This is a genomic window from Pseudomonas sp. SWRI81 (assembly GCF_014268545.1).
Lineage (GTDB): Bacteria > Pseudomonadota > Gammaproteobacteria > Pseudomonadales > Pseudomonadaceae > Aquipseudomonas > Aquipseudomonas hamedanensis.
Window position 1 is genome coordinate 112,531 of sequence record NZ_JABWQS010000007.1, and the last position, 56,644, is coordinate 169,174.

Consider the following 56,644-nt stretch of genomic DNA (forward strand, 5'->3'; position numbering starts at 1 on the left):
TTCAAGGAAGCCCCCATTGCCAACGGCGGCGGCAAAACCGAGGTCATCCTCGACCCGGACCAATCCATCCGCCTGCCCCGCGCCCACCTTGACCAACTCGACATCAAGCACGCCAACGCCATCTGCGCCCACATGATCGGCAACAGCATGGCCGAACGCATCGAAGACGGCTCCATCGTCGCCATCGACCGCGGCCTGACCCAGGTTGTCGACGGCGAAATCTACGCCGTCGAACACGAAGGCATGCTGCGCATCAAATACCTGCACCGCATGCCCGGCAACGGCCTGCGCATGCGCAGCCACAACAGCGCCGAATACCCCGACGAGGTTTTCCGGCCGGCGCAGATCGAGGAGCAGCGGATCCATATTCTGGGCTGGGTATTCTGGTGGTCGACGCTTGGCAAGCGCAGGCCGGTGGTGCCGTTTTTGTGACGGGCTCGCCGATCTCGGCTCTTCGACGAACCCTGTGGGAGCGGGCTTGCCCGCGAAGAGGCCCTGACAAGCGGTAAAAATCCAGAATTTGTACCGCCGAAGTCGCTCTAAACCGCACTTGAGGCTGGGAATCCAAAGCAAAACTCAGTATCCTGCGCCCCACATTTGCGCATCGACCCGCTCCCGCGGCTCAGATGACGCCCGACGCGGCAGACCAACGCCTGACCAAGTCCCACAGCCGGACGCAGATCCGGATGTACGTTTTGAAGGCTGGCGCGGTTTACCAAAAATAAACCAAGCCAGTCCCCGAGAAGCCGGCCACAAGCCGGCTTTTTAATGTCTGCAGCAAATCATATCGACTGGCTGAATTCGCATTTCTCGCTTGTACGTCGCGCAGTCCATTGGTTACCGTTGGGCCAACTTTTCGCAGGATTAGACAAATGCCCATAGTCTCAGTCCACATTGAGGATGCGCTGAATCAGATTGCCGAACGAGGCGAGCTGCCTTTCAAAGGAAAACGAAGCAGTGATGACGATGACGAACTTACCGCCATCGTTAATGAGCGCCTCGCCGCACCTCAGAGAGTCAAGCTCAGTCTGGCTGAGTTGGACTGAGAATAAGGGTTGAGCAGCAAGCTACTGCTCACTGCATTTGCCCAACAACCTGTTGGACAAATGCCCCTCACGGATAACTAAACGACTTCACCAACGTCAACTCCCCCACCGCCCGCATCGGCACCAGAAACGTCTCCATCTTCTCGCTCGGCGTGCCCTCTTCCGTAATCACCGTCACTTGCGCCGTCGTCAGCGCCTGCACCGCTTCATCCCCGCCTTCGTCATCCCCGCGATACCCGCCACCGTAATAATTCACATAAACCAGGTACTGGCCTTTGATCGGCGCTGGCATGGCGGCGATTTCCGGGCCGTAGCCGGTGGTGACGTCGACGTCCAGCGCGGCGCCGTTGGCGGCGCTGCGGTTGCCGTACCAGATGTGGGCGCCGTCGGGGGTGATGAGGTGCAGATCGAGGTCGGTGCCGTCGCTATCCCAGGCCAGCAGGACGCGGAGCTTGGCCGGAGTGGCGCCGCCGCGGGCGTTGAGGAACTGCGTGCGGTGGCGCTGTTGGCCGTCGGGGCTGCGGATTTCGACGCTGTTGCTGCCGTTGGGGAAGGAGAACGGTCGGTCGAAGCGGCCGGCGGGGTCGATTTTCAGCGGCATGCTGACGCCGTTGACGATCAGCCGGCCGGGTTCGTTGTTCTTGGGGATGGCTTTGATCTGGCCGCTGATGCGCGCGGTGTTGGCCTGGCCGAGCGGGGTGTTGACCGACGAGGCCGGGTAGTTGACCGTCTGCCGGAAGCTTTCGCCCTCGCCTTCCGGTGCGCCGCTGCGCCAGCCGCCGACCGGGGTGTCGAGTTTGACGCCGTCGGCGGCAAAAGCCTGCGGCAGTCCATTGAGGGCACAGAGCAGCAGCAAGACCTGTGGATAACGGAGTGTCATGGTCTATTCCAGCAAGAGGTGACGGGCGAGCCCTTCGATGTAGGTTTCATCCTGGCCGTTGGGGTGTGCTTCGAAGGCCAGGTGCAGGTATTCGTGGGTCAGGTCGAGGCGATCCTGCAGGGTCAGCACGCCGCGCACGTAAATGCGCTGGCGTTCGCGGTCGACAAAGGGCCGGCCGAAGGCGAGTTTGCACACGGCGAACGCGCTGACTTCGTTGTAGCCGGTTTCGCTTTCCAGCTTCGGACGCCAGCCGCGTCGTTGTTTCTGCAGCCAGTCCTGCGCGGTGGGTAACGCTTCGCAGGAGGCGACCGGGTTGTCCCAGCGGCTGAGGCTGGCGCGTGGATAGGCGTGTAGCAGGATCGCGTCGTAGCGCTGCCCAGCGTTGGCTTGTGCGACGGCTTGCTGCCAGGCGAGCTTGTCCGGGCCGGGCTGGTCGGAGTGATAGGTGACGGTGCTGCCGGCCAGGACCAGATCGGCGGTCCAGGCGGCGATGCGGCGTGACTCGCTGGAGGCGGGGCGCGGGGCGACGCGTTGGCGACTGCTGCTGTCGTCGATGCTCAGGCATTCGCCGTTACGCGTGGCGTTTTGCAGCAGGTAGGTACGGATGGCGACGGCGAGGGCTTTGGCCGCTTCGGCGGGTTCGGGTCTGGCTTCGCGTTCGAGGACGCGAGCGACGTACTCTTCGCGATCAAGCCTCGCGACGAGTTTGTCGTTGAGCAGAAACAGTTCGCCGTCGCTGTGGATATCCAGCGCGTTGCCATTGGCGAATTCGACACGGTAGTCGCCGCGCAACGGACCAGACGACGCCACACGATCACCCGCGAGAACCTTCGACAGCGGATATTTCGCGAACAGTCCGACTTCCACACAACGCCCTGCGTCCGCTGGCCAAGCCGTCGGCAAAACGCTTGCCAGCGCCTGCCCGTAATGCCGCAACACCCTCTGACTGGTGCCACGCCCACCCGCCCAGATTGGCGCGCCGTCGTGGGTCCAGCCAGCGAATCCACCCTGGCGCGATTGCGCATCCTGATCGCCGAGCCAGCTCCAGGTTTTGACCCGCAAACGCCCGCCCAACTCACCGACAACATTGCCGTCCGCTGCGCTCAGCACGACATCAAGCAGCACGCGGCGCATCTGATCTTGCGCCGGCATCGAAGCCAGCACTTTGAGCAAATCGGCAACAGTGACCCGAGTAGCCGGTTGCACCGACGACAAGTCGAGCAACCATCCTGGCGCCTGCCGCGCCTGCCAATATGCGCGCCAATCCGCCGCAGCAATGGCCAATCGAGCCGGCTCGAAATACAAACCGCAGGACTTCACCAGCGCCTGATCACGTTCGATCCGGCCGCCCGCCGAGCAGCAATAAACCTCTTCCTTCGACTGCCCGCGACATTCGTAAGCAGGCTCGCGCGCGCCGTTGTCCACCAGCCACGCGTAGACAAACAGCTTCCACAAGCTGCCCAACGGTGCATCGAACGACTCTGGCAACGCTTCGCGCGCGATCACTTGCGTCTGATTCAACGACAACAGCTCGCCCTTATAAGCCACGCGCAACGGCGCGTCCTGCGCCGTTGCCAGCGCAGGCATCGCCCATAACAACAGCCACAGCAGCGGCCGGCGCATGTCAGTTGACCGTGACCTGACCGAGGGCGGCTTTCGCTTCCTGGGCCTGATGCTGCGGTGCGTAAACCTGACTGAAGCGCACCGGTGGCAGGTTGAACTGACCTTTCTGCGAGAAGCGCACCAGATGGCGCAGGCGCAATTCGCCGCTCAGCGCATCCACCGGCACCGCGTAGGCCAGTTGCCCCGGTTCGAATTTCGCTTTCTCCAGCGCAGTCGGTTCGGTGCCGTCCTTGCCCTGCAATTTGATGCCCCACGTGGTGCGTTCAACATCGGCGCCGGGCGGCAGCGGCACTTCAAGCATGCCGTAGCGCAGGGGTTGCGGCGCTTTGCTGGTGAGGATCACTTCGTCCAGGTACAGGCTGTCGCTGAACAGCGGCTTGCTGCCGACCGGCTCGAGTTTGAAGGTGAATGCTTCGTCACCCGGCACCAGTCGCGACAGACGGCGGGTGACGGTCACGGCCATCGGATCGCTTGGCGGCTGTTGAGTCTGGAAACTTAGCGCCGCGCGCAACGGACGCTCCTGCGTGCCGGACACGGTCAGCACGCTCGGCTGCGGCGTCGCGCCCTGCCATGTCCAGTACATCTCGCCGCTGGCACCGTAATTTTTCTTCCAGCCTTCACCGGGCATCAGCGCGATGGTCGGCGACGCCTGGGCGATGCTGCGTTGCAGCCAGGTCAGCGCCAGTGCCCGCTCCAGCGTCGATTGCTGCGGCAGCAGACGTTGCAGCAACGCCGTCGCGCGAGCTTGATCGAACGGCTGCAGCGACAGGTTCAGCGCTTCGACAAACGGCTGCGAACTGACCGCCAGACGTTGTTGCGCTGCGCCCAATTGACGATTGAACGCATCTGGCAAGGCGACTTTCGCCTGCGTGGCCAACGCAGCGGTCAGCACCCGTGCCGCCGCCAGCCCCAGCGCCGAATCCGGATCGTTCATCACCAGACTTTCCCGGCCATCGTCGAGCAAGGTCTCGGCGCTACCTTCACCCGCCTTGGCCAGATCGCCGATCAGACCACTGAGCAACGTGGTCACCGGCAACTGCATCTGTTTGGCGAACGACAGAATCAGCGCCCGCTGCAGCAACGGCGTGTTCGGCGCCTGCTTGGCGTAAACCTCCAGCACCCGCTGCCAATGCTCCGGCGGCAGGGACAGGTCGAGTACGCGGCTGGCGTTCCAGTCGGCGTAATAGGCATACGCGGTGAGGAATGCATCCGGCTCGCCGTCGTAGCCCCACCAGGTGAAGCTCGCCGACGGCCCGGCCATTTGCACCAGACGCAGACGGCTGTTTCGCATGATCAGGCGCAAGCGATCACGAATCTGCGGATTCGAGGCCAGCGATGGGTAGGCGATGCTCAGCGGTAGCAAACGGCTGGCCGTCTGTTCGACGCCGCCGTACGGGTAGCTGAGCAGATCGTCGAGGGCCGAACGGAACAGCGCTTGCGGGCTGTCGTCCAGACGCAGGCGAATGTCCGTGGCATCCGCCGGCAGATTCAAAGGCGTGTCGCCGCTGACCACATCGAGGCTTTGCGTCTGGGTCATTTGCCAGCCATCCCCAGTCGCGCTCAAACGCACGGCCAGGGCATCGGCGACTTTGCCGTCCTGCACCAGTTGCGCGGTCCACTCGCCAGAGGCCAGAGCGAACGCCGGCAGTGGCAGGTAATTGATGCCGCTGTTCAGGGTCACCGGCAGGCGCTGTTCGGCACCCGCGTAGTGAGTGACCAGCTCAGCCTTGACCGGTTTCTCGGCCTGGCTGAAAGCAAACACGCCCAGTTGCGGCTGATCGCCCTTGCGGAATTTGCTCGGCCCGCTCCATTTCAGGTACAGCGGTTTTTCCGAACGGACGAACTGTTTCTTCTGCCCCACTTGACCGTCATCGGCAATGGCGCGGGCGGTGATGCGCCAGCGGGTCAGCGAGTCCGGCATCTTGAAGGTGAAGCGGGTTTTGCCGTCGGCGCCGGTCAGCAACTCCGGTTGCCACGCAGCGGTGTCGACGTCTTCGCGACGCGGCCGCTCCAGCACTTTTACTCCGCGCTCGCTGCGATTGGCTTTGCCCGGCGCGCCAGGGCTGCCCGGCAGCGCCACGTCGTAACTGATGAACGACAGGCTGGCGCTGGTGCGCACGTTGTTACGCCGTGGGTGATAGAAGAACTGGTCGATGGTCGGCGCGACTTCCGGTTGCAGCGCGTAGACCATTTCATCGACCACGCTGACGGTCAGGTGCGCGGGAATGGCTTTGCCGGCGAACTGAGTGGTCAGATCAATCGTAACGGTGTCGCCCGGCAGGTACACCGCTTTGTCCGTGCTGATCGCCACATCAATTTGCGGCGCGACCACCTTGATCCCGGCGTTCTGGAAGCTGTATTGGCCGCCCTTGGTATAGAGCACCGAGAAGATCAGGTTGGGTGCGAAGTTGTCCTTCACCGGGATGCGTGCGCGGTATTGAGTGTCGCTGAGTTTTTCCAGCTTCAGCCAGTCGCCGCCCTTGGCCAGCAGCGCGGTGGCTTCGACCTTGTCGCGCTCCAGCGACAACAGTGCATCGCTGACAGGCTCGGGGAAGGTAATCAGCGCCAGCGCTTCTTCGCCGGCCTTGTATTCAGGCTTGTCGAGGACAATTTCCACCGTACCCGGCACCGCTTTCACACCGTCGCCAGTGACCGAATGGCCGGTGGCGCCGAGGACGCGGCCGTGTTGGTCCTTCAGCGTCAGGTTGTAAGTACCCGGACGCTCGAACGCGAGGCTGAAACCTTTGTCAGTCGCGGTGAGTTTGCCTTCGCCCGTGCTTTGGTCCTCCAGTCGAACCCAGCCATACGTACTCGGGGCAACCGCTTTGCCCTGTTCAGTGCCGCCCTCGTTGGCATAGCTGAACGCGACCTTGTCGCCGACTGCGCTGAAACGCTGTGGCGCGCTCAGGCGGAAACTCGCGGCGCCTCGGTCGATGAGGATTTCCTTGGTGGTCTTGACCCGATACGCCGCGCCATCGCTGGCGAACACGGTGAGCATGTAGCGGCTCGGTTTATCCGCCGCTGGCAGGTCGAGGCTGGCGTTGCCTTTGCTGTCGGTGGTCAGTTCGGTGCTGCTCAGTTCCACCGGGAATTGCCCGAGGTATTGCAGTTCGTTGTCGACCATCGACAGTTGCTGAGCGCGCAGGCCCAGCGTCAGCTTGGCGTTGGCCACCGGTTTGCCGTCCGGGTAGAGCAGCACCAGACTGCCTTTGACCGGCTCACCGGTGCGGTAATCCTGCTTGGCCAGGTTAAGCGAGATTTCAAAGTGCGGCTTGATGTATTCGGCCACGCGAAAGGCACTGCTGTAGGCCTGATCCTTGTAGTTGAACCGGATTTCGTAACCACCGGCCACGGCGTTGTCCGGCAACTGGAACCGGCCCTGCGTACCGGCCTTGGAGTCCAGCTTCAGGTCGAGGGTTTGCAGCTCGGTGCCGGTGGCATCCAGCACGCTGACGCTGACATCCGCCGCGCCCGGCAGCACCGAATCACGCGCATTCTTGAACTCGCGACCGACGATTTTCAGCGATACCCAATCGCCCGGACGATACAGCGGGCGGTCGGTGAAGGCATAGAGTTTGGTGTCGTAGATTTCGCTGTCGTAGTAGAAGTTTTCCGAGACGAACACCCCGCCCTCTTCGTCCTCGCCGATGACGAACGAGCGCTCTGGGCTGACATGTTTCAGACGCAGTAGACCGTCGGCATCGGTGGCACCACTGCTCATCACGCCGAGGCCATCGGTCCACAGCACATTGACCTTGGATACCGAACTGCCCTCATGTTTGCGTGCGGCCCAGACCAGCAATTCATCGCCGGCAATCTTGCTCACCGCAACGGTGTTGGAGACGAACACCATAGTCGTCGCGCGGTACTTGCCGATCAGTGCTTCGACCAGGTACAGCCCCGGTTTCAGGTTGCCCAGCGGGATGTAAACGTTCCCGGGAGCAACGCTGACAAAATCACTCGACGAGCCGGCCAGATTGACCCCGGCCGGCGGCTGGATCGGCTTGGCCTGCCACAGCGGATAACGGAACTGGCTGACCACCGGCAGACCCGGAATCAAGGCGAATTGCGGCTGAGCGTCGTACGGTGTCGGCGCGACCATGGCGTCGCCCATCTTCAGTTCCGGGACTTCTTCAGTGACTTGTTTGCGCGATTCGTAAGAGAACGCACGCTGCATCACCCGGCGGGATTTGCGGTACCAGTTGTCCCACAGATACGCGAGGGTATTGGAGAGGCCTTCGCCCTTGAACTGGCCGTCACTGACGACGCGGTGCAGATTCTTCTGGCGCTTGAGAAAGTCCAGCGGCTTGTCGATGCGATATACGCGAATGTCGGCGCCGCCGTAGGGTTCCATGCGAAAGCGCCGGTAATCGCGACCCGGCGCTTCAAGCCGGACCATCGCCTGTTCATCGCTGGCAAAACTGCTGTCGGCGAGCAGAAAGAAGCTTTCGCCGGACACCGGCGTGTAGCCGCTGGGCTCGACCGAATCGTCGGCATTCACGGTCGCCAGTGGCAGCAACAGCGCCAGCAGCAAAGGGATTCGGGAGCAGAGTCGCAACATGCGGGCACCGGTCATTGGGAGAGAAAGTTGAGTCGATAGACGCCGATGAAGTTGGGGTTGGCTGCGTCGGGTATCCATCGGGTGTCCTTCCATGTCATGAGTTGCTGCAGGCTTGCCGAACGCATGCCGTTGTCAGTGGGGGTGGTGGTGCCGGTGTGATAGGCGATGTAGCGACCCATCCAGATCATCAGGTGCTGGTCGTCGCCCTGATCAAAAAACATCAAGTCACCGGGCCGCGCCTGCGACACATCGCGGCCGACCAGATGGCTGTTGAACTGGATCAATTTGATCGCGTTGACGTAGGGCCCGACCTTGCCGCCGCCCTGCTGCCACTGTTGCGCGAGCTTGCGCTGCTCGTCGCTCAGCGACAGCTCCGGCGGGAGATAGCGGTTGGACAGGCCATTGCTGCGCAGCCATTTGTCATCGTGGACTTTCAGCGCTTCGTTGGCAGCAAAACGCACCAGTCCCGCGCAGTCCTGCTGATACCAGCGTGGGCTCGGACCCTGGCTCAGTTGTTCCTGGGCGATGCGCACGAACCAGGCGCGGAACACCTGCGACTGCGCAGGATCGAGCGCCGGCGCTTCCACCGCGCGGGCACCTGCGCTCAACAGCAGCGCGAGCAGGCCGAGGCTGCGGATCAGTGCGGTCACAGCGCTTTCCATTCCAGTGGCAACCATTGCCAGTGACCGTCAGGCTCGCTGCCGTCGGGCAAGGTCAGGGCATATTTGCCGTAGCCGCCGAGGGTGCGCAGTTTCGGCATCAGGTAAGTTTGCGCGGCGTTATAGAACACCGGTTCCATGTCCTGCGGCAGGCTGTCGAGAGTTTCGCGCTGCATCAGTTGCGCCATTGCGTCCGGACCGAAGTAGATCGGCATCAGCACATCTTTGGGCAACACGTCGGCCATCGGCGGGAAGCGCTTGTCGAGGGTGCCGAGGGCTTTGTCGACCAGCTTGTCATCGAGGGAAAACAGCAGCGTCGAGCCGTGACGGGCGAGGCTGACTTTCATGAACGCGCGGCCGCTGATGGCGTCCGGGTTCTCGGCAGTCTTCGCCGCATACGGGCCGAAACTGGAGCTGACCTGACGCTGCCAGACGTGGCTTTGACCTTCTTGTTTCTCAACCACCGGAAATACGTTTTCGGCGACGTTGGCCTCGAACGCGCCAACCATCGAGCCGAACAGTTTGCCGAGGTCGCCGTCGAGCTTGCTGCTGTCCTCATCTTTGAGACTGGCAACCAGCAACGGCGTGTACAGTCGCGAATCGGCGTACCAGCACAGGCCCGCCGCGCCGGCCACGTGTTCGGTGAGTGTCTGCGCCACGGCTTCTTCGGCGCCGAGCTTGATCAATATCGGCTTCTGCGGCTCGGCCGCCACCGGCAGGGTCACGCAGGCGCTTGCGCCCAATGGCATCGCTTGCCAGACCGGTTGAAAATCGAAGTCCGGCTGGTTTTCCAGCTCATCCATGGCCAGGTAGCTGTGCCAGCCCTTGTCGTCCATGTCGAAACGCAGCCCGGCGAAATTCGGGATGAAGCGCTGGTAGCCCATGGCAAGGACACTGGAATTGACCGACAGGCGCTGCTTGGTTTCCGGGCTTTTCGCCGGCAGGCCGAACGCTTCGGGGAAAAGTTTTTCGCCGTTGAGCAGCGCCTCCAGCGCTTGCGCCGAGACGTGGCCGGGCTCTTGCGACACGCCGCTCTCCGGGTCGTAGTACTTGGCCGGATTGGACAGCACCACCAGTTTGTCGCCGCGGGACGCGAACAGCAGTGATTTACTGGCGCTGTAGCTGAGCTGATACAACGACACCTCGTCACCGCCCACCTTGAGGCTGGCGAAGACGCTGAGCTGGGTGTCATCCAAAGCGACTTTTGCCAGCGGCTCGAGCAGCTTCGCCAGCCCGCCGCGATCCATCACCAGCAGAAAATCCTTCAGGCGACCATCGGCGCCACGCCACAGCGCGACGTCGGCCGGTTGATCGAAAAGCTGCTCGATCAGGCTGTCCTGCAACTTCAGGTCATGCTCGTAGACGATCCGGCGCAGGCTGCCGATCAGGCCGAGGCGATCGGCGTGGGTTTCGTAATAGAAGACGAAGTCTTCAGTCAGCGTAGCCTTGAGGAACGGCACCGTCAGCAGGTCCTTGGGCAACTGGCTCAGCGAGCGGGTTTCGAGCAAGGCGTCTGGACGGCTAAGGCCAAGCTTGTCGCTCGCAAGTTCCGCTGGCGGCGCCTTGGGCTTGAGCAGCAGCCAGCCGAAACCGCCCGCCACGCCGGCCACCAGGCACAGGCCCAGCAGTACCAGCGGCCAGCGCCGCGAAGGTTTGGCTGCGGGTGTCGCGGCAGCCTGGGTCACAGTGTTATCGCTCATGTTCACAACATCCGAGTTCATCCGTGGCGGGATGCTTAATAGTTGAAAGTCTTGACCAGCAGCAGATCACCGATCGCCCGCAGGGGCACGATGAAGGTTTCGCGTTTTTCGTCGACGGTGTTTTCGTTGAGCACCAAGGTGATTTGCGAGGTGATCACCTCGTTCTGGTTGCTGGTCTCCTCGAAGTTATAGCCGCCGTTGCCGAAGTTGCCCCAATAGTTGACGTAGACCAGATAGGTGCCGTGCAACGGCGCGGTCATGCTGAACATTTCAGGGCCGGGGCCGTCGACGCCATCCGGATCGAGACCGCCGCCATTGCTCAGCGCCGGCCGCGCCCAGAACGCATGCTGGCCATCGGGGGTGACAATATGCAGATCCAGTTCGGCTTTCGGATCGTCCCAGCCCAGGACCAGACGAATCCGCGCCGGCGTGCGCAGGTTATTGGCTTCGTAAAATTGCACGCGCTTGAGCGACTGACCGTCGGCGCTGATCACTTCGACGCTGTTGGAACCGGCGCCGAACGCGTACGGCCGGGCAAAACGCCCCTGATCGTCGGTGTACAGATTCAATGGATTGCCGTTTACGGCGAGGCTGTGCGGCGGGCGGATGTGCCCGATGGCCTTGAGCTGGCCCTGGATCATCGTGCGATTGCGCTGAATGCCGCGATCGATCGGCGGCGTCGGATAAGCGACCTGCGGGTTTTCCGAGCGATCAAGCAAGCCGTGATAGCGCCAGCCGCCGACCGGCCCGGACAATTCTGCAGTCGGCGCCGCCCACAGCGCAGGCGCGCAGGCGAGGCCGATCAGCAGCAAAAGAAATGAACGCATGTGACGCCTCCTGCCATGCCTTGAACGAAACCTTGCACCCGATCCTCGGCGCTTCACAGCGGTGAACTGCGTTTCGTCTGAATAGCCCGAGACTGTCGGGCCGTAGAAGGCGCGAAGATTAGCGATTCAGCAGTTTTTTAACAATCGGATACAGGTGTGATTGCTGTAGGAACTGCGCCGCCTGGTAGACGGTGAGCCGAATAGCCGGCATATTCGGCTCACCAAATGAGCCGAATAGCGCTTTTATTCGGCTCATGCATGTAGGAAAGGTGATTGATGACCGCGCACTGGATCTGGCAACAACCCGATTGGCCCGACTTCAACTGGCAAGCCGAGCGCCTCGCCCCGCTGCTGCGCGAGTGCGTGCAGACGCAGGGCCGACTCCTGGGAATGGCCGGCTCGGTGGGCGATTCGATGAGTGCACAGAGCCAACTCGATGCGTTGCTGCAGAACATCGTGACCTCCTCCGCCATCGAAGGTGAACAACTGAATGTCGGCTCCGTGCGCTCTTCGCTGGCCCGACGCCTGGGTCTGGAATGGGTTGATCGCGAGAGCGTCAGCCAGCGTAGCGAAGGGTTGGCGCAGTTGATGCTCGATGCCACCCACGGTTTCGACGAGCCGCTGACCGTTTCACGATTGCTGGAATGGCACACATGGCTGTTCCCGGCCGAGGAAACGACGTTCAGCGCCCGATCGATGCTCGTCGGCACCTTGCGTGGCGACGAGCCAATGCAAGTCGTGTCTGGACGCCTCGACCGGCCAACGGTTCACTTCGAGGCGCCTTCGCGCCAAGGGCTGGAACAGCAACTTGAACGTTTTTTGAACTGGTTCGAAGCCAGCCGCAATCAGGTTTCGCTGGATCCGCTGCTACGCGCAGGCATCGCCCATTTCTGGTTTGTCACCCTGCACCCGTTCGATGACGGCAACGGTCGTCTGACCCGCACCGTCACTGATCTGGCACTGGCTCAAGGCGAAGCGCAGGCGATCCGCTTCTACGCCATGTCCGCCAGCATTCTTGAGGATCGCGTCGGTTATTACCGGATTCTGGAGTCGAGCCAAAAAGCCACGCTCGACATCACCGAATGGCTGACGTGGTTTTTAAAGACCTTGCTGCACAGCCTGCAGCAAGCCATCACTCGGATAGATTCGGTATTGGGCAAAACTCGCTTCTGGCAGGCGCACCGCGAATCCGACCTTTCAGCGGAGCAGATCAAAGTGCTCAATCGCTTGCTCGACGGCGGTGAGCGCGGTTTCGAACAGGGCCTCAGCGCAGGGCAATATCAAACAGTTGCGAAGGTGTCCAAAGCCACCGCGACCCGGCATCTGGCGGAGTTGCTGGAAAAAGGCTGCCTGCAACGTTTGCCCGGCGGCGGACGCAGCACGCGTTACAAAATCAACTTTCCGGATTGATCACCTACCCTTGTGGCGAGGGAGCTTGCTCCCGCTGGACTGCGCAGCAGGCCCCGACCGCCAACCACGGTTCACCTGTTGATCGCGGTGGCTGGTTTTGGGGTCGCTGCGCAACCCAGCGGGAGCAAGCTCCCTCGCCACAGGGATAAGCCGCGGCAAGGCCCGCTCATTTGCCCATACCCCCCCTATCTGCTAGTGTCGCGCCGGTTTAACGTCTACCGGAAATTGCCGCCATGGCCCGCAAAAAAGCTGCACTGGATTTCGAACAGTCCCTCGCCGACCTGCAAACACTGGTCGAGCGTCTGGAGAACGGCGAATTGTCGCTGGAAGACTCGCTGACCGCTTTCGAGCAGGGTATCGGCCTGACCCGTGACTGCCAGGCGGCGCTGGCGCAAGCCGAGCAGAAGGTGCAGGTGCTGCTGGAGCGCGATGGCGAGCTCGCCGAGGAACCCTTCGACGCGGAACAGCCAGAATGATTGCAGCGTATTCGGCGACCAGTCAGGCCCGGGTCAACGCGGCGCTGGAGACCTTGTTCAACGCGCCGCTGCCGGAGCTGGCGCGGCTCTACGAAGCCATGCGCTACAGCGTGATGAACGGCGGCAAACGCGTGCGTCCATTGTTGGCTTACGCGGCGTGCGAGGCGCTCGGCGGCCAGGCCGAACAGGCCAGCGGCGCGGCATGCGCGGTCGAGTTGATCCACGCCTACTCGCTGGTGCACGACGATCTGCCGGCGATGGATGACGACGATCTGCGTCGCGGCCAGCCAACCACGCACAAGAAATTCGACGAAGCGTGCGCGATTCTCGCCGGTGACGGCTTGCAGAGCCTGGCCTTCAGCGCCCTGCTCGACCCGCGCCTGAGTGATTGCCCCAGCGATATCCGCCTGCAAATGGTGACTGCGCTGGCGCAGGCCGCAGGCCCGGCGGGCATGGTCGGCGGCCAGGCCATCGACCTCGGTTCGGTCGGCCTCAAACTCGATCAGAAAGCGCTTGAACAGATGCACCGGCACAAGACCGGCGCGCTGATCGAAGTCAGCGTCAGACTCGGCGCCTTGGCCAGCGGGCACGCCGGGGCCGATCAGCTTCAGGCGTTGCAGACCTATGCACAGGCCATCGGTCTGGCGTTTCAGGTGCAGGACGACATCCTCGACGTCGAAAGCGATACCGCCACGCTCGGCAAGCGCCAGGGCGCCGACATCGCTCGGGACAAGCCGACCTACCCGGCCCTGCTCGGCCTCGACGCCGCCAAGGCTTACGCGCTGGAACTGCGCGATCAGGCGCTGCACGCCCTGCGACCGTTTGACGCGGCAGCCGAGCCGCTGCGCGAGTTGGCCCGGTATATCGTCGAGCGGCGCAACTGACGGCGTATCGGCCAAAAAAGACCAACGCGTGGGCAGGGGACGATGCATCAGGTAAACTGCCGCATCTTTTATACCTATAACGATTCGCCTGATGCCCACGACGTTTCATGAGATTCCCCGCAAGCGCCCGACCACGCCCCTGCTCGACCGCGCGAACACGCCGGACGGCCTGCGCCGGTTAGGCGAAGCCGAGCTGGAAACCCTGGCCGATGAGTTGCGCCTGGAATTGCTCTACACGGTCGGTCAGACCGGCGGGCATTTCGGTGCCGGCCTGGGCGTGATCGAGCTGACCATCGCGCTGCATTACGTCTTCGACACGCCGGACGACCGGTTGCTGTGGGACGTGGGTCATCAGGCGTACCCGCATAAAATCCTTACTGGCCGTCGCGAACGCATGGGCAGCCTGCGTCAGAAGGACGGCATCGCCGCTTTCCCGCGTCGCTCCGAGAGCGAGTACGACACCTTTGGCGTCGGTCATTCCAGCACCTCGATCAGCGCCGCGCTGGGCATGGCGATTGCCGCCCGCCTGCAAGACAGCGAGCGCAAGGCCATCGCCGTGATCGGCGACGGCGCACTGACCGCGGGCATGGCCTTCGAGGCGCTGAACCATGCGCCGGAAGTCAACGCCAACATGTTGGTGATCCTCAACGACAACGACATGTCGATCTCGCGCAATGTCGGCGGGCTGTCCAATTATCTGGCGAAGATCCTTTCCAGCCGCACCTACGCGAGCATGCGCGAGGGCAGCAAGAAAGTCCTCTCGCGCCTGCCCGGCGCCTGGGAAATCGCCCGTCGCACCGAAGAATACGCCAAAGGCATGCTGGTTCCGGGCACGCTGTTCGAAGAACTGGGCTGGAACTACATCGGCCCGATCGACGGCCACGATTTGCCGACCCTGATCGCGACACTGCGCAACATGCGCGATCTCAAAGGCCCGCAGTTCCTGCACATCGTCACCAAGAAAGGCAAAGGCTTCGCGCCGGCGGAAGTCGACCCGATTGGTTACCACGCCATCACCAAACTCGAACCGCTGGACGCCCCGGCCGCTGCGCCGAAGCAAGCCGGCGGGCCGAAGTATTCGGCGGTATTCGGCGAGTGGCTGTGCGACATGGCGGCGGCTGACGCTCGTCTGGTCGGAATTACCCCGGCGATGAAGGAAGGCTCGGATCTGGTGGCGTTCAGCGAGCGCTTCCCCGAGCGTTATTTCGACGTGGCGATTGCCGAGCAGCACGCGGTCACTTTCGCTGCTGGCATGGCCTGCGAAGGCGCGAAACCGGTGGTGGCGATCTATTCGACGTTCCTGCAACGCGGTTACGACCAGTTGGTGCATGACGTCGCCGTACAGAACCTCGACGTACTGTTCGCCATCGACCGCGCCGGTCTGGTCGGCGAAGACGGCCCGACGCACGCCGGTAGCTACGATCTGTCGTACCTGCGCTGCATCCCGGGCATGGTCATCATGACCCCGAGCGACGAAAACGAACTGCGCAAAATGCTCACCACCGGCCACCTTTACAACGGTCCGGCGGCGGTGCGTTACCCGCGCGGCAGCGGCCCGAACGCGCTTATCGACAAAGACCTCGAGCCGATCGAAATCGGCAAGGGCCGCGTCCGTCGCCAAGGCAGCAAGGTCGCCATGCTGGTGTTTGGCGTACAACTGAGCGAAGCCTTGAAAGTCGCCGAGAAGCTCGACGCCACCGTGGTCGACATGCGTTTCGTCAAACCGCTGGATGAAGCGCTCGTGCGCGAGATTGCCGGTAGCCACGAGTTGCTGGTGACCCTCGAAGAAAACGCGATCATGGGCGGCGCCGGCGGCGCGGTCAGCGAATTCCTCGCCCGCGAGAACATCCTCAAGTCGATGCTGCATCTGGGCTTGCCGGATATCTACGTCGAGCACGCAAAACCGGCGCAAATGCTCGCCGAGTGCGGCCTGGATGAAGCCGGGATCGAAGCGTCGATTCGCCAGCGGCTGGACTTGCTTAACCGTTAAGTCGGAAAACACACATCTCCTGTGGGAGCGGGCTTGCCCGCGAAGGCGTTGGCACATTCAACATTGATCTTGAATGTGCCGGCCTCTTCGCGGGCAAGCCCGCTCCCACAGTGTTTTGTGGAAACAGAAAGTTTTGTGTACACCTGAAGTTTCTCACGGATCAACGATGAACCTCTCGCGCCTCGCCCTGCCCTTGCTCCTGCTGCCAACCGCCAACGCTCTCGCCGACACCTTCGAGCGCGATCAGGCGCTGAAGCTCCCCGACACGCTGATCAGCGCCAACCGCCAAGTCGAGGCGCGCAACGACAGCAGCGCCGCCAACACCGTGTTCACCCGCGAAGACATCGACCGCCTGCAACCGAGCAATGTGCCCGACCTGCTGCGTCGCGTCCCCGGCGTGCAAGTAGCGCAGACCGGCGGGCGCGGCAGTTTGCCGGGCGTCTACATTCGCGGCACGCAATCGGCGCAGAGTCTGGTACTGGTCGATGGCCAGCGCATCGGCAACTCGACGTCCGGCGACAGCAATCTGCAGCACCTGAACATCGAGCAGATTGAGCGCGTCGAAGTACTGCGCGGTTCGCGCTCGGTGATTTACGGCAGCGATGCGATTGGCGGGGTGATCCAGATTTTCACCCGACGTGGCAGCGAACCAGGCTTGCAGCCGCGCCTGCACCTCGGCTTCGGTAGCCAGCAGACTTGGGAGCGCAGTCTCGGATTATCCGGTGGCGATGAGAAAACCCGTTTCAACCTCGGCGCCAGCCTGGATGAGACTGCCGGGATTGATCGCACCCATGAGTCGTACCCGAGCGATGGCGATCATGACGCCTACCTCAACAAATCCCTCAGTCTGAGCCTCAGCCACGCGCTGACCGAGAACATCGAAGTCGGCGCCAATCTGCTGGATAACCGTGGCAAAAGCGAATTCGACAATCCGTTCGGCCGCTTCGACATGGCCACATTCGAGTCTGTGCAACAGCAGCCGTACAGCGATTTCAATGTCAGCAGCCTCAGCAGTTATGTCGATGCGCGGCTCAACGAAATTTGGAAAACCCGCGTCGAGCTCGGCCATAGCGAAAACCGCGAAAAGACCTTCGACAAGCTCAGCGACGAGCGCACCGTATTCAACACCTACCGCGACTCGGTGAACTGGCAGAACGACCTGACGCTCGACGCACGCAACAGCCTCATCCTCGGCGGCGACTGGTACGAAGACCGGATCAACAGCAGCACTGCGTTCGACGAGAACAGCCGCTGGAATCGCGCGGCGTTTATCCAGCATCGTTATCAAGCCGACAGTTTTTCCACGGAACTGGGTCTGCGCCATGACGACAATCAACAATTCGGCAGCCAGAACACCTGGAGCGGCACCTTCACCCTGCCGCTGAATCCGGACAATGACTTGCTGCTGAGCTACAGCGAAGGCTTTCGTGCGCCGACCTTCAACGACTTGTACTACCCCGATTTCAGCAACCCGAAGCTGAAACCGGAAACCTCGAAGAGCTACGAGCTGCAATGGCGCAGCCAGTTGAGCGACAGCGCGCGCCTGGAAGCCTCGATTTACCGCACCGACCTGGAAGACGCGATTATCTTCGGCAGCAACTCACGCCCGGAAAACGTTGCGTCGGCAAGGATCAACGGCTTTGAGGCGGCGCTGAAGCAGGATTTGTTCGGCTGGCAGAGCAATCTCGGTGTGTCGATCATCGATCCGCGCGATCGTGACAGCGGCCATACCTTGGCGCGACGAGCACGGCGTACGGCCAGTTGGGATCTGGATCGGCAGTTTGATCGCTTGGGGCTGGGCGCCAGTTGGCAATTGGTCAGCGGCAGTTACGATGATTTGAAGAACACCCAGTCGCTGGGCGGCTACGGCACGCTCGGACTGCGCAGCAGTTGGGCGCTGAACCGTGAGATCAAGCTCGACTTGAAGGTGGATAACTTGCTGGACAAGGGTTACAGCCGGGCGAATTACAGTTATGACGGCGGACAGTATGGCTATCGCGAGGAAGGCCGGGCGTGGATGTTTGGGGTGACCTGGACACCTGAACTCTGATCCTTGATTTGTACTGGATTGACTGGCCTTTTCGCGAGCAAGCCCGCTCCCACAATGAATCTCGGTTGCACCTCAGATTCATGGTTGAAACCAATCAAATGTGGGAGCGGGCTTGCTCGCGAATGGAGGCGACGCGGTCTACCGGTCAGGCGCGATCAACCGGCAAAGCTTGGCCGTTGCCTCGATCATCTGACCACTCGGTCTTTCAAGACCTTTATCGCTGACCAGCAACAACCGCCCCTGCCTCACAGCCGCCACCTGCGGCCACACCTTCCACGCCTCAAGCTGCGCCTGATCTCCGGCGACAATCACCTCGGGATCGCGCTGCAACACCGCTTCCACACTCACTTGCGGCGCCGGCAATTTCAGATCATCGAACACATTGCGCGCCCCGCACACTTGCAACGCATCGCTGATGATTTGTCCGCCACCGACGGTATACAACGGCTTGTCCCAGACCTGATAAAACACCCGCAACGGCACGTCACGGCGATAGCGTTGGCGCAGGGCATCGAGTGTCTGGCGCAACTCGGCTGCGCGCTGGATTCCACGCTCAGGCCGACCGAGTTGTCGGGCAATGGCTTCGATCTGCGCGGTGAGCTGGTCCAGGGTGTGCGGCTCGGCGACGAAGGTCGGGATGCCCAGACGCTTTAATTGATCACGCTGCGCAGGACCGACGCTGCCGGGCCAGAGCAGCAACAGATCAGGGGTGAGGCTGAGCAAGCGCTCCATGTCGAGCTGGCCATAGCGACCAACAGAAGGAATATTGGCAATCGCCCCTGACCGTTCGCCAGCGTCCAGCACACCGACCAGCAGGTCGGCGGAATCCAGCTCAACGACGATTTCAGAAAGCGACGGTGCGAGGCTGACCACACGCAACGCGGCCAGCGCCGGGCTGCTCAGGGCAAGCAGCAGAATCGCCAGGCACAGACGGTGCATCAACCGAGTTGACGCGGAATACGGTAGAGGTAGAACAGCACGGCGGTGGACAACGCCAGCAGCATCAGCGGTACGGCTTCGAGACCGACGAACACCGCCAGAGCACCGATCCACGCGGGCAACGACGCCACCAGGAACGCCGTGCGCCGGCACGCCGCGAGGGCAATCCAGGCGGCGGGTTCATCGGTGGTATCGAGGGCTTTTTGCGTGGCGATCAATGCGTGTTTGTAGCGACCGAAGTACTTCAGGCTGACAAACATCGAGGCGACGCCGGCGATAAACAGGGGCATCGCCAGCACCGGCAGCAGGCCCTGGCCTTCGCCGAACAGCGCGTTGAGCACGAACAGCGGCAGCAGGGCCAGCGCCAGGTATTGCCACCAGGTCACCGACAACCGCCGCCGAACCTGACCGCGAGTCACGCGCGATCGACCTCGCCCTGATGCTCGTTACCCATCATGTGGTCGAGCTTGCTGGCCTTGGTCGCCAGATAGAGTTTGTTGTGCGGGTTATGGCCGGTGTGCAGCGGCACGCGCTCGGCGACGACGATGCCCATGTCAGTCAAGGCTTTGACCTTGCGCGGGTTGTTGGTCATCAGACGCAGGGATTTCACGCCCAAGTGCTCGAGCATCGGCAGACACATCGCATAGTCGCGCTGATCGGCAGCAAAGCCCAGACGCTCGTTGGCTTCAACGGTGTCGGCGCCGCCGTCCTGCAATTCGTAGGCGCGAATCTTGTTCAGCAAACCGATGCCGCGCCCTTCCTGGCGCAGGTACAGCAGCACGCCACGGCCTTCGCGGGCGATCGCCTGCAGGGCGGCGTCCAGTTGCGAGCCGCAGTCGCAACGCTGGCTGAACAAGGCATCGCCGGTCAGGCATTCGGAATGCAAACGGCCGAGTACCGGAGCGCCATCGGCAATTTCACCCAGGCTCAGCACGACGTGCTCGCGGCCGGTGCTTTCATCGAGAAACCCGTGCATGGTGAATTGCGCATAAGGCGTTGGCAGCTTGCAAGCGGCAACAAAGACGACAGGCACCGGTGTGCTCCTGATCTAAAAATTCTGAAAATTCGCAGGCCGGCATTGTAACAGCAGCTTCCTGCCGACGCTTAGGCTGAATTATCGGGCATAACGATCAAAAAGTTTGATGACAGACTGCCCTGCATCGGTCCCTTGTAGGAGTGAGCCTGCTCGCGATAGGGGTTGATCAGGCGACATCATTGTTGAATGTCAGTCCGCTATCGCGAGCAGGCTCGCTCCCACAGGGGATTTGTGTTGGGCTTCAGTTCGGGTTGAACGGATACGGCTGCTGCCACTTCTTGAAGATCGGCTTCAACTCCCCGCTCTTCACCAGTTCCGCCATACGCCGGTCATACAGCGCCATCAGCGCCCGGGCCTGTGGAGTGTCGGCGAACCCGAGAAACAGCGGCAATTCGGCCAGATGCGAATAACGATACTGAGCCGGGTCGGCGGCGTTGCGCACCACGGCTTCCACCTCGGTCAGCGCATCGATGTAGTAATCCGCGCGCCCCTGCTTGAGCATCGACAGAATGCCGCTACGCCGTTCGATCTGGTTGTAGCGTTTAATGTTCGGCAGGTAATTTTCATAGCGGTAACCGCGCACCCAGGCCAGCCGATACTGGCCCAGCGTGGCCGGGGTCGGCTGGGGATGACTTGCCAGGCCGAGGGCGTAGATATGATCGGAGTCGAAATGCCACTGCGGGTACAGGACGTGCTCGGCTTCGTCACGGTAGGAGCCGACCAGCGCGTCGACTTCCTTCAATTGCACCAGCCCCACCGAGCGCGTGTACGGGACCGTGCGCATATCCAGTTGGACCCCGGCCGGTTCGAACACCTTGCGCAACACGTCCCAGGCCAGACCATGGCCGTCGGCAGCCGTATAGTCTTCCCAGTCTTCGCTGGCCAGATGGATCACCGCAGGCAAAGGCGCGGCCTCCTGCGCTTGAGCAACGGCGCCCTGCACTACCAGCACCAGCAGCGCCAACCAATGTCGCACCATCAATCTGCCCCTCACTCAATCCTGATTCGGATCAGGCGAACACCCACACCAGCCCCTGCATTGCCAGCCAGGCGAACACACCGGCCAGCACGTCGTCGAGCATGATCCCGACGCCACCGTGCACATGCTTGTCGATCCAGCGAATCGGCCAGGGCTTGAGAATGTCGAAGAAGCGGAACACCAGAAAACCCGCAAGCAACCAATACCAGCCTTCCGGCACCAGCCACAGGGTGATCCACATGCCGACCATTTCGTCCCAGACGATGCCCTCGTGATCGTGCACGCGCAGGTCGTCGGCGACCTTGCCGCACAGCCAGAAGCCGAACAGCATGGTGATCCCGAGCATCAGCCAGTAGCCCCAATCGGGCAGCATCTGCCACAACGGAATGAACGGCAGGGCCACCAACGAGCCCCAGGTGCCCGGCGCCTTGGGCAGCGTGCCCGAGCCGAAGCCGAACGCAAGGAAATGCCAGGGATTGCGCCAGACCGACGGCGGCACGAATTCGGCCGGAACCTGTTTCGGGTGATCTGTCACGGTGTCTCCTGAAAATGTTGGTAGCCGCGAATGTGCGGGGTGATGTCGTGCCCTTCGCGGTCGTGCAGCACCACGCCCTCGCCCGGCACCACGCGACCGATCTCATGGATCGGCCAGCCGTCGGCCAGCAGCGCCGGTAACTCGGCGGACGGCAACGTGAACGCCAGGACGTAATCATCGCCACCGCTCAGCGCCGCACGCTCGGCGCCGCGCTGACCGAGAAACGCGACTAAAGCATCCGACAACGGTACGCGCTCGCGTTCAATCTCAAGCCGAACCTTCGACGCGAGGGCGATATGGCCGCAGTCGGCGAGCAGGCCATCGGAGATGTCCAGCGCCGACGTGGCCTTGCCTCGCAGGGCCTGACCGAGGGCGAGTTGCGGTTGTGGCGACCAATAATGATCGAGCAACGGCCCGGCAATTTGCGGTGCGGCGTCCCGTTGCCCGAGGACCAGCGGCAAGGCGCCGGCCGCATTGCCCAGTTCGCCGCCGACACAGAGCAGATCGCCCGGCTGTGCGCCGCTGCGGGTCAAGGCCTGGCCCGCGGGTACGCGACCGAACACAGTGACCGTCAGGCTCAGCGGCCCACGCGTGGTGTCGCCGCCGACCAGTGCCACGCCGCAGGTTTGCGCCATGCGGTTCAAGCCACGGGCATAGGCTTGCAGCCAATCGGCGGTCACCGTCGGCACAGTCAAAGCAAGGGTAAAGGCTACGGGCGTGGCGCCCATGGCGGCCAGATCACTGACCGCGACGGCCAGCGAGCGCTGACCGAGCAGAAACGGATCGCAGGGGTCGGCAAAGTGCACGCCGGCCACCAGCGTATCGGTGGAAACAGCTAACTGCTCCCCAGCGGGAACCGCCAGCAAGGCGCAGTCGTCGCCAATCCCCAGAGCAACGCCTTCGCCGCCCTGCGCACAAGGCGCGGCGGCGAAGAAATTGCGGATCAGCTCAAACTCGCCCATGGCTGAGAAAAAGTGCTCAAGCGCCGATCAGCGCTTGAACGCCTTCACTTCAGCTTCACGCAGGCGCGGGGCCAGCTTGTCGAGCACGCCGTTGACGAACTTGTGGCCGTCGGTCGAACCGAAGACTTTCGCCAGCTCGATACCTTCGTTGATCACCACGCGGTACGGCACGTCGACGCGCTTGAGCAGTTCCCAGGTCGACAGGCGCAGAACCGCCAGTTCAACCGGGTCCAGCTCTTCGATCGTCAGATCCAGGCAAGGCGTCAGGGCGGTGTCGATTTCGGTCTTGAACTGCGGAACCCCGTGGAGGATCTCGCGGAAGTAGGCGCCGTCGACATCGGTGAAATCGTTATCAACGCGAAACTGCGCTTCGATCTCGTTCAGCGATTGCCGGGCCATGTGCCACTGGTACAGCGCTTGAGTGGCGAGCTGACGGGCTTCGCGACGCTTGACGCTTTTCGAGGGCTTGCCGGCATCCGCAGGTTTCGGATCGCGCGGGTTGAAACGATCGCTTTCGTCGCTAATCACTTGGCCTCCAACTGCGCCAGCAGGCTGACCATTTCCAGAGCGGACAGGGCAGCTTCGGCACCTTTGTTACCGGCCTTGGTGCCGGAACGTTCGATGGCTTGCTCGATGGAATCAACGGTCAGGACGCCGAACGCGACCGGTACGCCGAATTCCATGGACACCTGGGCCAGGCCCTTGGTGCACTCGCCTGCGACGTATTCGAAGTGCGGAGTACCGCCACGAATGACCGCGCCGAGGGCGATGATCGCGGCGAACTCGCCTTTCTGGGCGACTTTCTGCGCAACCAGCGGGATTTCGAAGGCGCCCGGTGCGCGGATGATGGTGATGTCGCTTTCGCTCACGCCGTGGCGAACCAGGGCATCCACGGCACCGCTGACCAGGCTTTCAACCACGAAGCTGTTGAAGCGGCCCACTACCAGAGCGTAGCGGCCTTTGGGGGCGATGAAGGTACCTTCGATGGTCTTCAGGGTCATTCGTCAGTTCTCTTAAAGAGCCGGGACGCGTTTCGTACGCATCCCTCGATAATATTAGCCACGATTTCATGGCCGGAAACACCGCATTGCCGCTTGATGATAAACCTGTGGCGAGGGGATTTAGCGAAACGTCGCACCGCCCCGTTGGGCTGCGTAGCGGCCCCTGTTTTTTGGGACTGCTACGCAGTCCAACGGGGATAAATCCCCTCGCCACAATCGGTGTACACCAGCAATACGAATCTCCGGGTCATTATTCGGAGGGCACGTATTCTACAACTTCCAGATCGAAACCGGATATCGCATTAAATTTCATTGGTGCGCTCATCAAACGCATTTTGCGTACGCCGAGGTCACGCAGGATCTGCGAACCGGCACCAACGATGCTGTAGGTGGTCGGTTTTTTCGTCGGTGCCTGATCAGCGGTTTCACGAATATGCGCCAGCAGCACGTCGCCATCGAGCGGGTGGCCGAGCAACAGCACCACACCGCTGCCGGCATCGGCCACGGCGGCCATGGCGGCGCGCAGGCTCCAGCGGCCCGGCTGCTTGACCATCAGCAGATCGCGCAACGGGTCCATGTTGTGCACGCGGACCAGGGTCGGTTCTTCGGCGCACACGGTGCCCAGGGTCAGCGCCATGTGCACGTCGCCTTCCACCGAATCACGATAGGTCACCAGGTTGAATTGGCCCAGTTCGCTGTCGAGTGGCTGCTCGGCAATCCGCTGAACGGTACGTTCGTGGATCATCCGGTAGTGAATCAGGTCGGCGATGGTGCCGATCTTGATGTTGTGTTCGGCGGCGAACGCTTCCAGCTCGGCGCGACGGGACATGGTGCCGTCGTCGTTCATCACTTCGCAGATCACCCCGCTCGGCTCGAAACCGGCCATGCGCGCCAGGTCGCAAGCGGCTTCGGTGTGACCGGCGCGAGCGAGGGTGCCGCCGGCCTGGGCCATCAGCGGGAAGATGTGGCCGGGGCTAACGATGTCTTCAGCCTTGGCGTCCTTGGCGGCAGCCGCCTGCACGGTGCGCGCGCGGTCGGCGGCGGAAATGCCGGTGGTCACGCCTTCGGCGGCTTCGATCGATACGGTGAACTTGGTGCCGAAACCGGAACCGTTGCGCGGCGCCATCAGCGGCAGCTTCAACAGCTCGCAGCGCTCGCGGCTCATCGGCATGCAGATCAGGCCACGGGCGTGCTTGGCCATAAAGTTGATGTGCTCAGCCTGGCAGCATTCGGCGGCCATGATCAGGTCGCCTTCATTCTCGCGGTCTTCGTCATCCATGAGGATGACCATCTTGCCTTGGCGGATGTCTTCAACCAGTTCTTCGATGCTATTGAGCGCCACAAGGCACCCCCTTCTTTTAAATTATTTGAGGTAGCCGTTTTGGGCCAGAAAACTTTCGGTGATCGTGCCGCCGGCGGTTTTCTCGGCGGCTTTGTCACCCAGCAGCAGACGCTCCAGATAACGCGCCAGCAAATCGACTTCCAGGTTCACCCGGCGCCCTGGCTTGTACGAAGCCATGATGGTTTCGCTGAGGGTGTGCGGAATGATCGTCAGCATGAATTCGGCGCCATCGACTTCGTTTACGGTCAGGCTGGTGCCGTCGACGGTGATCGAGCCTTTATGAGCGATGTACTTGGCCAGTTCTTTGGGCGCGCGGATGCGAAATTCCACGGCGCGGGCATTGTCGCTGCGCGAGACCACTTCGCCGACGCCGTCGACGTGACCGCTGACCAGATGCCCGCCCAGACGCGTGGTCGGGGTCAGGGCTTTTTCCAGATTGACCGGACTGCCGCTTTTCAGGTCATTCATGGCGGTGCAGTCCAGGGTTTCGCGGCTGACGTCGGCGGCAAAACCGTCGCCCGGCAACTCGACCGCAGTCAGGCAAACGCCGTTGACCGCAATGCTGTCGCCCAGTTTGACGTCGCTCAGGTCGAGCTTGCCGGTGTCGACATACACCCGCACATCACCGCCCTTTGGGGTCAGTGCGCGGATACTGCCGATGGATTCGATGATGCCGGTGAACATGGGGTTCTCCTTGAGAACTGGGCCAGCGCTTACGCAATGGCCGGGAATTATACGCGGGCCGAGGAGGCAGGGATGGCAGTGACTCGCCAGTCATCGCCCACCGCACGGATTTCAGTGATTTTCAGCTCTGGGGCGTCCTTCATATGGGCCAGCGGCCAGTCCAGCAACGGCCGCGCCGTGGAACCGAGAAACTTGCCGGCAATGAAAATCACGAACTCATCGACCAGGCCGAGCTGGGCAAAGGCACCGGCCAGGCGCGGGCCGGCCTCGACAAGCACGTCGTTGACGCCGCGACTGGCCAGTTCGATCAGCAATTGATGCAGATCGACCTGGCCGTCTTCACCCGGCACGATCAGGCATTCCGGGCCGTTGGCGTACTGTTCTTCGACGGCGACGCAGGTAGCAACCAGCGCCGGGCCAGCCTTGAAGAACGGCGCATCCAGCGGCACCCGCAGGCGACCGTCAATCAACACGCGCAACGGCGGGCGGCTCATGGCCAGAGCGGTTTGCCCGGCATCCAGGCCCAACTCGTCAGCGCGCACGGTCAATCGTGCGCCATCGGCCAGCACCGTATCGGCGCCGGTCAGCACCACGGCAGCCTCAGCGCGCAAACGCTGCACAGCGGAACGCGCGGCCGGGCCGGTGATCCATTGACTCTCGCCGTTTTCCATTGCGGTACGGCCGTCGAGGCTCATCGCCAACTTGACCCGCACGAACGGCAAGCCGTGTTCCATGCGTTCCAGGAAACCTTGATTGAGCTTGCGTGCCTCGCCTTCCAGCACACCACTTGCGGTGGCGATGCCGGCCTCGGCCAGGCGCTGCAAACCGCGTCCGGCAACTTGCGGGTTCGGATCGCGCATTGCCGCGACCACCCGTCCCACGCCAGCGTTGACCAGTGCATCGGCGCACGGCGGCGTCCGACCGTGATGGCTGCACGGTTCGAGGGTCACGTAAGCGGTGGCGCCCCGAGCCAGCTCCCCGGCGGCGCGCAAGGCGTGGACTTCGGCATGGGGTTCGCCGGCGCGCTCATGCCAGCCTTCGCCGACAATCTGCCCGTCACGCACCACCACACAGCCGACCCGTGGATTGGGATGAGTGGTGTAGTGGCCCTTGCGCGCCAGTTCAAGCGCGCGGGCCATGAAGTGGGCGTCGAAGATGGCTTGCTCGGCGGCAGTGGTCATTCTTTCACCGGCTCGCGAGCGAGGCGGTCGATCTCTTCGCGGAACTCATTGAGGTCCTGGAAGCGCTTGTACACCGAAGCAAAACGGATGTAGGCGACTTCATCAAGCTTTTGCAATTCAGCCATGACCAGCTCGCCGACCACGAGGGATTTGACCTCGCGTTCGCCGGTGGCGCGCAGCTTGTGCTTGATGTGGACCAGAGAGGATTCGAGGCGCTCGACGCTCACCGGACGTTTCTCCAGGGCGCGCTGCATGCCGGCACGGAGTTTTTCTTCGTCGAACGGTTGGCGGCTGCCGTCGGTTTTGATCAGGCGCGGCAACACCAGTTCGGCCGTCTCGAACGTCGTGAATCGTTCGCCGCAGGCCAGGCATTCACGCCGGCGGCGCACCTGTTCGCCCTCGGCGACCAGACGCGAGTCGATGACCTTGGTGTCGTTGGCACCGCAGAAGGGACAGTGCATGGTGGCTGGCAACAAAAAATGGGAGGGCCATGGTAGCGCATCCCGGTGGCAAGACAAGCCATAGGCTTTGCGGTATACAGAACGGCATGATCGTCTGATCCATGGATTTCATTTTGCCGGAGCTTCCAATGCCGTTACGTCCGCTCGTTTTGCTCAGTCTTTTCAGCCTGCTGGTGGCCTGTGGCAGCGATGCGCCCAAGCCGCAACCGCCGACGCCCGGTCCGGCCCCACAGCAGGCCCAGAAAAAAGCCAAAGAGGCCGCCGAACTCGGCCCGCTGCCGGCGCATCAGCGTGAACTGAGCGGCACCCTGCAGGGCGTGCCGGCCGGCGCCGAAGTCGAACTGGCGCTGCTGGTGATCGATGACAAGGACCGCCCGCAACAATTGCTCGCCAGTTCCAGCCTGATCGGCAACAACCAGATCCTGCCCTTCCGCCTGCGCTTCAACCCGCAGGCCTTCCCGGCCGGCGCGCGGGTTGAACTGCGCGGTCGCGCCAGTCAGTCCGGCCAATTGATCCTCCATCTGCCGTCGCAGACCATCACCCAGCCAACCACTCAAGCGCTGGGCCAGTTGCAATTTGTCAAAGCGCCATGAAGGCACCGCTCGACCTGCAACAGGCGCTGGGTGAATTGCTCGGCGACGCCAGACTGAAAGCCTGTGCGTTGCCAGGCAGTGACTTGCAGTTATGGCTGATCGACGGCGACAACATGGCCCGCGAGTTCAGCCAGGAAAAAACCCGGCGCATCCTGCATGAGCCGCCCTACTGGAGCTTTTGCTGGGCCAGCGGTCTGGCGGTGGCGCGTTATCTGGCCGAGTTTCCCGAATGGGTGCGCGGCAAACGCGTGCTGGATTTCGGCGCCGGTTCCGGGATCGCCGGCATCGCGGCGGTGAAAGCCGGAGCGCTGGAAGTGGTGGCCTGCGATCTGGATCCGCTGGCGATCGCGGCGTGCCGGGCAAATGCCGAACTCAATGATGTGCAGATGGGCTATTCGACGGATTTCTTTGCCGAGACCGATCGCTTCGATCTGATTCTGGTCGCCGACGTGTTGTATGACCGGGCGAATCTGCCGCTGCTCGACGCGTTTCTCAGTCGCGGCCGCGAGGCGCTGGTGGCGGATTCGCGGGTGAGGGATTTCCGCCATCCGTTGTATGAGCGGATTGAAATGCTTGAGGCGATGACCTTGCCGGATCTGGCGGAGCCGGAAGAATTTCGGCATGTCAGCCTGTACCACGCGCGGCGTTAGTTAAGAGCTTCGCGAGCAAGCCCGCTCCCACAGGGGAACGCATTCCAAATGTGGGAGCGGGCTTGCTCGCGAAGGCGTCCTGCCAGACAACACATCTCTGCCTTCCGGCCACCCCCCACCAACCCGTATAGTTGCCCCATCCACGCTTTGACGAGATCCCCCATGAGTGAGCAAACGCCGTACATCTTCGACGCCACGACTGCCGATTTCGACCAGTCGGTGATCGAAGCCTCCTTCAACAAACCGGTGCTGGTGGATTTCTGGGCCGAATGGTGTGCGCCGTGCAAGGCGCTGATGCCGATGCTGCAAGGCATTGCCGAGAGCTATCAGGGCGAGCTGCTGCTGGCCAAGGTCAATTGCGACATCGAGCAGGACATCGTGGCCCGCTTCGGCATCCGCAGCCTGCCGACCGTGGTGCTGTTCAAGGACGGTCAACCGGTCGACGGCTTTGCCGGTGCGCAGCCGGAATCTGCCGTGCGCGCCTTGCTTGAGCCGCATGTGCAGATGCCGCCACCGGCCGCCGCCGATCCGTTCGAACAGGCGCAGGCATTGTTTGACGAGGGTCGTTTCGCCGACGCCGAAGCCGCGCTGGTCGCCATGCTCAATGAAGACAACAGCAACGCCAAGGCGCTGATCCTCTACGCGCGCTGCCTGACCGAGCGCGGTGAGCTGGGCGAAGCGCAAACCGTGCTCGACGCGGTCAAGAGCGACGAACACAAAGCTGCGCTGGCCGGGGCCAAGGCGCAGATCCAGTTCCTCGGTCTGGCCCGCGACCTGCCGGACGCCGCCGATCTGAAAAGCCGCCTGGCGCAGAATCCGCAGGACGATGAAGCGGTGTATCAACTGGCGATCCAGCAACTGGCGCGCCAGCAATACGAAGCAGCGCTGGACGCCCTGCTTAAACTGTTCATCCGCAATCGCAGCTATGGCGAAGGCTTGCCGCACAAGACCTTGCTGCAGGTGTTCGAACTGCTGGGCAATGATCACCCGCTGGTAACCGCTTACCGCCGCAAAATGTTCGCGGCGTTGTACTAAGCGCTCACTCGATCCAGCTGTAGAGCGGCGTATCCCCGCCGCTCACTACTTTCACATCAGCGCTGTGGCGCAAACGCACCAGCAAACGCTTGCCCGCCGCCGCGCTGCCCGTCAGCGCTTCCAACTGATCGAGCAGATCCGGCCCAGTGAGTTGCCCAGCCTTGCGCAACAAGTCTTTCGCCACCTGCCACAACGCATCGTCCTGATTCTGCGGCTTCGCCGCCGGAACTGGCGCGACCGCTCCAGACTGCGCAATCGGCGCCTGCCCGCTGAGCGCCGAACCGAGCCTGGCCCAATCGCTGTCATCGAGGTCTACCGTCAAATCCACCGGCACCTCGCCGACCGTTCCGCGTATCCGCAACATCGAGTTCGCTCCTGCACTTTTCTGACCTGCATGGTCCCACGGGACTTGTGCAACGCCAAGCGCACGGGCACACTCTGCGCACTTTCGTTATAAGATTACATAACAAACTTTTCATTTTCGGAGTTCGCCATGCGTCGTCTGCTGCTTGCTTTGCCGTTTGCCCTGTTGCCGCTGGCCATCGCCCATGCGGCTGATGAGCACGATCATGATCACGACCATGAGCACGGTAGCCTTGGCGCCCATGAACATGGCGTGGGTCGCCTGAATGCCGCGCTCGACGGTCAGACCCTGGAGCTGGAACTGGAAAGCCCGGCGATGAACCTGGTGGGTTTTGAACACGCCGCCACATCCGACGCGGACAAGGCAAAAGTTGCTGCTGCCCGCGCGCAGCTTGAGAAACCGCTGGCCTTGTTCAGCCTGCCGGCCGCGGCCGGTTGCAAAGTGGTCGGCCAGGAACTGGAAAGCCCGCTGTTCGGCGACAAGCCGGAGGCCGACGATCACGACGAAGACGAAGCGGACAAAGACGGGCATGAGCATCATGACGACCACAGCGAAATCCATGCGCACTATCAGTTCAGTTGCGCCACCCCGGGCGCGTTGAAAACCCTGGATCTGGCGAACCTGTTCAAGACCTTCCCGGCGACGCAGAAAATTCAGGTACAACTGATCAGCGCCAGCGGCCAGCAAGGCACGGAAGTGACGGCGAGGGCTGCTGCCCTTAAATTCTGAATATTGTAGAGATCCCCTGTAGGAGTGAGCCTGCTCGCGATGAGGCCAGCACATTCAGCAACTATGCTGACTGATCCACCGCCATCGCGAGCAGGCTCACTCCTACACAAGGGCCACGCAACTACCCGATCGGTTTCAAATGACCCAAGCACTCATCGAACTGTCCGACCTGGGCTTCAACTGGCCCGGTCATCCGCCGTTGCTGGACATCCCGGCGTTTCGCCTGGAAGCCGGCGAAACCCTGTTTCTCAAAGGCCCCAGCGGCAGTGGCAAGACTACCCTGCTCGGCCTGCTTGGCGGGGTGCAGAAACCCGGTCGCGGCAGCATTCGTCTGCTCGGCCAGGAACTGACCGAACTCTCTGCCGGCAAGCGCGACACCTTTCGTGTTGATCACACCGGCTACATTTTTCAGCAATTCAACCTGCTGCCGTTTCTCTCGGTGCGCGAAAACGTTGAGCTGCCGTGTCATTTTTCCAGGCTGCGTGCGCAACGGGCGAAACAGCGCCACGGCAGCATCGATCAGGCCGCCGCGACCCTGCTCGCCCACCTCGGCCTGAAAGATCAAAGCCTGCTCGGCCGTCGTGCCGATTCGTTGTCCATCGGCCAGCAGCAACGGGTGGCGGCAGCGCGCGCGTTGATCGGCCAGCCGGAACTGGTGATCGCCGACGAGCCTACCTCGGCGCTGGATTACGATGCCCGGGAGAATTTCCTCCGGCTGCTGTTTGCCGAATGCCGCGAGGCCGGATCGAGTCTGCTGTTCGTCAGCCACGACCAGAGTCTGGCGCCGCTGTTCGACCGTCACCTGTCCCTGGCCGAACTCAATCGCGCCGCCACGTCCGCCGAGGTCTGAGATGTATCTGTTTCGTCTGGCCATGGCCAGCCTGGCCAACCGCCGCTTTACCGCGTTGCTCACTGCTTTCGCCATCGCCCTGTCGGTGTGCCTTTTGCTTGCCGTCGAGCGCGTGCGCACCGAAGCCAAAGCCAGTTTCGCCAGCACCATCAGCGGCACCGACCTGATCGTCGGCGCCCGTTCCGGCTCGGTGAATCTGCTGTTGTATTCGGTGTTCCGCATCGGCAACGCCACCAACAACATCCGCTGGGACAGCTTCGAACATTTCGCCAGCAACCCGAAAGTGAAATGGGCCATTCCGATGTCCCTCGGCGACTCCCATCGCGGCTACCGCGTGATGGGCACCACGCAAGCCTATTTCGAGCATTACCAGTACGGCCGCCAGCAACATCTGGCCTTGGCCGACGGGCGGGCGTTTGCCACCGATCCGTTCGAAGTGGTGCTGGGTGCCGAAGTCGCCGAAGCGCTGCACTACAAACTCGGCGACCAACTGGTGCTGGCCCACGGTGTGGCGGCGATCAGTCTGGTCAAGCACGACGACAAACCGTTCACCGTGGTCGGCATTCTCCAGCGTACCGGTACGCCGGTAGACCGCACGCTGCACATCAGTCTCGGTGGCATGGAGGCGATTCATGTCGACTGGCACAACGGCGTGCCGGCGCGCGGCAACGGCCGGATCAGTGCCGATCAGGCGCGCAACATGGACCTGACGCCGCAGGCGATCACCGCGTTCATGCTCGGCCTCAACAGCAAGATTTCCACGTTTGCGCTGCAGCGCGAGATCAATGAATACCGCGGCGAGCCGATGCTGGCGATTCTGCCGGGCGTGGCCCTGCAAGAACTGTGGAGCCTGATGAGCACGGCGGAGAAAGCCTTGTTTGTGGTCTCGCTGTTCGTCGTGCTGACCGGATTGATCGGCATGCTCACAGCGATTCTCACCAGCCTCAACGAGCGTCGCCGCGAGATGGCGATTCTGCGGTCGGTGGGCGCGCGACCGTGGCACATTGCAAGTCTGCTGGTGCTGGAAGCGTTTGCACTGGCGCTGACCGGTGTGATTGCCGGGCTGGCGCTGCTGTACATCGGCATCGCCGCTGCGCAGGGCTATGTGCAGGCCAATTACGGTTTGTATCTGCCGCTGGCGTGGCCAAGCGAGTATGAATGGACGCTGCTCGGTGGCATTCTGGCAGCCGCGCTGCTGATGGGCAGCGTGCCGGCCTGGCGCGCGTATCGCCAATCCCTGGCCGATGGCCTGTCGATCCGTTTATGAGGATGTTCACCATGCCCCGCGCCCTGCTTGCGCTGCTGATGCTGGTCGCCCTGCCCGTGTGGGCAGCGGCACCGAAAGACCTGACCTGGTCGGAGATGATCCCGCCGGACGCTGCGCCGGAAGTGCCCAACATGACGCCGCTGCACGACTTGTCGAAAATGGGCGACGCGCTGTCTGCCGAAGCCGCGCCGGCAGCGAAACAGGACATGCCGAACGCGCCGGTGGTGCAGAGCCTCGACGGCCAGAATATTCGCCTGCCCGGCTACATCGTGCCGCTGGAAGTCAGCGAAGAGGGGCGCACCACGGACTTTTTGCTGGTGCCGTATTTCGGCGCCTGCATCCATGTGCCGCCCCCGCCGTCGAACCAGATCGTGCATGTGAAAAGTGAACTCGGTGTGAAGCTCGATGAGCTGTATCAGCCGTACTGGGTTGAAGGGCCATTGCAGGTGAAAGCGTCGAGCAGTGAGCTGGCCGATGCCGGGTATCAGATGGAGGCGGACAAGATTTATGCGTATGAGCTGCCGGAGTGAACCTGGCAGTTTTGTGTTGATTGAGCCATAGCCTTCGCGAGCAAGCCCGCTCCCACATTTGGGATGCATTCCCCTGTAGGAAGTGAGCCTGCTCGCGATGGGGTCCTTGAAGATCGCGCAAAAGTCATCTGCTTCACTGTTTCATTGAGCTGAGTCAAAACACCGTATCAGACGGCTTCGTACCCTAGGACATCGAATCTTTTCAAGTCCTTCGGAGCCCCCATGAACAAGTCCTTGCTCAGCGCCTCGCTGCTTGCCCTCGCGCTCGCGGCCCCGCTCGCCCACGCCCACGAGGCCGGTGACATTCTCATTCGCGCCGGTGCGATCACCGTCAACCCGAAGGCCGACAGCTCCAGCGTCAAGGTCGATCAGGGTCCGTTGCGCGGCGCCGATCTGGGCGGCAAGGCGACGATGAGCAGCGACACCCAGCTGGGTCTTAACTTCGCCTACATGCTGACCAGCCATGTCGGCATCGAACTGCTCGCGGCCACGCCGTTCGAGCATGACGTCAAGCTCAAGGGCACTGCCCTGCCAGCGGCCAACGGCAAGCTCGGCACCCTGAAACACCTGCCGCCAACCCTTAGTGTCGTTTACTACCCGCTGGATTCGAAGTCGGCCTTCCAGCCGTATGTCGGCGGCGGCATCAACTACACCTGGATCTACGACGAGCACGTCGGCAGCGAAGCGAGCGCCAACGGCTTCAGTAACTTCAAGGCGAAAAACTCCTGGGGCCTGGCGTGGCAGGTCGGCGCCGACTACATGCTCACCGACAACATCATGCTCAACGCCCAGGTGCGCTACATCGACATCGATACCCGCGCGACCGTCGAAAACAATGCCGTTGCCCCGGGCACCCGTGCGCGGGTCAATGTGGATGTCGATCCGTTCATCTACATGGTTGGTTTGGGCTATAAGTTCTAAGTCGATTTACCGAACGTTCACGTGGTGGTGAATGAGGCTTGGTGGCGGGCAGGCACAGAACTGACGACGACTGCTTTGCAGTCGATCGGGGATAAATCCCCTCGCCACAGGGATAGCGATATTCCGGCCGTGAAAAAGGCGCCTGTTGAAGGGCGCCTTTTTCATTTGTGCTCTTTGGCGCGAGCGCCTTTTTCAGGCTCGGCCCAACAACCGCGCCAACCCCACACTCATCGGCGTCTGCGGCGGCATTTCAAAGCGCTCCAGCAACCGTCGGTTGTCAGCCCGCGAATGGCGAATATCGCCCGAGCGCGCCGGCCCGTAACTCACGGGGGGCAACTCGCCAACCACCGATTCCAGCGCTCCCAGCATCTGCTTCAGACTCATCGCCTGATTCCAGCCGACATTCACCGCGCCTTCCTGTACTTCAGGCTTTTCAATCGCCTGCACCAGCAAATCGACCAGATCCCCGACATAGAGGAAATCGCGGGTCTGCTCGCCATCGCCAAACACAGTGATCGGCAGACCTTTCTGTGCGCGCTCGCTGAAAATGCTGATCACGCCCGAGTACGGCGAGGACGGATCCTGGCGTGGGCCGAAGATGTTGAAGAAACGGAAAATCGCCGGTTCCAGAACATGCTGGCGGCGATAGAAATCGAAGTAATGCTCACCGGCCAGTTTGTCCGAAGCATAGGGCGTCAGCGGTGCTTTCGGTGTGTCTTCGTCAATCGACTCGCCCTCGCCGTTGTTGCCGTACACCGCCGCGCTGGAGGCATAGACCACACGTTTGACCCCGGCCAGGCGCATGGCTTCGCAGACATTCAGCGTGCCGATGAAGTTGCTCTGGTGCGTTCTCACCGGATCGTCCACCGAAGCCTGCACCGAAGCCACGGCCGCCAGATGAGCGACAGCAACGCAACCTTGCATCGCCTGCGCGACCAGCGCGGCATCGGCGACATCGCCGACCCGCAGTTCAACCTTCGGATGGTCCAGCGGCAGGTTGCTGCGCTTGCCGGTCGACAGATCGTCCAGCACGCGCACCGCATAGCCCTTGGCGAGCAACGCGTCGGTCAGGTGCGAGCCGATGAAACCGGCTCCGCCGGTGATTAAAACAGTCCCTTCAGCCATGACGATAAAACCTGTCCAGTAAGGCCGGGAGCGCGGCGCGCCAGGCGCGCGGCTTGATCCCGAACGTGTGCAGAATCTTCTTGCAGGCCAGCACGGCGTGTTGCGGCTCTTCGGCAGCGTCCGGACGGGCGGCGTGCGCCTGCGCGGTCGGTGCTTCGATGGCCAGCGCGTGCAGGCTGCGTGCTTCGGTGAGAATCGCCTGGCCCAGCGCCAGTGGCGTGGTCGCTTCGTGGCCGGCGTAGTGATAGGTGCCCCACAGCGGCGCGGCGCAATCGAGTTGCTTGAGCACGGAAATGATCACCCGCGCGGCGTCGTCGACCGGGGTCGGATTGCCGCGACGGTCGTCGGCCATCAACAACTCTTCCGGCTTTTCGGCTCGGGCGAGAAAACGCCCGAGGGTGCCATCCGGGCTGTCATCGAGCAGCCAGCCGAAACGCAGCAGGACATGTTGCGGGCAGGTCGCGCGCACACTTTGCTCGATCCGCCACAACGCCTGGCCGCGCAGACCCAGCGGCACGGGCTCGTCTTTTTCGCTGTAAGCGGTGGCGCGCGAGCCGTCGAACACCCGATAACTGGATGGCTGCACGAGAATGATGTTGTGGTGTTGGCACAATTCGGCCAGACGCTCGACCGCACGCTCCTGTCCGGCCATGCGGCTTTCACTGACGGTTTCGGCCTGGAACCAGTCGAAATAGTAGGCGAGGTTGATCAACGCATCGGGACGCGTGTCGTCGAGCAATTGGGTCAGGCTCGCGGCATCCCAGCCGTTTTCGGGCGGGCGGGGGGCGAGGAAACCGATGTCTTCCTCCGCACCGAGGCGAATCAGCGCCTGCCCAAGGGCATTTCCGCCGCCCAGTAACATAAGGCGCATTCGCATAGAGTCAGCAGGCCCAGTCTGATTGGAACGATGGCTTTAGCGACGGAACACGGGGAACCGTCGTCGATAATTGCCGGAATCGTTGCATTTTGCGGGTTTAGTGCGCAACCGTCATCCGTAAAGTGTACATCCGCGGATTTTGCAGCGTCCCGACCGCCCCCTTCGCGAGCAGGCTCGCTCCCACAGGGGACCGCATTCCAAGGTGGGAGCGAGCCTGCTCGCGAAGGGGTCCGAACGGTACTTGCATCTTGCTGCCCCCGCCCGCATAACTTTAGCCATGAATCTGCCCCTCCCCGCCAACAGCGCTCTGGCAGGCTTCCACCCTGCCGTCAGTGCCTGGTTCAGCAATACCTTCCCGGCGGTCACCGCCGCCCAGGCCCGCGCGTGGCCGTTGATCCGCCAGCGCCGTTCGACGCTGATCGCCGCGCCCACCGGCTCAGGCAAAACCCTGACCGCGTTCCTCGCCGTGATCGATGACCTCGTCCACCGAGGCCTGGAACACCCTGACGGCCTGCCCGCTGAGACTCTGGTGGTCTACGTCTCGCCGCTGAAAGCGCTGTCCAACGACATCCAGATCAACCTGCAAAATCCGCTCGCCGGCATCACCGCGCAGTTGCGCGAAATGGGCCTGCCGGAGTTGACCATCAGCACCGCCGTGCGCACGGGCGATACGCCGCAGAAAGAGCGCGTGGCGATGCGCAAGGCCGCGCCGCACATTCTGGTGACCACACCGGAGTCGCTGTACGTGCTGCTCGGCTCAGAATCCGGGCGCAAGATGCTCGGCACCACGCGCACGGTGATCATCGATGAAATCCACGCCATGGCCGGGGGCAAACGCGGCAGTCACTTGGCCTTGAGCCTGGAACGGCTGCAAGCGTTGTGCAACGAGCCACTGACGCGCATCGGCCTGTCGGCAACGCAGAAGCCGTTGGCCGCCGTGGCGCAGTTTCTGGTCGGGCAGGATCGCCCCTGCGAAATCATCGACATCGGCCACGCCCGTCCACGGGACCTCGGCATCGAAGTGCCACCCGTGCCGTTATCGGCAGTCATGGCCAACGATGTCTGGGCGTTGGTGTATGACCGCCTCGCCGAACTGGCGCGCGAGCATCGCACCACGCTGATTTTCGTCAACACCCGGCGCCTGGCCGAGCGCCTCAGTCGCCATCTGAGCGAACGGCTCGGCAAGCAGGCCGTGGCGGCGCACCATGGCAGCCTGGCCAAGGAGTTTCGCCTCGACGCCGAACAGCGCCTCAAGCGCGGTGAGTTGCAGGTGCTGATCGCCACCGCGTCGCTGGAACTGGGGATCGATATCGGCGAAGTCGATCTGGTCTGCCAGATCAGTTCGCCACGCTCGATTGCCGCGTTCCTGCAACGGGTCGGCCGTTCCGGACACCAGGTCGGCGGCACGCCCAAGGGCCGGTTGTTCGCCACCACCCGCGACGACCTGATCGAATGCGCCGCCCTGCTCGACTGCGTGCGCCGTGGCGAGCTCGATACCCTGCACATCCCCGAGGCGCCGCTGGACGTGCTGGCGCAACAGATCATTGCCGAGGTCAGTTGCCAGGAGTGGTCGGAAGACGCCCTGCTGGCGATGTTGCGCAAAGCCTCGCCTTACCGCGACCTCGACGAAAAACATTATCAGGCGTTGCTGAGCATGCTCGCCGAGGGCTACAACGGCCGCCAGGGCATCCGCAGCGCTTACCTGCACCGCGACGCTGTCAGCCGCACCCTGCGCGGCCGGCGTGGCGCGCAACTGACCGCCGTGACCAGTGGCGGGACGATTCCCGACAATGCCGACTACAGCGTGCTGCTCGAACCACAGGGCTTGAACATTGGCAGCGTCAACGAAGACTTCGCCGTGGAAAGTATCGCCGGCGATGTGTTCCAGCTCGGCAATACCTCCTACCGCATCCTGCGGGTGGAGAGCGGTAAGGTGCGGGTCGAGGACGCGCAGGGCATGCCGCCGACGATTCCGTTCTGGCTCGGCGAAGCGCCGGGGCGCAGTGATGAGCTGTCGGCCGCCGTGGCGCGCCTGCAAGCGCAACTGGACGGGTTGTTCAGTGCCAGTCCCGGCAATCTGCAACCGGCCCTCGACTGGCTGACCACCACCCTGGGCCTCAACCTCGCCAGCGCCGAGCAACTGGTCGAATATCTGGCCCGCGCCCGCCAGGCCCTCGGCGCCCTGCCTTCGCAGGACACGTTGCTGATGGAACGGTTTTTCGACGAATCCGGCGGCACCCAACTGATCATCCACACGCCATTCGGCAGCCGCATCAACCGCGCCTGGGGCCTGGCGTTGCGCAAGCGTTTCTGCCGCACGTTCAATTTCGAATTGCAGGCCGCTGCCAGCGAAGACGCGATCGTGCTGTCGCTGTCGACCAGTCACAGTTTCGAGCTTGATGAGGTCTGGCGTTACCTGCACAGCAACAGCGCCGAACATCTCCTGATTCAAGCGGTACTCGATGCGCCGCTGTTCGGCGTGCGCTGGCGCTGGAATGCCGGGGTGGCGCTGGCGCTGCCGCGTTTTACCGGCGGGCGCAAAGTCGCGCCGCAATTGCAAAGAATGAAAAGCGAAGACCTGATCGCCAGCGTGTTTCCCGATCAGATTGCCTGCCTGGAAAACCTCGCTGGCGAACGGGAAATACCCGAGCATCCCTTGATCGAACAGACCCTCGACGATTGTCTGCACGAAGCGATGGACTGCGAAGGCTGGCTGACCCTGCTTCGGCGCATGGAGCATGGCGAGGTGCGCCTGATCAGTCGCGACCTGCCGGCGCCCTCGCCACTGGCGGCGGAAATTCTCAGCGCCCGGCCGTACACCTTTCTGGATGATGCGCCGCTTGAGGAACGCCGAACCCAGGCCGTGATCAATCGGCGCTGGAGCGATCCGCAATCGACCGATGACCTCGGCGCGCTGGACGCCGACGCTATCCGCGCGGTGCGCGAAGAAGCCTGGCCGTCGCCCAACTCCGTGGACGAAATGCACGAAGCACTGATGAGCCTCGCCTGCGTCAGCGGTGCGGAAGCGGAGGCCAATGCGGGTTGGCTGGAGTGGTTACAGACGTTGATGACCAGCGGGCGCGCCTGCTTGCTGCAGATAGACCCTGACCATCAGCTATGGCTGGCTCGCGAACGGTTGAGTTGCCTGCAAGCACTTTATCCACAGGCGACGTTGGCGAGCGCAGCGGTGGCGCTGCCCGGTTTCGACGAAGCGTGGACATTCGATGATGCTCTGGTCGAAGTGATCCGCGCCCGCCTCGGCGCCTTCGGGCCGATCCCCTTGCCCGCCATCGCCGAGCCGCTTGCCCTTCCAGCCGCGCAAGTCAATCAGGCCCTCGCCCGACTGGAGCGCGAAGGTTATGTCTTGCGCGGCCAATTCACGCCCAAGCGTGCGGTTGAGGAGTGGTGCGAGCGCCATCTGCTCGCGCGTATCCATCGCTACACGGTCAAACGTCTGCGCCGGGAAATCGAACCGGTGGCGCTACAGGATTTCATGCGTTTTCTGTTCGACTGGCAGCATCTGACGCCGGCCACGCAAGGCCAGGGCAGCGCGGTGTTGCCGGCGATTGTCGGGCAGTTCGAAGGCTATCCGGCGGCGGCTTCGGCGTGGGACAGCGACATCCTCCCGGCACGCCTCAAGGACTACTCGCCGAGCTGGCTGGATGAGCTGTGCCGCAACGGCAAACTGGTATGGACGCGTATCAGCGCACGGCAGACCGGCAGCGGCACGGCGTTGCGCAGTACGCCGATTGTGTTGTTGCCGCGCAGTCAGGTCGGCACGTGGCGTGCGTTGGCCGAGCAGACACCGGTCAGCGAACTGTCGCCGAAAGCGCAAAAGGTCTTTGAGGCATTGAGTCAGCACGGCGCACTGTTTTTCGATGAGCTGGTTCATGAGGCGCACCTGCTGCGCGCCGAACTGGAAATCGCCTTGCAGGAACTGGTCGGCGCCGGGCTGGTGAACGCCGACAGCTTCGCCGGCCTGCGCGCGTTGATTACCCCGGCGAGCAAGCGTCAACAGCGCAGCAGCCGGCGCGGACGCGGTGCATTTATTGGCGGGATGGACGATGCCGGACGATGGGCGCTGCTGCGTCGAGCTTCGACGGTTGATGCGACCGCGACACTTGAACACGTCGCCATGACCCTGCTGCGCCGCTACGGCGTGGTGTTCTGGCGCTTGCTGGAGCGGGAAGCGGATTGGCTGCCGAGCTGGCGCGAATTGTTGCGCACGTTTCATCGGCTGGAGGCGCGGGGCGAAATTCGTGGCGGGCGGTTTGTCAGCGGTTTGGCGGGTGAGCAATTTGCGTTGCCTGAGGCGATCCCGTTATTGCGCGAAGTGCGTCGGCGCCCGCATGACGGTGCTCTGGTGGCGGTGTGTGGGGTTGATCCGCTGAATCTGGCCGGGACGTTGTTGCCGGGCGTGAAAGTGCCGGCGCTGGCGAGCAATCGGCTGGTGTATCGCGATGGTGTTCCGGCGGCGGCGATGGTTGCTGGCAAGCAGCAAATTTGGGTGGAGCTGGATCAAGTGACCATGGAGCAGATAAGCAAGAAACTGATCCGGAATTGAGGGTGTCTGTTCTGCCGCTATCGCGAGCAGGCTCACTCCTACATTTTGGAATGCGTTCCCCTGTAGGAGTGAGCCTGCTCGCGATGAGGCCGGAACATCCAACGCATCGCTCAGATCAGGTCCGCGATTCCTGCGGCACTACCACCGTCGAATGCTCAGGCGCCACATCATCTACTTGCTGGCGCTTCGGCAAAAAAACCTGCTGTGGATAAGTCTGCGCAAAATGCACGCTCGGAGTGTTATCCACAAGCTTCTTCAAGCGCTGATTGAACGCCCGACTCACCGCATACTGCCCACCGGACACCGTACGGAACTGCGCCGTCAGGACTACGCCGTTCAAATCCATCTTGTCCACACCGAACACGTCCAGCGGCCCTTGCAGGTTGTACTTGAGGAAGGGGTCTTCGCGAATCGAGTCGCCGGTCTCGCGGATCAGCTCGATGGCCTTGTCCACGTCCGTGTCGTAGGTGAACTGCACCGAGAAGAACGCAAAGGCAAACTGCCGCGATTGGTTGGTCACAGCCTTGATCTGGCCGAACGGCACCGAGTGTACGAAGCCTTTACCGTCGCGCAGACGCAGGGTGCGGATGGTCAGGCCTTCGACGGTGCCGGCATGCCCGGAGTCGAGCACCACCCAGTCGCCGATCGACAGGGTGTCTTCGATGATAATGAACAGCCCGGTGATGACGTCCTGAACCAATTGCTGCGAACCGAAACCGATCGCCAGACCGACCACCCCGGCACCGGCCAGCAGCGGCGCCACGTTGATCCCCAGGTTGGCCATGGTGGTGATCGCGCAGATCACCACCAAAATGATTTTGATCGCGTTGCGCAGCAGCGGCAGGATGGTTTTCACCCGCGTGCTCGGCTGGCGCGCGGCGCGTTTGTTGAGCGGCGGTTTCAGCGCCTCCTGAATCGCTGTGTCGAGGACCACCCAGAGCAGCCATGTCACCAGAAAGATCAGGCCGATGCTGCTCAAGGCATTGCTGATCGCCCGGCCGACCGTGCTGCTCTGGGCAAAGTCGAGCAACGACACGCCCCAGATCCGCCCGAGAATATCGATGAAGACAATCGCGATGACAATCCGCAACAACGCATGCAGCAAGCTGAGAAAACGCTCCTTGTAGGCACTGCTGCGCTGGATCGTTTCGGCCTTGCGCGACTTGAACAGGTGCTGCAGCACGGTGCTGAGAAACACCGTGGCGATCAGCAAGACCGTGGTGAACAGCGCGCAACGCAGGGTTTTCTGGTTGTCCTCGCCGATGCCGATCAGATTGACCGCCGACACCAGCACCATCAGCACGATCGGCCAATACCACAGCCCGGAAAAAATCCGCAGCGACTCCTGTAAGGATGGCTGTTTCAGCCGCTGGCTCAGTGAACGATTGCGGATCAGGTGCGCCACCGGACGGCGCAGGCGAATCACCAGCAAGCCGAAAATGACCGAAGCAATCAGCCCGGTGAACACGGCGATGCTACTGGTGATATTGCCGCCCAGTTGCCGGGCGATCTGCGGGCTGGTCAACGCATCGCTGAGGGCGGCGAGAAAGCCGATCAGGAACAGCGGCCGCGGGCAGTACTCACGGATGATCCGCGCGGCCGTGCGCTTGTGGCCGACGTTAAACATCACCACCACGCACAACAACATCGAGGTGGAAAAAATCCCGCTGCTGGTCGCATACGCCAGACACAGCGCCAGCGCTCGCCCCACCGAAGCTTGCAGAAAATGGCTGACGTACAGGGTCAGCGGCAGGCTGATCAGCGCGGGCACGGTATACGGCAGCACGTAACCCAGCAGATCCTGGCTGCGCTGGCGCGTGCGCAGCCAGCGACGTTCGCGCAATCGCCTGGCCAGCAGCCCGCCAAGCACCGTCAGCAGGGCAAAACTGCCCAGCCATGCGCCCGACAGTGTGAGGAAGTCGACGGCGATGCTCCAGCCCGAGCGGTTCGATGGCTGATTGACCAGCTTGTCGACCTCGTCCGCCGCACGGTCGGCGCGCAGGCGCCAGGCGTCGACCAGATGTTCGTTCAAATCAAGCTTGTCCTGCACATCGTCAATGCTCGAACTGATCGCGCCGAGCAGACCGCCCTGCACCAGCGGCTCGGGTTCGGCGGGTTTCTCGGCGCTGGCGGGAACACCCGGCAACGCCGCGGCTTCCAGTTCGTTGGCGCCGAGAAACAACAGCGCTCCCAGCACAATGGCGATCCTGAACTTGAGCAAAACTGCGGTCTCCCGTGACTGAACCGTGTAAGGAACTGATCGGTAATTGCGCGGCAAGTTCAGCCATTGCCACCACACATGCCCCGTGTGGGACATATCCTGTGGGAGCGAGCCTGCTCGCGAAAGCGCTGGGTCAGTCGAGGGGTTCTCTACTGACAGTGCGCTCTCGCGAGCGCGCACTGTCAGTAGAGAACCCCTCGACTGACCCAGCGCTTTCGCGAGCAGGCTCGCTCCCACAATGGCTGGAGGGGCAATGCTCAATCGCGACCGTCCGTAACGCCATCGAAACTTTCGCGAACCTCGCGCAGTCAGCAGAAAACACCGGCAACACGAGGACTGACCACAGGAGGACGGGATGGCGACGATTCACATCGGTATTTCAGGCTGGCGCTACACCCCGTGGCGCGGGGACTTCTACCCGAAAGGACTGGCTCAGAAACGCGAATTGCAATTCGCCTCGCGGGCCGTCAACAGCATCGAAATCAATGGATCGTTCTATGCCCTGCAACGGCCCGAACGCTATGCTCAGTGGTATGCCGAAACACCCGCCGACTTCGTTTTCAGCGTCAAGGCCCCACGCTTCATCACCCATGTGCGGCGCCTGCGTGAAATCGAAAAACCGTTGGCCAATTTCTTTGCCTCAGGCGTGCTGGAACTCAAGGAAAAACTCGGCCCGATCCTTTGGCAGTTTCCGCCAAGCTTCAAGTTCGACGCCGAGCGCTTCGACCAGTTTCTCGCGCAATTGCCCCACGATACCGAGGCGGCCGCCGCCCTCGCTCGCCAGCACGATTCGCACCTGCCCGGCCGTGCAAGCGTCAAGGCGTGGTGCAAGCAACCCCTGCGTCATGCCGTGGAAATTCGTCATGAAAGCTTCATCGACCCGGATTTCGTCCGCCTGCTCAAACGTCACAATACCGCCCTGGTCGTTGCCGACACCGCCGGCAAATGGCCCTACCGCGAAGACCTCACCAGTGACTTTGTCTATCTGCGCCTGCACGGTGCCGAAGAACTCTATGCCAGCGGTTATTCCGAGGACGCGCTCAAGCGCTGGGCCGAGCGTATCGATGCCTGGCATCACGGCCGGCAGCCCGCCGATGCACACTTGATTGCGCCACGTTTGAAACCGCGCGCACGCAAATCCCGCGAGGTGTTCTGCTACTTCGACAACGACATCAAGGTCCGCGCGCCCTATGACGCGCGTAACCTGTTGCATCGTTTCGATCTCGATAAAGACCTTGCCACCACGCCGGGGCAAGTCGCGGCCGAAGGAGTGCTGTCATGAGCATTCCCGAACCGGTCGGTTTCACCGATGAAGGGGCCGTGGTCGCGCCATCGGTGCGCAGCTTCACCGTGCTGACGGTCAACACCCACAAGGGCTTCACCGCCCTCAATCGGCGTTTCATCTTGCCTGAGCTGCGCGAAGCGGTGCGCAGCGTCGCCGCCGACGTGGTGTTTCTGCAGGAAGTCCATGGCACCCATGAGCAGCACCCCAAGCGCTACAACAACTGGCCGACGATGCCGCAGTACGAGTTTCTCGCCGACAGCCTCTGGCCGCAGTTCGCCTACGGGCGCAACGCGGTGTACCCGGCGGGCGATCATGGCAATGCCCTGCTGTCGAAATTCCAGATCATCCGCCACGACAACCTCGACGTGTCGATCAGCGGCCACGAAAACCGTGGCCTGCTGCATTGCGTGCTGCGCCTGCCCGGTGACGGCGCCGAAGTCCACGCGATCTGCGTGCACCTGGGCCTGCGTGAAAGCCATCGCAACGCGCAGCTGGCGTTGCTGATGCAACGTCTCGGCGAGTTGCCCGCCGACGCGCCGGTCATCGTCGCCGGCGACTTCAACGACTGGCGCCAGCGCGCCGATGCGCAGCTCACGCCCTGCGGCCTGCGTGAAGTGTTCGCCGAGCACAATGGCAAACCGGCGCGCAGCTTTCCGGCGCGATTGCCGGCGCTCAGGCTCGATCGCATCTACGTGCGCAACCTCAAGGCCAGCCGGCCAAAAGTCCTGACCAACCGCCCTTGGTCGCACCTGTCCGACCACGTCCCGTTATCGGTGGAGATTGAACTATGAACAGTGCGCCACTGGAGAAATCCACCGTGGACTCCGTCCCGCTCAACCCGCCGGTTCGCGAGCCCGGTCACGTTGATGTCGAATACCAATGGCAGGGCAACAACCGCGTGCAATTGCTGGAGAACGGCGAGGAATATTTCCCCAGGGTGTTCGCAGCGATGCGCGCGGCCAAGAGCGAAATTCTCCTGGAGACGTTCATCGTTTTCGAAGACAAGGTCGGTGCCGAGCTGCAACAGATCCTCATCGAAGCGGCCCAGCGTGGTGTGCGCACCACGGTCAGCCTCGACGGTTTCGGCTGTGGCGAATTGAGCCCCGGATACCTCACGGCGCTGAGCGACGCCGGCGTGCACCTGCAAATCTTCGATCCGGCGCCAAAACACCTGGGGATCCGCACCAACTGGTTCCGCCGTTTGCATCGCAAAATCGTGGTGGTCGACGGCCTGATCGCGTTCATTGGCGGGATCAATTTTTCCGGCGATCACCTGGCCGATTTCGGCCCGGAAGCCAAGCAGGATTATTCCGTGGAGATTCAGGGCCCGGTAGTCGCTGATATCCATCATTTTGCCCTGCTGCAAAGCGGCCGTCCGGGGCGCGCGCGGTTCTGGTGGCAGCGTCGGCGTCAGCGTCGCGCAGAAATGGCGTTCAACGAACACGATGGTCAGGTACGCCTGGTGTTCCGCGACAACGACCAGCACAACACCGATATCGAGGATGTCTATTTACAGGTGCTGCGCCAAGCCAAGCGCCGCGTGATCATCGCCAACGCCTATTTCTTCCCTGGTTATCGCCTGTTGCGCGAGATCCGTAACGCGGCGCGCCGGGGTGTTGAGGTGCGGCTGATTCTGCAAGGTCAGCCGGACATGCTGGTGGCCAAACTGGCGGCGCGCATGACTTACGATTACCTGCTCAAGGCGGGCGTGCAGATTCATGAATATTGCGAGCGCCCCCTGCACGGCAAAGTTGCCTTGGTGGATGACGACTGGAGCACCGTCGGTTCGAGCAATCTCGACCCATTGAGCCTGTCGCTGAACCTGGAAGCCAACGTGCTGATCCGCGACCGCGCGTTCAATCAGCACTTGTTCGAACGCCTCGAAGACCTCAGCCGCAACCACTGCAAAGCCATGGATCCCAAGCGCCTGCCCCGTGGACGAATCTGGCACATGACCGTGGGTTTCCTGGTGTTCCACTTTCTACGGCATTTCCCGGCAATCGCCGGCTGGCTGCCGGCGCATAAACCGCGGCTCAAGCCTTTTCGAGGAGAGTTTAAATGAGCCGAACCCAAGCACAGTCCACCGCTGATTCGGCGCCAGCCAGCCACTCGAAATGGAGCCGCTGGAAGCGCCCGTTGACCTTGCTGTTCTTCCTCGCCCTGATCGTTCTGCTGACGATGTTCGCCACGCGCATCGAATGGGCCGAAGTGCTGCAGACCCTCGCCGATTTCAAGGTGCGCACGCTGCTCATCGCCGCGAGCGTGACGCTGTTGAGTTTTCTGGTGTACGCCAGTTTCGACCTGATCGGGCGCACCTACATTCGTCAGGATTTGACCTGGAAACAGATCCTGCCGGTGGGGGTGATCAGCTATGCGTTCAACCTGAACCTGAGTGCCTGGGTGGGCGGGATCGCCATGCGCTATCGCCTGTATTCGCGGCTGGGCGTGAGCAAAGGCAACATCGCCAAGATCCTTGGCCTGAGTCTGGCGACCAATTGGTTCGGCTACATGACCATCGCCGGCGTGGTGTTCAGCAGTGGTCTGGTGCGCATGCCGCCGGGCTGGAAACTGAGCAGCGATGCGTTGCAGTGGGTGGGCGTGCTGTTGCTGTTGATCAGCGCCGGTTACCTGGCGGCGTGTCAGTTTTCCAAGCGTCGCGAATGGACGATTCGTGGCGTGGAAATCAACCTGCCGTCGCTGCGCATGGCGGTGCTGCAACTGTTGCTGGGCGCGTTGAACTGGTCGTTGATGGCGGCGGTAATCTTCACGCTGTTGCCGAGCAAGCTGGATTATCCGCTGGTGCTTGGCGTGCTGCTGATCAGCGCGATTGCCGGGGTCATCACCCATATTCCGGCGGGGCTGGGCGTACTCGAAGCGGTGTTTGTGGCGCTGCTGCAGCATGAGGCATCACGGGGCAGTCTGGTGGCGGGACTGCTGGCGTACCGGGCGATTTACTTTCTGCTGCCGTTGTTGATTACCGTGGTGATGTATCTGGTGGTGGAGGCGAAGGCGAAGGCGCTGCGGATCGAGAAGAAACCTTCCTGAGATTGTTGTTGGATGGGAAATAGCTATCGCGAGCAGGCTCACTCCTACAAGGGGAACGCATTCCAAATGTAGGAGTGAGCCTGCTCGCGATAGCGTCCTCAAAAGCCCCGAAATCAGCGAGTTTGAAATGCTCAACCTGTGGGAGCGAGCCTGCTCGCGAAGAGGCCCGAGGAAACAACCCATCATCTGGATTGAATAATGCTCAACCGCTCACCCACCACCATTTCGGTAATCCAGTCCACCAGAATCGAGGTATAGGCCTGCTGCGACACCGGATCGCTCAACGCATGGTCGGCGCCGTCGATAATCCGGTGCGTCAGCGAGTGCGTCTGCTGACACGCGGCGCGGTAACTCATGATCGTCGCGTGCGGCACGAAATCGTCGGTTTCCGATTCCACCAACAACACATCCCCGGTGAACTGCGAACAAGCGTGCAGCGCACGGTTGCTGTCGGCGGGCACCAGTGTGCCGCGATAGTCACGTAAATCCGCCTTGTCCAGATCACGCTTGGGCGTGTGCCATTGTTCGTCGCGATACAGCGCCGGCACTCGCAGCGCCAGCCAGCGCACCGGGCGCAAGGACGTGAGAATCGAGGCCAGATAGCCACCGTAACTGGTGCCCACCACGGCAATCGCCGAGGTGTCGAGCGCCGGATGCGCCAGCAGGCGGTCGTAGGCCGCCAGCAGGTCACGCAGGTTGTCCTCACGGGTGACGCGGCTCAGCGGGATGCCGGTGCCGCCGGTATGCCCGCGCAGGTCGAACGTCAGACACACGCAGCCCAGACCGGCGATACCTTTGGCACGCTCCAGGTCGCGCTCCTGACTGCCGCCCCAACCGTGGACAAACAACACCCCCGGCACCTTCGATTTGGGACTGAGAAACGTCCCGCTCATCTGTTCATCATCAATGTCGATTTGAATGCTTTCGCTTCTAGCCGTCATAGGGTTTGACCGTTACGTATTTGAGAAGAAAGGCGCTGTTTTCGGCCGGGCCGCGATAGACCTCGATGGCGTCCGCCGGCAGCGTCTGATCGATGTAGGTTTCCACGGAGGACACGCGGATAGCGCGTATCCCTGGATCGTTGACGAAAGCTTGCAGCGCGGCAATTTCCGCGCTGCTGGCCCCGCCCATGCGCCACGATTGTTCAAGCACCCCGCTGCGCGCGTTGCCGTTGGCATCCAGGCCTTGGGCGATGTCGTAATTGCGCCGCGAGGCGAAGAATCGTGGGTAGGCTTCATCGGCGGCGTTGTCGAACACCTGGGCCTGTTCGATCGCCAGACGCACATCGTCGGGCAGATCCAGCGCCAGCAACGCGTCAAAACCGCCCTGCACCACCAGCAGGTTCGAGCCGCCGTAGACCTCTTCGCCCTGACCGTCTTCGGTCAGGTACTGGTCACCGCAGTAGCTCAGCACCCTGCCGCCAATGAACGACTGGCCGACGCTGTGGGTGACCACCTGGCTCAAGTCCTGCTCCAGCACCACGCCTTCGCTGAAGATCTTTTGCGCCTCGGGCCGCGCGAGGATTTCATCGAACGCGTCGAGGCTTTTGATTACTGCCTGGCCGCGGCCGGCACAGGCGTGAATCGGCTTCAAGCGGATCGGCCCGGCGTACAGCAAATGCTCGGCGGCCGGCCGCGCATCCTCCAGCGCAAATACGCTGAGGCCGTCGAGCACCACGTTGCGCACGCGCTCGGAGAACAGCGGCGACCAGCCCTGCGGCGCCCGGGCCAGATGGCTGCGTAAACCGTGGCTGATGGCTTTGGTGCAGATGAAATCGTATTCGACGTAACCGCCCCATAGGTCGTCGGGACCTTTGATCCCCAGCGCTTGCGCATTGGCCGCACCGACGATGGTCTGTGTCGGCAGCCAATACACATCGCGCCCCTGATGCTTTTCGGGATCGTAGCTGCCGCCGAATGTGCAGCCGAGAATCTGCGCCAGCCAGCGGGCCAGGGCCTTGTTGGTCTGGACTTCATGTTGCGGCGCGTCGGCACGCAGCGAGTGCGCGACGACGATTTTGTTACTGAGTGTCGGGGTCATGCGGTCCCCTTGCATCGGTTCGTGGGTTCAGCAAGGAAAAGTGCAGAGATCAGGCCAATGGCTGATCCGCAGAAAACGGCCGGTAACCGGGCGGTTGGCGAAACGGTACTGGCACCGCGCCTGTTTCAAACTGCACGACGGCGCGCGAAAGTCCGGCAAATTGCACGATCACACGCGACACACCGCTCCCCTTGTAGGAGTGAGCCTGCTCGCGATAGCGGTGTGTCATTCAACTCTACTGGCGACTGAAACACCGCTATCGCGAGCAGGCTCACTCCTACAGTGGAATATCGTTGCTTGAGCTACCGTGTCAGGCCGAACCGTGCGCGATAATCACTCGGCGCCAGCCCGGTAATTTTCTTGAAGATCGTGCGAAACGCGCCCGGGTCCTGATAGCCCACCGTCCAGGCGATGTGATCGATGGTGCCGTTGGTGAACTCAAGCATTTCCCGCGCCTTGCCCACCCGCAGGTGCTGGCAGTACTCGGTCGGTTTCAAACCGGTCGCGGCGCGAAAACGCCTTAGAAAAGTACGCTCTTCCAGCCCCGCTCGCTCAGCCATTGCCGTCAGCGAGACCTCCGTCGCGCCGGTGCTTTGCAGCCAGTGCTGGACCTTGAGAATCGCCGCGTCGCCGTGGCTGAGGATCGGCGCAAAATTGCTGCCACATTCGCTGGCGCTGTCGCTGTGTTCCATCACCAGAAAACGCGCGGTCGCGGTGGCGATGCTCGGGCCGAGCAAGCGATCGACCAGACGCAATCCCAACTCGGACCAAGCCATCAGACCGGCCGTGGTGATCAGGTCGCCGTCGTCGACAATCGGCGTATCCGCCTTGAGTTTAATCAGCGGGTAACGCTCGGCAAACGCCTCGGCCGAGGTCCAGTGGGTGGTGGCGCTACGGCCATCGAGCAAGCCGCTTTCGGCAAGCATCATCGAACCCACGCACACACCGCCCAGCGTCGCGCCGCGGGCATGCTGCTCGCGCAGCCATTGCTTCAGACTGGCGGGCATCTGCGCCGCGCTGAAACCGCCGAGCGACGGTGGAATCAGTACGGCCAGCAAAGCGTTCTGGCTGCCCGGGTGGCTGTCATACACCGGCGTCGGCACTTGCTCGCCTTCAACCTGCCAGTGACTGACCCGCAGCACGGGCAATTGCACCGCCGCATATTCGCCGGCGATGCGGTTGGCCACGGCGAACAGATCGGTCAACCCGTGCACCGCCGCCAGTTGCGCGCCGGGATAAATCAGCACGCCCAATTCAGCCGTGGCGGCTTTTTCTGCAGGCATTGTCAGTTTTCCCCTGTCTATTGTCGGTGCGGCCAATCCTCGAATCGTCGGCCAGCGCCAATACTGAAGCCACACCCAATCACAACCCCGAGGACACTCCCATGGCCAAGCAAGCGCTCATCGTAGTCGATATCCAGAACGACTACTTCCCCCAAGGCAAGTGGCCGCTGGTCGGCGCCGACGCTGCTGCCGATAACGCCGCGCGGCTGATCGCGGCCTTTCGCGAAGCGGGGGATTCGGTGGTGCACATTCGCCACGAATTCACCTCCGAAGATGCGCCGTTTTTCACCCCAGGCTCCGAGGGCGCCAAACTGCATCCCAAAGTGCTCAATCAGGCTGGCGAGCCTGTGGTGCTCAAGCACTTCGTCAACTCGTTCCGTGAAACCGAACTGAAATCGGTTCTCGACGAACAAGGCATCACGGATCTGGTGGTGATCGGCAGCATGAGCCATATGTGCATCGACGGCATCACCCGCGCGGCGGCAGACATGGGTTATGGCGTCACGGTGATTCACGATGCCTGCGCCAGTCGGGATCTGCAATTCAATGGCCTGACCGTGCCGGCCGCGCAGGTGCACGCAGCATTTATGTCGGCACTGGGTTTCGCCTACGCCAGTGTGGTGTCGACCGACGAGTTCCTGCGCAGCAACGCCTAGCAACAACTGCAAAACCCACTGGCCCGCCGCGTTTCGGGCCTTTTTGCGTCTGTCATGAAAATCTCACGCGTGAGTCATTGATGGCACTTTGCATTGGTTGTAGTGTGGCCCACGCGTGAGATGTTCATAACCGGGTCATAGCCATGAAAAGCCGCTCTACGACGACTGCCGCCGCAAGCCCCAAGGGCGAGCGAGCCAAGGCGTCCGCGAAAAAACCGTCGAGCTTCTACATGAAGCAGATGCGTGCAGGGCTGGCCGCCGCCGGTTATGTCAAACACGAAACTTGGGTGCTTCCGGAAAACCGAAGCTTGCTCAAGCAAATGGAGCAACAGCTACGCCAACCGATTCTGGCTGGCTCTTTCATGTCGGAGAATTACATGAGCGCAGGCAACAACTGGACCATCGACAGCCTCTTCAATGCCCTCAAGGCCCTGGACGAGGTGGTTTCCCAAGAGATTTCGCTGTCCCTGATCCAGAGCTCCGAGCCGAGCATCAAGCTGGAGATGAATGAATTCGGCGGCCTGCCGATTCACATCGCCCTCGCCGGCCAGCAGATCATCGTCGACACCGTGCTGGTGGACATCGATTCGATCAGCGATGTGCACGCCTTCAACGATGCCGTATTGCGCAGCCGCGAGATGTTCCCGCTGTCGTCGATCGGTATCGAGTCGATGCCCAACGGCCAGACCGTTTACAACATGTTCGGCGCCCTCAGCGCCGATTCGAGCCTGACCAACATCGTCACCGAGGTGAAAACCCTGGTCGACAATGTGCAGCGCGCCAGCGAAGCCTTCGAACACTTCTTCAAGTAATCAACAGGGAATATCCAATGACTCAGTCCATCTGGAGCAAGTTGTTCACCGCGTTGCGCGGCGGCGCCAATGAAGTCGGCGAAGCCATCGCCGACCAGCAGGCCCTGCGCATCCTCGATCAGGAAATCCGCGACGCCGACAGCGCGCTATCCAACGCTCGTCGCGAACTGGTCACTATCATGGCCAAGCACAAACTGGCCGCCGACCGCGTCAGCGAATACGACGCCAAGATCAAGGACCTCGAAGCCAAGGCCGTTGCCGCGCTGAACGCCGGCCGCGAAGACCTGGCCCTGGAAGTGGCCGAAGCGATTTCGACCCTGACCAACGACCTGGATGCCGAGAAGAAGCTCAGCGATGAGTTCGGCGCCTACGCCGAGAACATGCGCAAAGACATCAGCAAGGCCGAGTCGCGAATCAAAAGCCTGCGCCAGCAAGTGGACATGGCCAAGGCCCGCGACAGCGTACAGAAGGCACAGGTCAGCGCTTCGATTGCCAGCGGCGGCGCCAACGGCAAACTGGAAACCGCCGTCGGCACCCTGAACCGTCTGCAAGCCAAACAGCAGCAACGCGCGGCCGAACTCAGCGCGGCGGACGAACTGGCCGACGCCTCCACCGGCAACGACCTGGAACGCAAACTGCGCGACGCCGGCATCACGCCGAACGAAGGCAGCGCCAATGCGATTCTTGAGCGGCTGAAGCAGAAGTCCACGCAGTAATCCGTTACGCAACCCCCTGTAGGAGTGAGCCTGCTCGCGATGAGGCCGGAACAATCAACTTCGGTGTTGACTGACCCGCCGCCATCGCGAGCAGGCTCACTCCTACATTGTTTGCACCGCGCAATTCCTTCTGCTCGAACGCACCTGCGACCGTTACACTAGCGCCACTTTTTCGCCCCCGAACACCTCCACCCGCTTCAAGGAACGTACCCATGGGATGGTTTAAAGACTTGCTGGGCACCAGCACCTGGCAGACCGCTGCGCCAACGACCACCACTGCCAGTGGCCCGCTGGGCATGGCGCAAGGCAAAGGCGTACGGTTCGACACAACCCTGGCGCTGCTGCTGGAAGGCTCGACTTCGGTGCGGGTGCCGTTCGATCAAGCGGTGTGGAGCGCCGGTTGGGTCGATCTTGGCCAGTCCAACAAACTGCACCGCTATTACATGAACGACGAGGATTTCTGGGTGCAGATCCACGTCACTGGTGAAGACCAGATCGAGTCGGTCACCCTCTTCAATTACCTCAGCTACGTGACGGTCAACAGTGACGCCGAACTCCAGCGTCTGGCCGGCCCGAACAGCCTGATCGGTCTGCCGGGCTATACCCACGACGGTGTCGAATACACTCGCGAGTGGGGCACCGAACAGGGCCAGACCGAACTGGTGCCGATGACCGAACACGTGGCCAACCCGGACGAGTCCTACACCATCAAACACCACTCGATACTCTATGCCCGCGACACCGGCCTGACCGATCGCCGCGAACTGCTGCTGTTTTCCGTCGAACAGGACGAAGAAGGCACTGTCAGCCTAAGCACCTCATTGGGCATCTCGCTGTACACGACTGATTTGAGCGCCATTTAAAAAAGGAAGTTTTTCATGCTGGAAGTGCTGGCCGTTTCCCTGAACAAAACCGCACTGGTCGGTTTTGTCGTCTACCTGATCGGCGCCGTTTTGCTGTTCATGCTGTTTCAATTCGTCTATACGCGCATCACCGCGCACAAGGAATTCGAGCTGATCCGCGCTGGCAATACCGCAGCCGCTATCGCACTGTCCGGGGCGATCATCGGTTTTGCCATTCCGGCGAGCAACGTGATTGCCTACTCGGTCAACGTGCTCGACTTTGTACTCTGGGCAGTCATAGCGGCGGTCGTGCAATTGCTGGCGTTCGTCGCTACGGGGCTGGTGCTCAAGGGCACGTCCCAGCGCATCGCCAATGGCGAAGTCGCCGCCGGCATTTACGTGGCCGCCGTGGCGATCAGCGTCGGCATGCTCAATGCCGCGTGCATGACCCCCTCCAACTGATCGGCAGGACGCCTTCGATGAAACGCAGCAAATACGTGCAATTGTCCCTCGCCGCGTCGGTGGCGATGGCCATTTCCGGTGAAGCCGCGGCGGTGGATCAGCCGCGCAGTTTCCAGAGCGTCGAACAATGCGTCGATGCCGAACTGGCCGCCGATGTCTGCTCCAACGCCTACGTCGCCGCTCTGACCGAACACCGGCGCATCGCCCCGGCGTACGACGACAAAGCCAAGTGCGACGCAGATTTTGCCGCCGACTGGTGTCAGAAAAACTCCGATGGCCGCTTCGTACCGAAACTCGGCGGTTTCAAAGTGCCGCAGAGCGGTGACGCGCCGCAGAATCTCGACGCCATCGCCGATGCGCAGATGCCGGCGGGTGACGCCGCATCAGTGCAGGGTGCGAACACGTCGCAGGTTGCCACTGGCGGCGGCAACGGCTGGCTCACCGGTTGGCTGATCGGCAACGCAATGAGCAACAACGCCAACCGCACCGTTTACCGCGACCGTGAAACGCGCCAGCCGTACAACACTTCGACGCAATATCGCAGAGCTGAAACGACGACGCGCAGTCAGGCGGATTACGAGAGCAGCAAAAGCAAACCGGTGAACGTGGCTTCGTCGACTTCGCGCGGCGGCTTCGGCAGTCAGTCCAGCGCGCGCAGCGGTTGGGGTGGCTGGGGCAGCAGCTCCGGGCGCTCGAGCAGCTGACATGAAAAAGATCCATTGCGCCGAGCGCCCCGACTGGAAACACACCGCCGAAAGCCTCGGTTTCATGTTCCACACCATCGACGACGAACCCTATTGGGACGAAAGCGCCTACTACCAGTTCAGCCTCGCGCAGATCGAAAACGATCTCGAAGACCCGACCACCGAACTGCATGAGATGTGCATGGACCTGGTCGAGCGCGTAGTGAACAGCGAAGAGTTGCTGGATCGCCTGAGCATCCCGGCGGCGTACTACGAGATGATCCGCACGTCCTGGCGTGAAGGTCATCCGCATCTGTACGGTCGCATGGACTTTTCCTACAACGGCAGCGGCCCGGCGAAACTGCTGGAGCTCAACTACGACACGCCGACCAGCCTCTACGAAGCGGCGGCGTTCCAGTGGGGCTGGCTGGAACAATGCATCGAACGCGGTACCCTGCCGCGCCATGCCGACCAGTTCAACAGCATCGACACCCGGCTGCATCAGGCCTTTGCCGAGTTGCAATTGAAGCGGCCGTTCTACTTCGCATCGATGAAAGACTCGGTCGAGGACAAAGGCACCACCGACTACCTGCGGCTGATCGCAGAAAAGGTCGGCATCGAATCGCGGCACATCGATATCGAGGACATCGGCCTGACGACTGAAGGTCGTTTTGTCGATCTGCAGGATCGCTGGATCCCGCACCTGTTCAAGCTGCACGCCTGGGAGTTCATCTTCCACGAACCGTTTGGCGCGGCGATTGCCGAGTGCGATACGCAGTTTTTCGAGCCGGCGTGGAAGGCGATCCTGTCGAACAAAGGCGCGTTGCCGCTGCTGTGGGAACTGCACAAGGGCCATCCGAACCTGCTCGCCGCGCACCTCGATCCGAATCCGGGCGGCGCCGTGCCAAGGGGCTGGGTACGCAAGCCGTACTTTTCCCGGGAAGGCGCGAACATCGAACTGCAAACAGCGGACGGTCTGATCGTAAAAGAGGACGGGCCTTACACCGATGCGCCGTTCGTCCTGCAAGAGTTCGCGCCGTTGCCGAAGTTTGGCGACAGCTACACGCTGATCGGCTCCTGGGTGATTGGCGATCAGGCGGCGGGGATTGGCGTTCGCGAGGACAACAGTCTGATCACCAAGGATTCGAGCCGGTTCTTACCGCACCTGATACTCGACTGAAGCACTTATATCCCTGTGTCGGCCTGGCGGCGATGACGGACCTCAGTCGCCTCATTGGTGATTGATCCGCCGCCATCGCTGGCAAGCCAGCGCCCACACTCAAGCGGTACCCTGAGCGGTTCGTTCATCCTGTGCACGATCCCACAAACGCACTTGCAGGCTGTTATGCACCGCCGTCGCGCAAACTGCCGCCTGGCCTGTAGCGACGCTGATTTGCTTGAGCGAGTCGACGACATCCCCGACCGCGTAAAGCCCGTCGATCGATGTGCGTTGGTGGCTGTCAACGCGCACAGCGCCCTCCTCGTCGACCCGCGCACCCAGTTGCACCGCCAGCTCCGAGCGGTATTGCGAGCCGAGCGACGGATAGACGATATCGAAGCAAAAGGCTTCGCCCTTGCCCACCGTCACGAGGACTTTGCCATCGCTCACTTCGATGTTCGCGACCCGGTCATCGATCAGGCGTATCCCGGCGTGCCGCGCTGCCGCGACTGCCTCCTCACACGCTGGGTTATCACCCTCGATCAGCACCGTTACGCGGTCAGTGAAGTTGCGCAAAAACAGTCCGTGACTAATCGCGCAGTGTGCTTCGCCGTACACCGCGACGTTGTCACCGTTGATTTCGTAGCCGTCGCATATGGCGCATAGCCGAATGACCGACTGTGCGATGCCGTCGTAAGGGCGATCCATT

Annotated in this window: 53 protein-coding genes (2 of these 53 running past the window's edge); 27 read left to right on the forward strand and 26 right to left on the reverse strand. The window is 62.1% G+C overall.

All coding sequences use genetic code 11. The annotated features are described in order from the left end of the window. On the forward strand, positions 1-432 hold the 3' portion of the coding sequence (locus tag HU765_RS07015; protein WP_186546768.1) for a helix-turn-helix transcriptional regulator. It extends 315 nt beyond the left edge of the window; the window shows 432 of its 747 coding nt (coding positions 316-747); the start codon falls outside the window, past its left edge; its stop codon occupies positions 430-432. Positions 433-872: 440 nt separating this feature from the next. Next, positions 873-1,046, forward strand: a complete 174-nt coding sequence (locus HU765_RS07020; protein WP_186619518.1) for a hypothetical protein — start codon at positions 873-875, stop codon at positions 1,044-1,046. A 67-nt stretch (positions 1,047-1,113) separates the two neighbouring features. On the opposite strand, the gene HU765_RS07025 is transcribed toward HU765_RS07020, so the two are convergent. From HU765_RS07025 to HU765_RS07050, 6 genes are read right to left on the reverse strand one after another with little or no spacing between them, the layout of a single operon-like run. Next, the gene (locus tag HU765_RS07025; protein WP_186619519.1) at positions 1,114-1,926 is read right to left on the reverse strand and encodes a DUF2135 domain-containing protein; all 813 of its coding nucleotides are present in this window, start codon (positions 1,924-1,926) and stop codon (positions 1,114-1,116) included. 3 nt (positions 1,927-1,929) lie between these two features. Then, positions 1,930-3,549 (reverse strand): DUF2300 domain-containing protein, encoded by a 1,620-nt coding sequence (locus tag HU765_RS07030; RefSeq protein WP_186619520.1) that lies wholly within the window; start codon positions 3,547-3,549, stop codon positions 1,930-1,932. Between the two features lies 1 nt (position 3,550). Then, positions 3,551-8,125, reverse strand: a complete 4,575-nt coding sequence (locus tag HU765_RS07035) for an alpha-2-macroglobulin (RefSeq protein ID WP_186619521.1) — start codon at positions 8,123-8,125, stop codon at positions 3,551-3,553. Continuing rightward, positions 8,122-8,772: a DUF1175 family protein gene (locus HU765_RS07040; RefSeq protein WP_186619522.1), complete on the reverse strand. Its 651-nt coding sequence runs from the start codon at positions 8,770-8,772 to the stop codon at positions 8,122-8,124. The genes HU765_RS07035 and HU765_RS07040 overlap by 4 nt, the downstream gene beginning before the upstream one ends. Next, a complete protein-coding gene (locus HU765_RS07045; protein WP_186619523.1) occupies positions 8,757-10,469 on the reverse strand; it encodes a DUF2138 domain-containing protein in 1,713 nt (570 codons plus the stop codon). Before HU765_RS07045 ends, HU765_RS07040 begins: the two co-directional genes overlap by 16 nt. A 35-nt stretch (positions 10,470-10,504) precedes the next feature. Further along, positions 10,505-11,296: a DUF2135 domain-containing protein gene (locus tag HU765_RS07050; protein ID WP_186619524.1), complete on the reverse strand. Its 792-nt coding sequence runs from the start codon at positions 11,294-11,296 to the stop codon at positions 10,505-10,507. A gap of 276 nt (positions 11,297-11,572) precedes the next feature. On the opposite strand from HU765_RS07050, the gene HU765_RS07055 reads away from it, so the two are divergent. The 5 genes from HU765_RS07055 to HU765_RS07075 all read left to right on the forward strand — a co-directional run bounded on the left by HU765_RS07055 (position 11,573) and on the right by HU765_RS07075 (position 18,106). Then, the gene (locus HU765_RS07055) at positions 11,573-12,706 is read left to right on the forward strand and encodes a Fic family protein (protein WP_186619525.1); all 1,134 of its coding nucleotides are present in this window, start codon (positions 11,573-11,575) and stop codon (positions 12,704-12,706) included. A 233-nt stretch (positions 12,707-12,939) separates the two neighbouring features. Then, positions 12,940-13,182, forward strand: a complete 243-nt coding sequence (locus tag HU765_RS07060) for an exodeoxyribonuclease VII small subunit (protein ID WP_003228627.1) — start codon at positions 12,940-12,942, stop codon at positions 13,180-13,182. Next, a complete protein-coding gene (ispA, locus tag HU765_RS07065; protein WP_186619526.1) occupies positions 13,179-14,066 on the forward strand; it encodes a (2E,6E)-farnesyl diphosphate synthase in 888 nt (295 codons plus the stop codon). The genes HU765_RS07060 and ispA overlap by 4 nt, the downstream gene beginning before the upstream one ends. Before the next feature lie 91 nt (positions 14,067-14,157). Next, complete coding sequence (gene dxs / locus HU765_RS07070; protein WP_186619527.1) at positions 14,158-16,056, forward strand: 1-deoxy-D-xylulose-5-phosphate synthase; 1,899 nt, start codon at positions 14,158-14,160, stop codon at positions 16,054-16,056. A 166-nt stretch (positions 16,057-16,222) separates the two neighbouring features. Then, positions 16,223-18,106 carry a TonB-dependent receptor gene (locus HU765_RS07075; protein ID WP_186619528.1) on the forward strand — a complete coding sequence of 628 codons (1,884 nt, stop codon included), beginning with the start codon at positions 16,223-16,225 and terminating at the stop codon, positions 18,104-18,106. 138 nt (positions 18,107-18,244) lie between these two features. On the opposite strand, the gene HU765_RS07080 is transcribed toward HU765_RS07075, so the two are convergent. The 12 genes from HU765_RS07080 to nrdR form a co-directional block, all read right to left on the reverse strand. Further along, complete coding sequence (locus tag HU765_RS07080) at positions 18,245-19,045, reverse strand: cobalamin-binding protein (RefSeq protein WP_186619529.1); 801 nt, start codon at positions 19,043-19,045, stop codon at positions 18,245-18,247. Continuing rightward, positions 19,045-19,464 carry an MFS transporter gene (locus HU765_RS07085; protein ID WP_186546754.1) on the reverse strand — a complete coding sequence of 140 codons (420 nt, stop codon included), beginning with the start codon at positions 19,462-19,464 and terminating at the stop codon, positions 19,045-19,047. The genes HU765_RS07080 and HU765_RS07085 overlap by 1 nt, the downstream gene beginning before the upstream one ends. After that, positions 19,461-20,078: a GTP cyclohydrolase II gene (gene ribA / locus HU765_RS07090; protein ID WP_186546753.1), complete on the reverse strand. Its 618-nt coding sequence runs from the start codon at positions 20,076-20,078 to the stop codon at positions 19,461-19,463. The genes HU765_RS07085 and ribA overlap by 4 nt, the downstream gene beginning before the upstream one ends. A 244-nt stretch (positions 20,079-20,322) precedes the next feature. After that, entirely contained in the window at positions 20,323-21,060 is a 738-nt protein-coding gene (locus HU765_RS07095) for a transporter substrate-binding domain-containing protein (protein ID WP_186546752.1), read from the reverse strand. A gap of 31 nt (positions 21,061-21,091) precedes the next feature. Then, positions 21,092-21,595: a phosphatidylglycerophosphatase A gene (locus HU765_RS07100; protein WP_039761886.1), complete on the reverse strand. Its 504-nt coding sequence runs from the start codon at positions 21,593-21,595 to the stop codon at positions 21,092-21,094. Next, positions 21,592-22,557 carry a thiamine-phosphate kinase gene (gene thiL, locus HU765_RS07105; protein WP_186619530.1) on the reverse strand — a complete coding sequence of 322 codons (966 nt, stop codon included), beginning with the start codon at positions 22,555-22,557 and terminating at the stop codon, positions 21,592-21,594. The genes HU765_RS07100 and thiL overlap by 4 nt, the downstream gene beginning before the upstream one ends. Positions 22,558-22,584: 27 nt before the next feature. Beyond that, positions 22,585-23,085: a transcription antitermination factor NusB gene (gene nusB, locus HU765_RS07110; protein ID WP_186546750.1), complete on the reverse strand. Its 501-nt coding sequence runs from the start codon at positions 23,083-23,085 to the stop codon at positions 22,585-22,587. Then, positions 23,082-23,558, reverse strand: coding sequence for a 6,7-dimethyl-8-ribityllumazine synthase (gene ribE, locus HU765_RS07115; protein WP_003228649.1), 477 nt, complete (start codon positions 23,556-23,558; stop codon positions 23,082-23,084). The genes nusB and ribE overlap by 4 nt, the downstream gene beginning before the upstream one ends. A gap of 250 nt (positions 23,559-23,808) precedes the next feature. Continuing rightward, positions 23,809-24,900, reverse strand: a complete 1,092-nt coding sequence (gene ribBA, locus HU765_RS07120; RefSeq protein WP_186619531.1) for a bifunctional 3,4-dihydroxy-2-butanone-4-phosphate synthase/GTP cyclohydrolase II — start codon at positions 24,898-24,900, stop codon at positions 23,809-23,811. Positions 24,901-24,921: 21 nt separating this feature from the next. Next, complete coding sequence (locus HU765_RS07125; RefSeq protein ID WP_186619532.1) at positions 24,922-25,584, reverse strand: riboflavin synthase; 663 nt, start codon at positions 25,582-25,584, stop codon at positions 24,922-24,924. 47 nt (positions 25,585-25,631) lie between these two features. Further along, complete coding sequence (gene ribD, locus HU765_RS07130) at positions 25,632-26,765, reverse strand: bifunctional diaminohydroxyphosphoribosylaminopyrimidine deaminase/5-amino-6-(5-phosphoribosylamino)uracil reductase RibD (RefSeq protein ID WP_186619533.1); 1,134 nt, start codon at positions 26,763-26,765, stop codon at positions 25,632-25,634. After that, on the reverse strand, positions 26,762-27,226 hold the full coding sequence (nrdR, locus tag HU765_RS07135; protein WP_007910946.1) for a transcriptional regulator NrdR: 465 nt from the start codon (positions 27,224-27,226) through the stop codon (positions 26,762-26,764). Before nrdR ends, ribD begins: the two co-directional genes overlap by 4 nt. Before the next feature lie 128 nt (positions 27,227-27,354). On the opposite strand from nrdR, the gene HU765_RS07140 reads away from it, so the two are divergent. From HU765_RS07140 to trxA, 3 genes are all read left to right on the forward strand, one after another. Next, positions 27,355-27,819, forward strand: coding sequence for a YbaY family lipoprotein (locus tag HU765_RS07140; RefSeq protein ID WP_186546746.1), 465 nt, complete (start codon positions 27,355-27,357; stop codon positions 27,817-27,819). After that, positions 27,816-28,469, forward strand: coding sequence for a 50S ribosomal protein L11 methyltransferase (locus HU765_RS07145; protein ID WP_186619534.1), 654 nt, complete (start codon positions 27,816-27,818; stop codon positions 28,467-28,469). Before HU765_RS07140 ends, HU765_RS07145 begins: the two co-directional genes overlap by 4 nt. Positions 28,470-28,631: 162 nt before the next feature. Further along, positions 28,632-29,504: a thioredoxin gene (gene trxA / locus HU765_RS07150; protein WP_186619535.1), complete on the forward strand. Its 873-nt coding sequence runs from the start codon at positions 28,632-28,634 to the stop codon at positions 29,502-29,504. A 4-nt stretch (positions 29,505-29,508) separates the two neighbouring features. Here the strand turns inward: trxA and HU765_RS07155 are convergent, their stop codons facing one another. After that, the gene (locus tag HU765_RS07155; RefSeq protein WP_186619536.1) at positions 29,509-29,868 is read right to left on the reverse strand and encodes a hypothetical protein; all 360 of its coding nucleotides are present in this window, start codon (positions 29,866-29,868) and stop codon (positions 29,509-29,511) included. Positions 29,869-29,997: 129 nt separating this feature from the next. Here HU765_RS07155 and HU765_RS07160 point away from each other — a divergent pair, with 129 nt between their 5' ends. The 5 genes from HU765_RS07160 (at position 29,998) to HU765_RS07180 (ending at position 34,165) form a co-directional block, all read left to right on the forward strand. Beyond that, positions 29,998-30,597: a DUF2796 domain-containing protein gene (locus tag HU765_RS07160; RefSeq protein WP_186619537.1), complete on the forward strand. Its 600-nt coding sequence runs from the start codon at positions 29,998-30,000 to the stop codon at positions 30,595-30,597. A 139-nt stretch (positions 30,598-30,736) separates the two neighbouring features. Then, complete coding sequence (locus HU765_RS07165; protein ID WP_186546741.1) at positions 30,737-31,447, forward strand: ABC transporter ATP-binding protein; 711 nt, start codon at positions 30,737-30,739, stop codon at positions 31,445-31,447. A 1-nt stretch (position 31,448) separates the two neighbouring features. Next, positions 31,449-32,714, forward strand: a complete 1,266-nt coding sequence (locus tag HU765_RS07170) for an ABC transporter permease (protein WP_186546740.1) — start codon at positions 31,449-31,451, stop codon at positions 32,712-32,714. Positions 32,715-32,725: 11 nt separating this feature from the next. Next, positions 32,726-33,244, forward strand: a complete 519-nt coding sequence (locus tag HU765_RS07175; RefSeq protein WP_186546739.1) for a DUF3299 domain-containing protein — start codon at positions 32,726-32,728, stop codon at positions 33,242-33,244. A gap of 222 nt (positions 33,245-33,466) precedes the next feature. Then, positions 33,467-34,165, forward strand: a complete 699-nt coding sequence (locus tag HU765_RS07180; RefSeq protein ID WP_186546738.1) for an OmpW family outer membrane protein — start codon at positions 33,467-33,469, stop codon at positions 34,163-34,165. 192 nt (positions 34,166-34,357) lie between these two features. Here HU765_RS07180 and HU765_RS07185 read toward each other — a convergent pair whose 3' ends face one another. After that, positions 34,358-35,290 carry an NAD-dependent epimerase/dehydratase family protein gene (locus HU765_RS07185; RefSeq protein WP_186619538.1) on the reverse strand — a complete coding sequence of 311 codons (933 nt, stop codon included), beginning with the start codon at positions 35,288-35,290 and terminating at the stop codon, positions 34,358-34,360. Next, complete coding sequence (locus HU765_RS07190; RefSeq protein WP_186546736.1) at positions 35,283-36,167, reverse strand: sugar nucleotide-binding protein; 885 nt, start codon at positions 36,165-36,167, stop codon at positions 35,283-35,285. The genes HU765_RS07185 and HU765_RS07190 overlap by 8 nt, the downstream gene beginning before the upstream one ends. A gap of 277 nt (positions 36,168-36,444) precedes the next feature. Here HU765_RS07190 and HU765_RS07195 point away from each other — a divergent pair, with 277 nt between their 5' ends. Beyond that, positions 36,445-40,731 carry a DEAD/DEAH box helicase gene (locus tag HU765_RS07195; RefSeq protein ID WP_186619539.1) on the forward strand — a complete coding sequence of 1,429 codons (4,287 nt, stop codon included), beginning with the start codon at positions 36,445-36,447 and terminating at the stop codon, positions 40,729-40,731. A gap of 115 nt (positions 40,732-40,846) precedes the next feature. Here the strand turns inward: HU765_RS07195 and HU765_RS07200 are convergent, their stop codons facing one another. Then, complete coding sequence (locus HU765_RS07200; RefSeq protein WP_186619540.1) at positions 40,847-42,952, reverse strand: mechanosensitive ion channel family protein; 2,106 nt, start codon at positions 42,950-42,952, stop codon at positions 40,847-40,849. Between the two features lie 355 nt (positions 42,953-43,307). On the opposite strand from HU765_RS07200, the gene HU765_RS07205 reads away from it, so the two are divergent. From HU765_RS07205 to HU765_RS07220, 4 genes are read left to right on the forward strand one after another with little or no spacing between them, the layout of a single operon-like run. Continuing rightward, a complete protein-coding gene (locus tag HU765_RS07205) occupies positions 43,308-44,234 on the forward strand; it encodes a DUF72 domain-containing protein (RefSeq protein WP_186619541.1) in 927 nt (308 codons plus the stop codon). After that, positions 44,231-45,028 carry an endonuclease/exonuclease/phosphatase family protein gene (locus HU765_RS07210; RefSeq protein ID WP_186546732.1) on the forward strand — a complete coding sequence of 266 codons (798 nt, stop codon included), beginning with the start codon at positions 44,231-44,233 and terminating at the stop codon, positions 45,026-45,028. The genes HU765_RS07205 and HU765_RS07210 overlap by 4 nt, the downstream gene beginning before the upstream one ends. Continuing rightward, positions 45,025-46,299, forward strand: a complete 1,275-nt coding sequence (clsB, locus tag HU765_RS07215; protein ID WP_186546731.1) for a cardiolipin synthase ClsB — start codon at positions 45,025-45,027, stop codon at positions 46,297-46,299. The genes HU765_RS07210 and clsB overlap by 4 nt, the downstream gene beginning before the upstream one ends. After that, positions 46,296-47,282, forward strand: coding sequence for a lysylphosphatidylglycerol synthase domain-containing protein (locus HU765_RS07220; protein WP_186619542.1), 987 nt, complete (start codon positions 46,296-46,298; stop codon positions 47,280-47,282). The genes clsB and HU765_RS07220 overlap by 4 nt, the downstream gene beginning before the upstream one ends. A 182-nt stretch (positions 47,283-47,464) precedes the next feature. Here the strand turns inward: HU765_RS07220 and HU765_RS07225 are convergent, their stop codons facing one another. The 3 genes from HU765_RS07225 to HU765_RS07235 form a co-directional block, all read right to left on the reverse strand. Then, positions 47,465-48,223 (reverse strand): alpha/beta fold hydrolase, encoded by a 759-nt coding sequence (locus tag HU765_RS07225; protein ID WP_186532304.1) that lies wholly within the window; start codon positions 48,221-48,223, stop codon positions 47,465-47,467. Further along, positions 48,213-49,322 (reverse strand): DUF3182 family protein, encoded by a 1,110-nt coding sequence (locus HU765_RS07230; RefSeq protein WP_186619543.1) that lies wholly within the window; start codon positions 49,320-49,322, stop codon positions 48,213-48,215. The genes HU765_RS07225 and HU765_RS07230 overlap by 11 nt, the downstream gene beginning before the upstream one ends. A gap of 302 nt (positions 49,323-49,624) precedes the next feature. Next, the gene (locus tag HU765_RS07235; protein WP_186619544.1) at positions 49,625-50,605 is read right to left on the reverse strand and encodes a GlxA family transcriptional regulator; all 981 of its coding nucleotides are present in this window, start codon (positions 50,603-50,605) and stop codon (positions 49,625-49,627) included. Positions 50,606-50,706: 101 nt separating this feature from the next. Here HU765_RS07235 and HU765_RS07240 point away from each other — a divergent pair, with 101 nt between their 5' ends. The 7 genes from HU765_RS07240 to HU765_RS07270 all read left to right on the forward strand — a co-directional run bounded on the left by HU765_RS07240 (position 50,707) and on the right by HU765_RS07270 (position 55,956). Continuing rightward, positions 50,707-51,261 carry a cysteine hydrolase family protein gene (locus tag HU765_RS07240; protein ID WP_186619545.1) on the forward strand — a complete coding sequence of 185 codons (555 nt, stop codon included), beginning with the start codon at positions 50,707-50,709 and terminating at the stop codon, positions 51,259-51,261. A 143-nt stretch (positions 51,262-51,404) separates the two neighbouring features. Continuing rightward, complete coding sequence (locus HU765_RS07245) at positions 51,405-52,073, forward strand: YjfI family protein (protein WP_186546726.1); 669 nt, start codon at positions 51,405-51,407, stop codon at positions 52,071-52,073. A 17-nt stretch (positions 52,074-52,090) separates the two neighbouring features. Further along, positions 52,091-52,789 carry a PspA/IM30 family protein gene (locus tag HU765_RS07250; RefSeq protein ID WP_186619546.1) on the forward strand — a complete coding sequence of 233 codons (699 nt, stop codon included), beginning with the start codon at positions 52,091-52,093 and terminating at the stop codon, positions 52,787-52,789. A 212-nt stretch (positions 52,790-53,001) separates the two neighbouring features. Beyond that, positions 53,002-53,652 carry a DUF2491 family protein gene (locus HU765_RS07255; protein ID WP_186619547.1) on the forward strand — a complete coding sequence of 217 codons (651 nt, stop codon included), beginning with the start codon at positions 53,002-53,004 and terminating at the stop codon, positions 53,650-53,652. Between the two features lie 15 nt (positions 53,653-53,667). Further along, the gene (locus HU765_RS07260; protein WP_186546723.1) at positions 53,668-54,093 is read left to right on the forward strand and encodes a DUF350 domain-containing protein; all 426 of its coding nucleotides are present in this window, start codon (positions 53,668-53,670) and stop codon (positions 54,091-54,093) included. Positions 54,094-54,110: 17 nt separating this feature from the next. Then, on the forward strand, positions 54,111-54,797 hold the full coding sequence (locus tag HU765_RS07265; RefSeq protein WP_186546722.1) for a DUF1190 domain-containing protein: 687 nt from the start codon (positions 54,111-54,113) through the stop codon (positions 54,795-54,797). Position 54,798: 1 nt separating this feature from the next. Next, positions 54,799-55,956 carry a glutathionylspermidine synthase family protein gene (locus HU765_RS07270; protein ID WP_186619548.1) on the forward strand — a complete coding sequence of 386 codons (1,158 nt, stop codon included), beginning with the start codon at positions 54,799-54,801 and terminating at the stop codon, positions 55,954-55,956. A gap of 99 nt (positions 55,957-56,055) precedes the next feature. Here HU765_RS07270 and HU765_RS07275 read toward each other — a convergent pair whose 3' ends face one another. Continuing rightward, a protein-coding gene (locus HU765_RS07275) for an NAD(P)/FAD-dependent oxidoreductase (protein ID WP_186619549.1) crosses the window boundary here: on the reverse strand, positions 56,056-56,644 show its 3' portion. It continues 416 nt past the right edge of the window; the window shows 589 of its 1,005 coding nt (coding positions 417-1,005); its start codon lies off the right edge, out of view; it ends in the stop codon at positions 56,056-56,058.

Coding starts and splice junctions, on each gene's coding strand:
- HU765_RS07020 (WP_186619518.1), top strand. CDS start 873: ATGCCCATAGTCTCAGTCCACATTGAGGATGCGCTGAATCAGATTGCC.
- HU765_RS07025 (WP_186619519.1), bottom strand. CDS start 1,926: ATGACACTCCGTTATCCACAGGTCTTGCTGCTGCTCTGTGCCCTCAAT.
- HU765_RS07030 (WP_186619520.1), bottom strand. CDS start 3,549: ATGCGCCGGCCGCTGCTGTGGCTGTTGTTATGGGCGATGCCTGCGCTG.
- HU765_RS07035 (WP_186619521.1), bottom strand. CDS start 8,125: ATGACCGGTGCCCGCATGTTGCGACTCTGCTCCCGAATCCCTTTGCTG.
- HU765_RS07040 (WP_186619522.1), bottom strand. CDS start 8,772: ATGGAAAGCGCTGTGACCGCACTGATCCGCAGCCTCGGCCTGCTCGCG.
- HU765_RS07045 (WP_186619523.1), bottom strand. CDS start 10,469: ATGAGCGATAACACTGTGACCCAGGCTGCCGCGACACCCGCAGCCAAA.
- HU765_RS07050 (WP_186619524.1), bottom strand. CDS start 11,296: ATGCGTTCATTTCTTTTGCTGCTGATCGGCCTCGCCTGCGCGCCTGCG.
- HU765_RS07055 (WP_186619525.1), top strand. CDS start 11,573: ATGACCGCGCACTGGATCTGGCAACAACCCGATTGGCCCGACTTCAAC.
- HU765_RS07060 (WP_003228627.1), top strand. CDS start 12,940: ATGGCCCGCAAAAAAGCTGCACTGGATTTCGAACAGTCCCTCGCCGAC.
- ispA (WP_186619526.1), top strand. CDS start 13,179: ATGATTGCAGCGTATTCGGCGACCAGTCAGGCCCGGGTCAACGCGGCG.
- dxs (WP_186619527.1), top strand. CDS start 14,158: ATGCCCACGACGTTTCATGAGATTCCCCGCAAGCGCCCGACCACGCCC.
- HU765_RS07075 (WP_186619528.1), top strand. CDS start 16,223: ATGAACCTCTCGCGCCTCGCCCTGCCCTTGCTCCTGCTGCCAACCGCC.
- HU765_RS07080 (WP_186619529.1), bottom strand. CDS start 19,045: ATGCACCGTCTGTGCCTGGCGATTCTGCTGCTTGCCCTGAGCAGCCCG.
- HU765_RS07095 (WP_186546752.1), bottom strand. CDS start 21,060: ATGGTGCGACATTGGTTGGCGCTGCTGGTGCTGGTAGTGCAGGGCGCC.
- thiL (WP_186619530.1), bottom strand. CDS start 22,557: ATGGGCGAGTTTGAGCTGATCCGCAATTTCTTCGCCGCCGCGCCTTGT.
- ribE (WP_003228649.1), bottom strand. CDS start 23,558: ATGACCCTGAAGACCATCGAAGGTACCTTCATCGCCCCCAAAGGCCGC.
- HU765_RS07125 (WP_186619532.1), bottom strand. CDS start 25,584: ATGTTCACCGGCATCATCGAATCCATCGGCAGTATCCGCGCACTGACC.
- ribD (WP_186619533.1), bottom strand. CDS start 26,765: ATGACCACTGCCGCCGAGCAAGCCATCTTCGACGCCCACTTCATGGCC.
- nrdR (WP_007910946.1), bottom strand. CDS start 27,226: ATGCACTGTCCCTTCTGCGGTGCCAACGACACCAAGGTCATCGACTCG.
- HU765_RS07140 (WP_186546746.1), top strand. CDS start 27,355: ATGCCGTTACGTCCGCTCGTTTTGCTCAGTCTTTTCAGCCTGCTGGTG.
- HU765_RS07145 (WP_186619534.1), top strand. CDS start 27,816: ATGAAGGCACCGCTCGACCTGCAACAGGCGCTGGGTGAATTGCTCGGC.
- trxA (WP_186619535.1), top strand. CDS start 28,632: ATGAGTGAGCAAACGCCGTACATCTTCGACGCCACGACTGCCGATTTC.
- HU765_RS07155 (WP_186619536.1), bottom strand. CDS start 29,868: ATGTTGCGGATACGCGGAACGGTCGGCGAGGTGCCGGTGGATTTGACG.
- HU765_RS07160 (WP_186619537.1), top strand. CDS start 29,998: ATGCGTCGTCTGCTGCTTGCTTTGCCGTTTGCCCTGTTGCCGCTGGCC.
- HU765_RS07165 (WP_186546741.1), top strand. CDS start 30,737: ATGACCCAAGCACTCATCGAACTGTCCGACCTGGGCTTCAACTGGCCC.
- HU765_RS07170 (WP_186546740.1), top strand. CDS start 31,449: ATGTATCTGTTTCGTCTGGCCATGGCCAGCCTGGCCAACCGCCGCTTT.
- HU765_RS07175 (WP_186546739.1), top strand. CDS start 32,726: ATGCCCCGCGCCCTGCTTGCGCTGCTGATGCTGGTCGCCCTGCCCGTG.
- HU765_RS07180 (WP_186546738.1), top strand. CDS start 33,467: ATGAACAAGTCCTTGCTCAGCGCCTCGCTGCTTGCCCTCGCGCTCGCG.
- HU765_RS07185 (WP_186619538.1), bottom strand. CDS start 35,290: ATGGCTGAAGGGACTGTTTTAATCACCGGCGGAGCCGGTTTCATCGGC.
- HU765_RS07190 (WP_186546736.1), bottom strand. CDS start 36,167: ATGCGAATGCGCCTTATGTTACTGGGCGGCGGAAATGCCCTTGGGCAG.
- HU765_RS07195 (WP_186619539.1), top strand. CDS start 36,445: ATGAATCTGCCCCTCCCCGCCAACAGCGCTCTGGCAGGCTTCCACCCT.
- HU765_RS07205 (WP_186619541.1), top strand. CDS start 43,308: ATGGCGACGATTCACATCGGTATTTCAGGCTGGCGCTACACCCCGTGG.
- HU765_RS07210 (WP_186546732.1), top strand. CDS start 44,231: ATGAGCATTCCCGAACCGGTCGGTTTCACCGATGAAGGGGCCGTGGTC.
- clsB (WP_186546731.1), top strand. CDS start 45,025: ATGAACAGTGCGCCACTGGAGAAATCCACCGTGGACTCCGTCCCGCTC.
- HU765_RS07220 (WP_186619542.1), top strand. CDS start 46,296: ATGAGCCGAACCCAAGCACAGTCCACCGCTGATTCGGCGCCAGCCAGC.
- HU765_RS07225 (WP_186532304.1), bottom strand. CDS start 48,223: ATGACGGCTAGAAGCGAAAGCATTCAAATCGACATTGATGATGAACAG.
- HU765_RS07230 (WP_186619543.1), bottom strand. CDS start 49,322: ATGACCCCGACACTCAGTAACAAAATCGTCGTCGCGCACTCGCTGCGT.
- HU765_RS07235 (WP_186619544.1), bottom strand. CDS start 50,605: ATGCCTGCAGAAAAAGCCGCCACGGCTGAATTGGGCGTGCTGATTTAT.
- HU765_RS07240 (WP_186619545.1), top strand. CDS start 50,707: ATGGCCAAGCAAGCGCTCATCGTAGTCGATATCCAGAACGACTACTTC.
- HU765_RS07245 (WP_186546726.1), top strand. CDS start 51,405: ATGAAAAGCCGCTCTACGACGACTGCCGCCGCAAGCCCCAAGGGCGAG.
- HU765_RS07250 (WP_186619546.1), top strand. CDS start 52,091: ATGACTCAGTCCATCTGGAGCAAGTTGTTCACCGCGTTGCGCGGCGGC.
- HU765_RS07255 (WP_186619547.1), top strand. CDS start 53,002: ATGGGATGGTTTAAAGACTTGCTGGGCACCAGCACCTGGCAGACCGCT.
- HU765_RS07260 (WP_186546723.1), top strand. CDS start 53,668: ATGCTGGAAGTGCTGGCCGTTTCCCTGAACAAAACCGCACTGGTCGGT.
- HU765_RS07265 (WP_186546722.1), top strand. CDS start 54,111: ATGAAACGCAGCAAATACGTGCAATTGTCCCTCGCCGCGTCGGTGGCG.
- HU765_RS07270 (WP_186619548.1), top strand. CDS start 54,799: ATGAAAAAGATCCATTGCGCCGAGCGCCCCGACTGGAAACACACCGCC.